46 protein-coding genes are annotated in these 57,671 nt (G+C 69.1%); 15 read left to right on the forward strand and 31 right to left on the reverse strand.

Annotation, left to right across the window (positions count from 1 at the left end):
* The first annotated feature begins 486 nt into the window (after positions 1–486).
* Both ABZU99_RS23855 and ABZU99_RS23860 read left to right on the forward strand, forming a co-directional pair.
* Positions 487–1,002 (forward strand): hypothetical protein, encoded by a 516-nt coding sequence (locus ABZU99_RS23855; RefSeq protein ID WP_356227982.1) that lies wholly within the window; start codon positions 487–489, stop codon positions 1,000–1,002.
* A 43-nt stretch (positions 1,003–1,045) separates the two neighbouring features.
* Positions 1,046–3,685 carry a Helicase associated domain protein gene (locus ABZU99_RS23860; RefSeq protein ID WP_356046609.1) on the forward strand — a complete coding sequence of 880 codons (2,640 nt, stop codon included), beginning with the start codon at positions 1,046–1,048 and terminating at the stop codon, positions 3,683–3,685.
* A gap of 111 nt (positions 3,686–3,796) precedes the next feature.
* Here the strand turns inward: ABZU99_RS23860 and ABZU99_RS23865 are convergent, their stop codons facing one another.
* Entirely contained in the window at positions 3,797–4,840 is a 1,044-nt protein-coding gene (locus tag ABZU99_RS23865) for a DUF4238 domain-containing protein (RefSeq protein ID WP_356227985.1), read from the reverse strand.
* A 48-nt stretch (positions 4,841–4,888) separates the two neighbouring features.
* Positions 4,889–6,544, reverse strand: coding sequence for a hypothetical protein (locus ABZU99_RS23870; protein ID WP_356046605.1), 1,656 nt, complete (start codon positions 6,542–6,544; stop codon positions 4,889–4,891).
* A 127-nt stretch (positions 6,545–6,671) separates the two neighbouring features.
* Between ABZU99_RS23870 and ABZU99_RS23875 the strand changes: the two genes are divergently transcribed.
* Positions 6,672–6,875 (forward strand): ATP-dependent DNA ligase, encoded by a 204-nt coding sequence (locus tag ABZU99_RS23875; protein ID WP_356046603.1) that lies wholly within the window; start codon positions 6,672–6,674, stop codon positions 6,873–6,875.
* Positions 6,876–7,005: 130 nt separating this feature from the next.
* On the opposite strand, the gene ABZU99_RS23880 is transcribed toward ABZU99_RS23875, so the two are convergent.
* From ABZU99_RS23880 to ABZU99_RS23915, 8 genes are all read right to left on the reverse strand, one after another.
* A complete protein-coding gene (locus ABZU99_RS23880; protein WP_356046601.1) occupies positions 7,006–7,440 on the reverse strand; it encodes a hypothetical protein in 435 nt (144 codons plus the stop codon).
* A 263-nt stretch (positions 7,441–7,703) separates the two neighbouring features.
* Entirely contained in the window at positions 7,704–8,234 is a 531-nt protein-coding gene (locus ABZU99_RS23885) for an AAA family ATPase (RefSeq protein ID WP_356046599.1), read from the reverse strand.
* Positions 8,235–8,337: 103 nt separating this feature from the next.
* Entirely contained in the window at positions 8,338–9,789 is a 1,452-nt protein-coding gene (locus ABZU99_RS23890) for a hypothetical protein (RefSeq protein ID WP_356046597.1), read from the reverse strand.
* Between the two features lie 11 nt (positions 9,790–9,800).
* On the reverse strand, positions 9,801–10,814 hold the full coding sequence (locus tag ABZU99_RS23895) for a hypothetical protein (RefSeq protein ID WP_356227987.1): 1,014 nt from the start codon (positions 10,812–10,814) through the stop codon (positions 9,801–9,803).
* A complete protein-coding gene (locus tag ABZU99_RS23900) occupies positions 10,795–11,544 on the reverse strand; it encodes an aldo/keto reductase (RefSeq protein ID WP_356046593.1) in 750 nt (249 codons plus the stop codon). Before ABZU99_RS23900 ends, ABZU99_RS23895 begins: the two co-directional genes overlap by 20 nt.
* On the reverse strand, positions 11,538–11,702 hold the full coding sequence (locus tag ABZU99_RS23905; RefSeq protein ID WP_356046590.1) for a hypothetical protein: 165 nt from the start codon (positions 11,700–11,702) through the stop codon (positions 11,538–11,540). The genes ABZU99_RS23900 and ABZU99_RS23905 overlap by 7 nt, the downstream gene beginning before the upstream one ends.
* Positions 11,699–12,889 (reverse strand): cupin domain-containing protein, encoded by a 1,191-nt coding sequence (locus tag ABZU99_RS23910; RefSeq protein ID WP_356046588.1) that lies wholly within the window; start codon positions 12,887–12,889, stop codon positions 11,699–11,701. The genes ABZU99_RS23905 and ABZU99_RS23910 overlap by 4 nt, the downstream gene beginning before the upstream one ends.
* Positions 12,890–12,909: 20 nt before the next feature.
* Positions 12,910–13,053, reverse strand: coding sequence for a hypothetical protein (locus ABZU99_RS23915; RefSeq protein ID WP_217144773.1), 144 nt, complete (start codon positions 13,051–13,053; stop codon positions 12,910–12,912).
* A gap of 165 nt (positions 13,054–13,218) precedes the next feature.
* Here ABZU99_RS23915 and ABZU99_RS23920 point away from each other — a divergent pair, with 165 nt between their 5' ends.
* A complete protein-coding gene (locus ABZU99_RS23920) occupies positions 13,219–14,547 on the forward strand; it encodes a hypothetical protein (protein ID WP_356046585.1) in 1,329 nt (442 codons plus the stop codon).
* A 14-nt stretch (positions 14,548–14,561) separates the two neighbouring features.
* On the opposite strand, the gene ABZU99_RS23925 is transcribed toward ABZU99_RS23920, so the two are convergent.
* From ABZU99_RS23925 to ABZU99_RS23935, 3 genes are all read right to left on the reverse strand, one after another.
* Positions 14,562–15,524 (reverse strand): hypothetical protein, encoded by a 963-nt coding sequence (locus tag ABZU99_RS23925; protein WP_356046583.1) that lies wholly within the window; start codon positions 15,522–15,524, stop codon positions 14,562–14,564.
* A 318-nt stretch (positions 15,525–15,842) separates the two neighbouring features.
* Positions 15,843–18,857 carry an SMC family ATPase gene (locus tag ABZU99_RS23930; protein ID WP_356046581.1) on the reverse strand — a complete coding sequence of 1,005 codons (3,015 nt, stop codon included), beginning with the start codon at positions 18,855–18,857 and terminating at the stop codon, positions 15,843–15,845.
* A gap of 2 nt (positions 18,858–18,859) precedes the next feature.
* The gene (locus tag ABZU99_RS23935) at positions 18,860–20,032 is read right to left on the reverse strand and encodes an exonuclease SbcCD subunit D (protein WP_356046579.1); all 1,173 of its coding nucleotides are present in this window, start codon (positions 20,030–20,032) and stop codon (positions 18,860–18,862) included.
* Positions 20,033–20,356: 324 nt separating this feature from the next.
* Here ABZU99_RS23935 and ABZU99_RS23940 point away from each other — a divergent pair, with 324 nt between their 5' ends.
* Together ABZU99_RS23940 and ABZU99_RS23945 are read left to right on the forward strand one after the other, a co-directional pair.
* Positions 20,357–22,234 carry an AAA family ATPase gene (locus ABZU99_RS23940; protein ID WP_356046577.1) on the forward strand — a complete coding sequence of 626 codons (1,878 nt, stop codon included), beginning with the start codon at positions 20,357–20,359 and terminating at the stop codon, positions 22,232–22,234.
* Entirely contained in the window at positions 22,231–23,988 is a 1,758-nt protein-coding gene (locus ABZU99_RS23945; protein ID WP_356046575.1) for a UvrD-helicase domain-containing protein, read from the forward strand. Before ABZU99_RS23940 ends, ABZU99_RS23945 begins: the two co-directional genes overlap by 4 nt.
* 38 nt (positions 23,989–24,026) lie before the next feature.
* Here ABZU99_RS23945 and ABZU99_RS23950 read toward each other — a convergent pair whose 3' ends face one another.
* The 6 genes from ABZU99_RS23950 to ABZU99_RS23975 form a co-directional block, all read right to left on the reverse strand.
* Positions 24,027–25,289 (reverse strand): DUF2399 domain-containing protein, encoded by a 1,263-nt coding sequence (locus ABZU99_RS23950; RefSeq protein ID WP_356046574.1) that lies wholly within the window; start codon positions 25,287–25,289, stop codon positions 24,027–24,029.
* Positions 25,286–30,286, reverse strand: coding sequence for an SbcC/MukB-like Walker B domain-containing protein (locus ABZU99_RS23955; RefSeq protein ID WP_356046572.1), 5,001 nt, complete (start codon positions 30,284–30,286; stop codon positions 25,286–25,288). Before ABZU99_RS23955 ends, ABZU99_RS23950 begins: the two co-directional genes overlap by 4 nt.
* Complete coding sequence (locus ABZU99_RS23960; RefSeq protein ID WP_356046570.1) at positions 30,283–31,635, reverse strand: DUF2398 family protein; 1,353 nt, start codon at positions 31,633–31,635, stop codon at positions 30,283–30,285. The genes ABZU99_RS23955 and ABZU99_RS23960 overlap by 4 nt, the downstream gene beginning before the upstream one ends.
* Positions 31,632–33,200: a DUF2397 family protein gene (locus tag ABZU99_RS23965; protein WP_356046568.1), complete on the reverse strand. Its 1,569-nt coding sequence runs from the start codon at positions 33,198–33,200 to the stop codon at positions 31,632–31,634. Before ABZU99_RS23965 ends, ABZU99_RS23960 begins: the two co-directional genes overlap by 4 nt.
* A gap of 535 nt (positions 33,201–33,735) precedes the next feature.
* On the reverse strand, positions 33,736–34,293 hold the full coding sequence (locus ABZU99_RS23970) for an XRE family transcriptional regulator (RefSeq protein ID WP_356046566.1): 558 nt from the start codon (positions 34,291–34,293) through the stop codon (positions 33,736–33,738).
* A gap of 12 nt (positions 34,294–34,305) precedes the next feature.
* Positions 34,306–36,561, reverse strand: a complete 2,256-nt coding sequence (locus tag ABZU99_RS23975; protein ID WP_356046564.1) for a helix-turn-helix domain-containing protein — start codon at positions 36,559–36,561, stop codon at positions 34,306–34,308.
* Positions 36,562–36,791: 230 nt separating this feature from the next.
* Here ABZU99_RS23975 and ABZU99_RS23980 point away from each other — a divergent pair, with 230 nt between their 5' ends.
* Together ABZU99_RS23980 and ABZU99_RS23985 are read left to right on the forward strand one after the other, a co-directional pair.
* On the forward strand, positions 36,792–36,950 hold the full coding sequence (locus ABZU99_RS23980; protein ID WP_356046562.1) for a hypothetical protein: 159 nt from the start codon (positions 36,792–36,794) through the stop codon (positions 36,948–36,950).
* Positions 36,947–37,210, forward strand: coding sequence for a hypothetical protein (locus tag ABZU99_RS23985; protein ID WP_356046561.1), 264 nt, complete (start codon positions 36,947–36,949; stop codon positions 37,208–37,210). Before ABZU99_RS23980 ends, ABZU99_RS23985 begins: the two co-directional genes overlap by 4 nt.
* A gap of 17 nt (positions 37,211–37,227) precedes the next feature.
* Here the strand turns inward: ABZU99_RS23985 and ABZU99_RS23990 are convergent, their stop codons facing one another.
* The 4 genes from ABZU99_RS23990 to ABZU99_RS24005 form a co-directional block, all read right to left on the reverse strand.
* Positions 37,228–37,464 carry an integrase core domain-containing protein gene (locus ABZU99_RS23990; RefSeq protein WP_356046559.1) on the reverse strand — a complete coding sequence of 79 codons (237 nt, stop codon included), beginning with the start codon at positions 37,462–37,464 and terminating at the stop codon, positions 37,228–37,230.
* Positions 37,461–38,528 (reverse strand): IS110 family transposase, encoded by a 1,068-nt coding sequence (locus ABZU99_RS23995; RefSeq protein ID WP_356046557.1) that lies wholly within the window; start codon positions 38,526–38,528, stop codon positions 37,461–37,463. The genes ABZU99_RS23990 and ABZU99_RS23995 overlap by 4 nt, the downstream gene beginning before the upstream one ends.
* A gap of 200 nt (positions 38,529–38,728) precedes the next feature.
* A complete protein-coding gene (locus ABZU99_RS24000; RefSeq protein WP_356046555.1) occupies positions 38,729–39,433 on the reverse strand; it encodes an IS3 family transposase in 705 nt (234 codons plus the stop codon).
* The gene (locus ABZU99_RS24005; RefSeq protein ID WP_356046553.1) at positions 39,430–39,741 is read right to left on the reverse strand and encodes a transposase; all 312 of its coding nucleotides are present in this window, start codon (positions 39,739–39,741) and stop codon (positions 39,430–39,432) included. Before ABZU99_RS24005 ends, ABZU99_RS24000 begins: the two co-directional genes overlap by 4 nt.
* Before the next feature lie 97 nt (positions 39,742–39,838).
* Here ABZU99_RS24005 and ABZU99_RS24010 point away from each other — a divergent pair, with 97 nt between their 5' ends.
* From ABZU99_RS24010 to ABZU99_RS24020, 3 genes are all read left to right on the forward strand, one after another.
* Positions 39,839–40,105, forward strand: coding sequence for a GNAT family N-acetyltransferase (locus tag ABZU99_RS24010; protein ID WP_356046551.1), 267 nt, complete (start codon positions 39,839–39,841; stop codon positions 40,103–40,105).
* A 512-nt stretch (positions 40,106–40,617) separates the two neighbouring features.
* Positions 40,618–41,175 (forward strand): sigma-70 family RNA polymerase sigma factor, encoded by a 558-nt coding sequence (locus tag ABZU99_RS24015; protein ID WP_356046550.1) that lies wholly within the window; start codon positions 40,618–40,620, stop codon positions 41,173–41,175.
* The gene (locus ABZU99_RS24020; protein ID WP_356046548.1) at positions 41,175–41,924 is read left to right on the forward strand and encodes a hypothetical protein; all 750 of its coding nucleotides are present in this window, start codon (positions 41,175–41,177) and stop codon (positions 41,922–41,924) included. Before ABZU99_RS24015 ends, ABZU99_RS24020 begins: the two co-directional genes overlap by 1 nt.
* Before the next feature lie 1,245 nt (positions 41,925–43,169).
* Here the strand turns inward: ABZU99_RS24020 and ABZU99_RS24025 are convergent.
* Positions 43,170–43,376 carry a hypothetical protein gene (locus tag ABZU99_RS24025; protein WP_356046546.1) on the reverse strand — a complete coding sequence of 69 codons (207 nt, stop codon included), beginning with the start codon at positions 43,374–43,376 and terminating at the stop codon, positions 43,170–43,172.
* Positions 43,377–43,712: 336 nt separating this feature from the next.
* Here ABZU99_RS24025 and ABZU99_RS24030 point away from each other — a divergent pair, with 336 nt between their 5' ends.
* From ABZU99_RS24030 to ABZU99_RS24040, 3 genes are all read left to right on the forward strand, one after another.
* Entirely contained in the window at positions 43,713–44,540 is an 828-nt protein-coding gene (locus ABZU99_RS24030) for a hypothetical protein (RefSeq protein WP_356046544.1), read from the forward strand.
* A gap of 727 nt (positions 44,541–45,267) precedes the next feature.
* Positions 45,268–46,152: a DNA/RNA non-specific endonuclease gene (locus ABZU99_RS24035; protein ID WP_356046542.1), complete on the forward strand. Its 885-nt coding sequence runs from the start codon at positions 45,268–45,270 to the stop codon at positions 46,150–46,152.
* A 130-nt stretch (positions 46,153–46,282) separates the two neighbouring features.
* A complete protein-coding gene (locus tag ABZU99_RS24040; RefSeq protein WP_356046540.1) occupies positions 46,283–46,813 on the forward strand; it encodes a hypothetical protein in 531 nt (176 codons plus the stop codon).
* Positions 46,814–46,875: 62 nt separating this feature from the next.
* On the opposite strand, the gene ABZU99_RS24045 is transcribed toward ABZU99_RS24040, so the two are convergent.
* Positions 46,876–47,775, reverse strand: coding sequence for an SMI1/KNR4 family protein (locus ABZU99_RS24045; protein ID WP_356046538.1), 900 nt, complete (start codon positions 47,773–47,775; stop codon positions 46,876–46,878).
* Between the two features lie 508 nt (positions 47,776–48,283).
* On the opposite strand from ABZU99_RS24045, the gene ABZU99_RS24050 reads away from it, so the two are divergent.
* Positions 48,284–48,772: a hypothetical protein gene (locus tag ABZU99_RS24050; protein WP_356046536.1), complete on the forward strand. Its 489-nt coding sequence runs from the start codon at positions 48,284–48,286 to the stop codon at positions 48,770–48,772.
* A 20-nt stretch (positions 48,773–48,792) separates the two neighbouring features.
* Here ABZU99_RS24050 and ABZU99_RS24055 read toward each other — a convergent pair whose 3' ends face one another.
* The 6 genes from ABZU99_RS24055 to ABZU99_RS24080 form a co-directional block, all read right to left on the reverse strand.
* Positions 48,793–49,860 carry a hypothetical protein gene (locus ABZU99_RS24055; RefSeq protein ID WP_356046534.1) on the reverse strand — a complete coding sequence of 356 codons (1,068 nt, stop codon included), beginning with the start codon at positions 49,858–49,860 and terminating at the stop codon, positions 48,793–48,795.
* Positions 49,861–50,591: 731 nt separating this feature from the next.
* Positions 50,592–52,913 (reverse strand): ATP-dependent RecD-like DNA helicase, encoded by a 2,322-nt coding sequence (locus ABZU99_RS24060; protein ID WP_356046532.1) that lies wholly within the window; start codon positions 52,911–52,913, stop codon positions 50,592–50,594.
* Between the two features lie 221 nt (positions 52,914–53,134).
* The gene (locus ABZU99_RS24065) at positions 53,135–53,713 is read right to left on the reverse strand and encodes an SLOG family protein (RefSeq protein ID WP_356046531.1); all 579 of its coding nucleotides are present in this window, start codon (positions 53,711–53,713) and stop codon (positions 53,135–53,137) included.
* Entirely contained in the window at positions 53,710–54,588 is an 879-nt protein-coding gene (locus ABZU99_RS24070) for a DUF6083 domain-containing protein (protein ID WP_356046529.1), read from the reverse strand. The genes ABZU99_RS24065 and ABZU99_RS24070 overlap by 4 nt, the downstream gene beginning before the upstream one ends.
* Positions 54,589–54,767: 179 nt before the next feature.
* On the reverse strand, positions 54,768–55,031 hold the full coding sequence (locus tag ABZU99_RS24075) for a helix-turn-helix transcriptional regulator (RefSeq protein WP_356046527.1): 264 nt from the start codon (positions 55,029–55,031) through the stop codon (positions 54,768–54,770).
* Positions 55,032–55,936: 905 nt separating this feature from the next.
* Positions 55,937–56,689, reverse strand: a complete 753-nt coding sequence (locus ABZU99_RS24080) for a hypothetical protein (protein ID WP_356046525.1) — start codon at positions 56,687–56,689, stop codon at positions 55,937–55,939.
* Between the last annotated feature and the right edge of the window lie 982 nt (positions 56,690–57,671).

Raw genomic sequence — 57,671 nt, forward strand, 5'->3', positions numbered from 1 at the left:
GTACCCGCTCCGCGGGTACCACATCGCTGCGCGATGTGCAAGCGGGGCGGTCGCTGCGCTCCCGCTGCCCGCGCGATGCGCGGGCGGATCCCTCCGCTGCGCTCCGGGATCCTGGTGGGGCCGGCCGCTGCGCGACCGGCGCGGCGCGCGATGCGCGGCCGCCAGATTGACGGGGTGTCAGATACGGCTAGTGGGGCCTCCAGTACGGGAGTTGGGGAGTGCTCCGCACTCCCGGGCGGGTCCGCTGCGCTCCCCCGCCTGACGGTCCTTTCGGCTGCGCCTCCAGAACCGCCTAGGCCCGCTGGCGCGGGCCGGGCTGGCTACGAGGGTGGGGGGTCGCTCGTTCGTGTGGGTTCCAGTGTACCGCGTGAATCAGACTGATGCAGCATGTACCGTTGGCGAAAAAACGGGACACCCCCCAACCACCCAGGCGGGGCTGAGACTCGGCAACAAGAAAAGGGAAACCACATGTGGAGTGCTCAGGATGTGGCGCGGGATCAGATTAGGCGCCAGGCAAACGGCCTCAATATGGCCGCCGTTGCGGCGAAGGTCACGGAGGCTGCTGCCCGCGAGCGTGAGACAGCGGAGCAGTTGAGGCGAGGCGGTTCCTTCTCCGAGTTCGAGACGGACCCGGAACGGCTGGCTGCCATCTGGGCGGCAAAGCATGTGGAGTGGCAGCGCGTCAGAGACTTAATGTTTCAGGCCGGTTGGGGCGCGTACGAGCCGGAGCGGGACACCCAAGGCTCCAAGTGGGCTCAGGAGCGCGAAGAGCGGCGTGACGGTGCTCTTGCTGCCCGGGCCGCCTTCGAGGCGCGGCGTCGGGAGGAGGCGGATGGGCTGCGGGCGGAGCTGTGGCTGTCTGCTGCGCCCAGTCGACTGATCCGAGCGGCGGCCGATCGGGCGGGGCTCATGCCCGCCCAGGTCCTGGTACAGCTCGCCGAGCGGGTCGTGGTGGGCGATGACGGTACGGTGTCAGTCCCGCCCTTCACGCCGTCCCGGTGATTTCCCGAAGCGGTCAGGAAACAAGTTAGGGGAGGATTTCTAAATGCCGGGTATTCAGCTCAAGGAACACCAGGTTGACCAGAAAGCGGCTTTCCGCAAGTGGGTGGGATTTCCTGCAAGGTCATCTGTGCCCCCGGAGGGTGCTCGGGGCACGATCGTGTCAGCGACCGGTTCGGGCAAGACGATCACGGCAGCCGCGTGCGCGCTGGAGTGCTTCCCGGGCGGCCGGATCCTCGTCACGGTGCCGACCCTGGACCTGCTCGTGCAGACCGCCCAGGCGTGGCGCCTGGTGGGCCACCGGGCGCCGATGGTGGCGGTGTGCTCGCTGGAGAACGACCCGGTCCTGAACGAGCTGGGCGTGCGCACCACCACCAACCCGATCCAGCTCGCCCTGTGGGCAGCTTCGGGGCCTGTGGTCGTGTTCGCCACGTACGCCTCTCTCGTGGACCGCGAGGACATCGACGCACCGATGGGTCAGCGGAAGGTTCGCGGGCCGCTGGAGGCCGCTCTGGCGGGCGGAGAGCGCCTGTACGGCCAGCAGATGGCAGGCTTTGACCTCGCCATCATCGACGAAGCCCACGGCACCGCAGGTGATCTTGGTCGTCCGTGGGCCGCGATCCACGACAACCAACGAATCCCCGCCGACTTCCGGCTGTACCTCACCGCGACCCCGCGCATCCTGGCCTCGCCCCGCCCGCAGAAGGGCGCGGAGGGCCAGGAGCTGGAGATCGCATCGATGGGCCAGGACTCAGCCACCTACGGCCCGTGGCTGGCCGAGCTCGGGCTGAGCGAGGCGATCGAGCGGGGAATCCTCGCCGGTTTCGAGATCGACGTGCTGGAGATCCGCGACCCCTCGCCCGTCCTGGGGGAGTCGGAGGAAGCGCAGCGGGGCCGGCGCCTGGCCTTGCTGCAGACCGCGCTCCTGGAGCACGCCGCTGCGTACAACCTGCGTACGACGATGACCTTCCATCAGAAGGTGGAGGAAGCGGCGGCTTTCGCGGAGGCGCTGCCGAAGACCGCTGCCGAGCTGTACGTCAACGACGCATCGGACGAAGACCTGGCGCAGGCGGAGAAGCTGCCGAAGTCGTCTATCGACGCGGAGTTCTACGACCTGGAGGCCGGACGTCACGTCCCGCCGGACCGGGTGTGGTCGGCGTGGCTGTGCGGTGACCACCTCGTGTCCGAGCGGCGAGAGGTGCTGCGCCAGTTCGCCAACGGCATCGACGCCGCCGGCCGCCGGGTGCACCGGGCGCTCCTCGCCAGCGTTCGAGTTCTCGGGGAAGGCGTCGACATCACCGGCGAGCGGGGCGTGGAGGCGATCTGTTTCGCCGACACCCGCGGCTCGCAGGTGGAAATCGTGCAGAACATCGGCCGCGCGCTCAGGCTGAACCGCGACGGCAGCACCAAAGTTGCGCGGATCATTGTGCCGGTGTTCCTGGAGCCCGGCGAGGATCCGCAGGACATGGTCGCCTCCGCCTCGTTCCGCCCTCTCGTAGCCGTGCTTCAGGGTCTGCGCTCACACGATGAGCGCCTGGTCGAGCAGCTCGCCTCCCGTGCCCTCACCAGCGGCAAGCGCAAGGTGCACGTCCGGCGCGATGAAGAGGGGCGGATCGTCGGCGCCGGCGGCGAGGACGGCGCCGACGCCGTCGCCGAGTCGGCCCTGCTCCACTTCTCCTCTCCCAGGGACGCCGCCACGATCTCCGCGTTCCTGCGCACCCGGGTCTACAGGCCCGAAAGCCTCGTCTGGTTGGAGGGTTACCAGGCCCTGCTGCGGTGGCGGGCGGAGAACGAGATCACCGGCCTCTACGCCGTGCCCTACGACACCGAGGTCGAAGTGGGCGTGACGAAGTCTTTTCCGCTTGGCAGGTGGGTGCACCAGCAGCGGAAGGCGCTGCGGGCGGGTGAGCTGGAGCCGCGCCGCAAGGAACTGCTCGACTTGCCGGAGGCCGGGATGGTCTGGGAGCCCGGCGAGGAGGCGTGGGAGGCCAAGCTCGCCGCGCTGCGCTCCTACCGGCGGGCCACCGGGCACCTCGCACCGCGACAGGACCAGGTGTGGGGCGAGGGCGAAGCGATGGTGCCCATCGGGCAGCACATGGCCAACCTGCGCCGCAAAGGCGGCCTCGGGAAAGACCCCGAACGGGCGGCGGAGCGCGCGAAACAGCTGGCCGCGATCGACCCGGACTGGAACTGCCCCTGGCCGCTGGACTGGCAGCGGCACTACCGCGTGCTCGCCGACCTGGTCGACGCCGACGGCAGCCTCCCCGAAATCCAGCCCGGCGTACTGATGGACGGCGATGACATCGGCCGGTGGCTCCAACGGCAGACCCAGCCGGGCACTTGGGCACAGCTGTCGAGCGAGCAGCAGGAGCGACTGTCCAGGCTGGACATCAAGCCGCTTGAGGCGCCGTCTCCCGCCCCGGCGGCAATGCGTGCGACGAAGGGCCCGAGCAAGGCACAGCAGGCGTTCCAGCGCGGCCTGGCGGCACTCGCGCAGTGGGTGGAACGGGAAGGCGCCCACCGACCTGTGCCCCGCGGCCACAGCGAACAGATCGCGGTCGACGGCGAAGCCGAGCCCGTGACCGTCAAGCTGGGCGTATGGGTATCGAACACCCGCGCGAGGCGGGACCGGCTTGCCCAGGAGCAGCTGGACGCGCTGCGGGAGCTGGGCATGGAGTGGGCGTGACATCGCGGTCGTCCGGCCGTTGAGCCGAATCTTGCGAGGCCTGGGACATGCTCTCGGGCCTCGCCTTCTCATTGACCGTGTGCGTCCTTGCTGGGCGCCTCCCAGGCCGCCTCATGCGGCTGGTGAGCGGGGCGGTGGGTGTTCGACGGTCCAGCGTCGTTCGATGTTCTGGTGGGGCGGGAAGACGTCGTATTCGAGGATGTACCGAGGAGCAGAGTGGGTTTGTCCGTCCCACGGCTTCGGCTGTCCGGGCCCGGTCGGCTTCCAGTGCCTCCAAGGGTCGTGCTGCGGGTGGTGGACGATGAACTGGTCGGCAACGTCGTAGGCCACCTGCACGAGCGCCATGCCAAGAGCGCCTTCCGCGTGCATCAAGTGATCTACACGCTTGCGCGGATCGGTCTCTTGGGCGGCAGGACCGGGCAGGAACAGGAAGCGATGCGGATCCAGCGGGAGCATGATGTTGCTCAGTGCAGCGGCACGTACCTGGTTCTCGTCGTCTGGGCGGTTCCAGATGACGACCGGGGTATCGCTGGTCAGTAGGCACATGTCGCTGAAGCCAAGCGCCCACGGCCGGGCCTCCAACGCGATCGCCAGCGTGACGATGTTCTCCACGATGTAGCGCAGGTGCGGGTTGTTCTCAGCAAGTTTCTGCACTTCCAGCGGCAGCGCTGCAATGTCCGGCGCCTCTGTTTGCCGGTGGGCGAGGCGCTTCCGTTGCCGGGTGGTGCGCAGTATCTGAGCAGCCATCCACCACGCGAGCGCATGGCGCTGAGCTGGGTCCAACGGCCAGTTCGGCGTGAGAGCCCAATCAGGGTCGTCCAGCAGGACCTTCAGCACCGTCTCGGCGCGGCCCTCGAGGTGAGTGAACAACTCCTCGGCAGCATGGTGAGGTACTCCAGTACTGCTTATGCCCCAGTAGTAGCCGGTTTCGGCACCGATGCCCGTAGGCGTCACCGGAAACGGCTCGTCGACCTTGTCCAGCCGCCGCACCTTCAGCTCGTACTTGCGGCGTGCCACGTGCTGAGCGAAGTGCCTCAGGTACATCTGCGGCACTGTGTGATCCCGGGTACCGCCTGCCTTGGCCGCGCGCTTCCCCGCCGACGCCTTACCCACAGGCTGCCCTCCCCTGTCTGGCTGTCCGCGCCAGTCATACACGAAACCAAACCGAGAGTGTCACCGGATTTTGCGGGGGCCGCGGGCTGTCTACTCGCTGGCCTGGTGCTGTGACTCGGCATGCTCGGCGAGCGCGCTGAGGGCGTCACCAGTCAGAGTAAGTACCTGCACGAACTGCTCATCGGGTCTCAGTCCGTCCAGCCCGGCGCGCGTCAGGGTGGCGTGCCAGTCCTTGCCGCGCAGATGGGCAGGACCGGTGGAGCGGAGGCCTTGCAGACCACGCAACGGGCGGATCAGCGCGTCGCTGTCACCTCCGCTGGAGGAGACCCATGCTTCGAGGCAATTGATGCTTTGCGCCTTGGAGTCGGTCACCCCAGGAAGGCGCCGGAGGACCTTGACGTCCAGGTAGTCGATGACGCCCTTGGCGAGCAGGAGTATGAGGGTGTCGGCTTCGTGCTGCTCACTGCTGGTGGGCAGGTGCAGGCCCTCGAAGGCGATCTGGTCGGCGGGATGCCACGGCTTGTAGACCGCTTGTCCCAGAAGCGCGCCCAGGGCGGTGCTGAAGCGCTCTCGCGCGGCGAACAGTCGGCGTAGTGGGTCGGGCGGCCCATCGGCCCACCGGCCGAGGATGTCGCGGTCGAAGCGTGCCTCGTCGCGGCCTCCGCTGGGAGGGACGTTAAAGCTGAGCCAGTGGTCGCGTTCTTCGGCCGGCAGGTCGCGTCCGAGGTCTCCGAGGTAGACCTCGATGAGACCGTCGGGGTTGGTGCCGAGGGAGATGCCCCAGAGTCCCAGGCAGCTCAGTCGGCCGTTCTCGATGCGGTAGCGGGACGGCTGGGAGGTGTACCGGTTGAGGACGTCGCGCCGGAAGTAGACCCGTGCCAGGTAGTGCGGGGTGCCGCGATCGGTGAAGTAGTTGCTCAGCTTGTCGGGCTCGCACGTGGAGGTGATGCGCTCCCCGGTGTTGGGGTCGATGGCGACCGTGAATTCCGGGAACCGGCGTTCGGAGGTGTGGGGGCGGGCCAGGTCGACGGGGGCCGCGTCGATGGGCAGAACGATCTGCTTTCCGACCAGCCGTACGAAACCCGGGCGATCCACCGAGTGGATGTCTCCGCTGTGGAAGGCGAAATGCCGCAGGTCGGATCGGTCGACTGCGTCGATCTCCGGGGCGGGTACGTGCTCGAGCCGGGTGATCCGGTCATGCTGGATCACCAGCAGACGGCTGCGCACGGCGAGGTAGCGGCGCAGGGGCAGGGCCGCGATATCGATACGCAGCTCGGCATCAGTGCGGCGAGTGCGCACCAGTTCGTGGTCACGGCCGGCGTCGTCGAGGTAGTACCAGGAGCCGTCGTTCCTGGGGATGGCGTCGAAATACCACAGGAACGAGGGGGTGAACTCCAGCGTCGGTTCGGCGAGCCCATGGTGGGTGCGGCGCTGTACGAAGAACTCCGCGTGCGCTTCTTCGTCTCGCAGCCCCTCCTCGAAGACCGTGCGCTCCTCCGGGTAGAAGGTGCTGATCCCAGCACCGCCGATCGCTGCCTGACTCCAGGTGTACTCCTGCAGAGCATGTTCCCGCGCCGCAGGACGGGTCAGATAGCTGCTGATCCCCCAGTCAAAGCGGTCCTGGACAGGCTTCCCGAGGACCGTCACCCACTCGGTGGGCGTGGCGATGAGCGGAGCCAGGTAGCCATCCGGCCTCGCTTCTTCGGGAAGGTCATCGCAGCTTCCGCTGCTGTAGATCAACGCCACGACCACGAGTGTAGAAAAGAGGAGGTCGGCCCGGCGCACGGTTTTCATCCGGCCGCACCACCACCCTCGCCCGGGCGGCGAGCGCCACGGTCGCCGGGCTGCTCGCTCCGGCCCGGCGCGGTCATCCGTGGACGGGCGGTCGTTCTCCGCCGGGTGGGGCAGCCGGGAGACGCTGGACGTCACGCTGATGGAACCGGAGCTGGTGGTGGAAGTCGGCGTCGACGTCGCCCGTGACGCCTACGGCCGGTGGCGCCACCCCGCACGCCTGCACCGTGCCCGCCCCGACCTCTCCCCCGCCGACGTCCCCCATCTGATGCCGCCGCCGCGATGATGCCCAATGTCGCAGCAGCGGGCGAAGGCTGGCCAGCGCATGGTGCTCGCCGACCGCAGCATGCCGTAGGTGATCAACTGAAGCCACGAGGGGCGGTCTGCCGATTGCCAGCAGACCGCCCCTTCGCCTGCTACTGGCGGGCGTGGCTGTTGTGCGCCTCCACCATGTGTTCGATGACCGGACGGATCGCGGCCATGACGGCGGGGTCGGCACACCGCACCCTCGCCATCGAGTCCTCGACATGCTGGCGTGTCATCCGAGCACCGATGAGGCCGCAGTTGTAGGGCTCGTCTGCCCGGATGAGGAACCTGATGGCCAGACGGAAGTAGGTCATCTGCACGTCAGTCAGGCTGCAGGCCTCGGCGAGCTGGACGGCGGCTTCCATGATGCCGCGGTCATACCGTTCCTTCGCCGTGATGATCTCGGCCTCACACTCGGCCAGCTTGGCGCGGTCAGCATCTGTCCCCACCTCTTGCGCCTGCTGGCGCCTGGCTTCCGAGTAGGGGATGTTCTTCTGCGCTGCGCGGTGCCGGGCGGCCTGCTTGCGCGCTCGGTTGGTCGTCACAACGACTCCCTTGTCCCGGTCATGTCGCCCACGCCTGCGACCGGCTGAGAGTGCCGTTTCTTGATTGCGTGATTCGGAGAACCTTGGCCGCATCGCCGACTGGCGTGGGCAGTTCGGCAGGGCACCGGCAGACGCTGACCTGCCGCTCTGAGAGCGTAGCCGACGCCACGAGGCAGTCTCATCTACCCGCGCGGGTGATTCGACCTAGCGGGTACTCCGTCCTGAGGCATCGCAGTGCCGGCAGCACCTCTGGAGCGCTCCGGTCAGCGGTCTACGGCGGGCAGGTGGGCCAGGCCGGTGTCGAGCATGATGCGGTCGACGGTCTCGTGCAGCGCGCTGTCGGCGCCGATGACGATCTCGACGCCGCCGGGCAGCAGATCGCGCGGCCGGTACCAGTCGCGCAGTTGCGTCTCGTTGACGTCGTCGGCGAGTTTGGTGGCGTGCCGGGCGAGGGTTTCGTCGAACGGCACGTCCAGGTAGTAGCCGTGGGTCAGGCCGCGGTGGTCGGCGCGCAGCTCGGTGAGCATGTCCCCGTAGCGGTCGGCGTAGAGGATGCCTTCGATGACGACATGGAATCCGGCGTCCAGGGCGTAGCGGGCCGTCAGGCCGATCAGGCCGATGTTCGCTGCTCCGGGCCGGTCCCGTTCCCGGAGCACGATGCGGCGGAGGTTGTCCTGGCCGACCACGGCCAGGCCGCGGCCGAACCGCTCACGCAGGCCGGCCGCGACGGACGACTTCCCCGAGGCGCTGTTGCCGCGCAGCACGACCAGCCGGGTTTCTTCGGTGCCCACCATCACGGCGGTCACGCTATCGACGGCCGGTGACAGCGCCGGGGCGTTCCGAGAGGGGGCCCACTTCGACGCCTGGACGGGTGACCTTTTCCCTCGCGTACGAGGGCTACTCGGAATCCGGTTCGGGGACGTCGGCATCTGGCAACAACGTCACGCTGAGCGAATGGACAGGAATGTGGAGGATCTCCTGCTGCCGTCCCTTCAGGTTGGTGCAGGTGGCAGCGCAATGGACAGCAACAGAATCCTCCGCAGAAGTGCCGTCTCCATACAGCAGGACCGGGTCCAGTGCTACCCGAGCATGAGCGCGCAGATCGACGGGAGGGAACTTGATAACCAGACGGTCTTCCGACTGCCGTATGAGCGGGCGCTTGGGGGCCGAGCGGTGTCTGACCGCAGCCGCCGCGATAGCGGGCCCCAACGACAGCTTGGGCTGCGCATAGAAGGACGCCGCGAGGCTCTTGCTTCCATACGGCGCCGGCGGCTCAGGCCAGGGCAACTTTGCCGGGTCGGAGGCCGCGCCAGAAGGTGGGAACCACAGGACGGCGGTGTATTCCGGGCTGACGGTAGCGATGACTTCCACCTGGTGGAGCATGACGTCGGAGGGGTTAGCGAGCTGGAGGACCAGCGGAGCGCCCTGCTGCGCCCATGTCCTGCGCAGCATCGACGGAAGCTGGCGTCCACATTTCTCGAGGTAGGCGTCGACTTCCGCGCGGTACTGCTGTGGGGTGCGGCTGTCCCTGGACATCATGTTCGGCACGAGGTCGTGGAGGTCGCGTAGCCGCTGTACGTCGTGGAGAAACTGTTTCTCGCTGCCTGACAAGACCAGGCCTTCACGCTGTCGGCGTGGAGATTCCTCAGCTTTCCGGCGCGGCAGTGAAGCCAAAAGTTCCCGACGCCGGTCTTCCAGAAGGCGATCGACCACTGAAGCGGTCACTTTCACGTCCGACACGGACCCGGTGGCCACCGCGAGATCCACGGCCATCTCGGGCTCGCCACGCAGACCAGCGTTCACAGCCTGGTACACCTCGTCCGCGGTGAGATAGGGGGTCTTGTCGCTGTGCCGTCTGGGCACGGCCACCCCGCCTTTGACGAGCTTTCCGTCCTCGGACAAGGTCTTGACGACCAGGGCCCAGCGTTTGGATTCCGGCAGCGCTTGCACCTCGATGACGAAGTAGCCGAGATCAGGGTCCGAGGCGTCTTCGAACCAGAGGAAACTGACGTCGATCAGCGGGCGCACGTACTCGGTGATGACCTCCTTGTAGGTGTCGGTGTTAACCAGCCTTTTCGCGAAGGGGATCTCCTTCTGCGCGGCTTCGTGGAGATCAGTCGGCCGCCGCTTCGCCCTGAAGCCGCACACGATGAGGCCGCCGCGGGTGTTGGCGAAGGCGGCGACGTCCTTGGCGAGCTCGAACTTTCCCTTGTCCGTGCCGAGGTCGTAGGGCCCGTTGGGTCCTGCGGTCTTGAAGTCCACCCATTCGGACTCCGGGGTGCCGAGGATGGCTTTGGGCTGCTGCCTGGCGAGCAGGGCGATGATCCTGTCGCGGCTTTCGGCGGTCATGGCGGAAAAGTTTACGAGCAGACTCGTTCCTCACCTGCCGGTACCGGGTGATGGGTGCGACGGGCGCTGCATTCGTGCAGTTCAGCGTACGCAACCGGCCTGATGAGCACTTCGACAGCCCCTTTTCCTGACGGCTTTGTGTCAGTGAGGGGTAGTCGGTCGTGCCGTGCCCCGGCTGCCCGCGCAGCCGCTCGACGACGGCGCAGTTCCTCGGACCAAGCCCGGAGCGGGTCGGCGAGGGCGAGGTTGTCCCCGCGGTTCACGGTCTGAAGCAGCTGGGCGCACACGGTCGCTTCGGCGGCGAGGCCGGCCGGACTGCCCAGCACGGGGAAGGCGACGCGGACGCGGGCGGCAGTGTCCGGCTGGAGCAGCGAGTAGGCGTAGAGAGTGGCGGCGTCGAACCCCTCCGGGGCCATGCCCCATCCTTCCCAGTCCAGCAGGCGCAGCGGTTCGGTGATGTTCGCCCAGTGCACATCCGCATGGGCTGTGGTCCAGCAGGAGACGGCCGGGGCCGGGATGCCCACGAACTCGGGGATGGCCCGCTCCATGTACTGCTGCCGTACGGCGACGCGGCCGGTGTCGACGGCCGCCACTTTCTCCAGCGTCCCGGCGAGGTCGTTCCACCAGGAGTCCGGCAGCTGGGCCTCGTGCTGGAGGACCGGGTCGTAGGACAGGACCGGGTCATCGACGCGCACCGACAGCTCCGCCCGGTAGGCGATGCCGTCGTCGACGGCATCGTGGACGGCCAGGAGGGCGGGCCGGTGGCCGTCGAGGTCGCCGAAGGCGTGCTGGGCATCGAGGGCGCCGTCCCACAACTTCCCCGCGGCCTTGTCCTCCGGCGCCGACACCAGGCGCAGCCAGGCGGGCACGCCCGTAGCGGTGCGGGCCGGGGCACCTAGGGTGCGCCCGGCCCACCCCCAGAACTCCACGCCCGGCTCGGTCTGGACGTCCAGGGCCTTCGCGGTGTGCGCGTGGTGGGCGCGCATGCGCTGTTCGGTGTCCGGGTCAGGGGGAGGCGAGTACACCGGTGATCTCCCGCAACTGGGCGGCGGTCAGGGAGGGTTGAGCGACGGCGTCGGCCGCCTCCTTCCAGTGTGGCGCACCGGAGGCGGCGAGAAGGACGTTTGTCACTCCTGGGCATGACGCGACGGCGAGGACGCACGCCTGTGCGGGGGTCAGGCCCGGCCGGATGAGGTCGGCGAGCTCCTCGTCGACCATGCCGGGGAGCTCCCCGCCGTGCAGCGGGGCCGACGCCATCACCCGCAGGCCCGCGCCGGCGGCGGCCGGGAGCGGGCCCCGGCCGTGCAGGGCCTGCACGATCGGCGTCATCATCACCAGGCTGACCGGCAGCTGGACGGCGGCCAGGTGGTGCTGTCCGCCGGCGGCTTCGGCGGCCAGGGCGAGCAGCTCCCCCACCGTGAACGCCTCCTCCTCCAGGCCCGCCCACGTGGCGACGCCGTACCCCGCCACGTGCCCGGACGCCACGGCCTCCTCCAGGACGGCGAAAGCGTCCCGGATCGCGCGGTGCAGGACGGGGCGGTCGCCGGGGTGGGCGCGCTCGGGATTGTGCAGCAGGACCAGGTCCAGGCGGTCGCGCCCGAGCTGGGCGCGGTTGCGGCCGGTCTGCCAGCGCACGTAGCCGGGGGCGAGGCTGTGCCCGGCGACGGCCTGGTCCTGGTTGAGGACACCGTCGTTCACGGCGTCGGTGCCGGTGGCCGCGGTGAAGTACCCCGTCTTGGTGGAGACGTTCAGCAACGGGTGGGCGGCCAGGGCCGGGCCAGGAGGGTCTGCGCCTGGCCGGTGGCGTAGTTGGGGGCGGTGTCGACCCACTGCGCGCCGGAGGCGGCCGCACGGACGGCCGCCTCCGGGATCGCCCGGCACCGGTACGTGCCCAGAGCGAGCTCCGCTGTCACAGCAGGCTCCCCACCGTCGCGGCCTGCCCGGCAACGAGCTCCTGGACCAGGGCGGCGACGTCCTCCAGGGCGAGGCCGGCCGTCTCCGCGAGCGTGGCCAGGTCCACGGTCCGGCCGTCGGCCAGCGGGCGCAGCACCGCTTCCGCCTCGGGCGCGAACTCGTACACGCTGCCGGCGGCGGACAGCGTCACCGTGTCCTCGCCGACGTCCAGCACCGCGCGGGCGGTCGTCAGCCGGACTCGCAGACCGCCGTCGACGGGGACGGTGTCGATGTACGGCAGGCTCGGCACCATCCGGCCCACGGCCTGCCCGTCCATCGCCGTCCGATAGCGGGCGATCAGCCCGGGGTCGTCCAGCAGTTCGGCGAGCCGCTTGCGCATCCCGTCCACGGCGTCGGCCTGGACGTCCGGCGCGGCGAGCAGCGGCAGGTCGCGCCGCCAGTCCTCGTGCGTGAGCAGCTGCTCGGACACCCACGCCATCAGGTCGGTTGCCGTGTGGGTCTGCAGGCCGCAGGTGACGTGCAGGGAGCGGGTGCCCTGGTCGGCGGAGACCGCGTGCCACACGCCGCGCGGCACGTACAGGACGTCGCCCGGCCACAGGACGTCGCCCGGCCACAGGACCAGGTCGGCGACCGGCTCGGTGGGCGCCTCGCCCGGGTCCTCGATGTCGCGGTACAGCGGGTAGGGGCGGGTGGTGCCGTAGATCCGCCAGCGCTTCGCTCCGTCCAGCTGGACGATGACCGTGTCGTGGTCGTCCCAGTGGATGCCGAACCCCTCGGTGGCGCTCCATGAGGCGTAGGGGTTCGCCTGCACGCGGGTGCGCAGCTCACGCTCGATCGCTTCGCAGAGCCGGGCGATCGGCGGGTGGAGTTCGTCGACACTGTCCAGGGCGAGCGAGGCACCCTCAGCGAGGCGGGCGTGCAGTTCGGCGGGGTGCAGGCGGTGCCACACCGTGTGCCGGCGCGTGGTCACCGGCGTGGTGTAGCCGCCGACCAGCAGCGTCTCGCCGTCGCGGGACAGCCGCATGCGCGGCGGCTCCAGGCGGTGGGCGGCGAGGAGGTTGTTGAGGTCGTCCCAGGTCATCAGTTTGGCGACATCGAGGGCGCCGGGTACGTGGCGGTGTTCGCGGTGCAGTGCCTGGGCGAGGAAGTCCTCGCCCAGGCACGCCGCGATGGACAGGCGCGTCATCGCGTCAGGGCTCCCGATCGTCAGTCGTTGCCGTCGCTGCGGCCGGTGCCGCCGCCGTCCGAGGGGATGGCGTTGCGGCCCCGGGCGGCGACGATCAGCCGACGGGAGCGGACCAGGCCGCCCGTCGACGGCACGGCGGGCGGGGGCGTGGCGGGACTCTGCATGAGGACCCTCCTCCTGATCGGTCGGCCGGGCCCTGGACGGCACGGCCGCGAACACCGCCAGTACAGCCGCGAACCACGCGGGCGATAACCCCGTGACGGGGCCCCCACGGTGGGTATGGTCGTTGGGCTGGCGCACTGTCATTCCACGAGAGTTCTGGGGGACTTGTGGACGACTTACCGCCGTCACCCGCCCAAGTGCCGCGCCGCCTGCTGACCGACCCGGCGTTCGTCCGTGCCCTGCGCGAACGGGACTTCACCACCGTGTTCGCCATGACCCACGACGCGGGGATCTCCTTCAACCGGATCGCCGAAGCGTGCGCGCTCAAAGCCGAACGGGTCAGCCAGATAGCCCGGGGCACCACAGCTGTCACCGCCCTCACGACTGTCGAGCGAATCGCCGGCGGACTGCGCATTCCCGGTGCCCTACTGGGGCTTGCTGCGCAACCCTGGGAAGACACCGCCGTTCACAGCACGGAGCCCGACCATGGAGACGATCCGATGAAGCGCCGCAACCTGCTGCGCGGCGCACTCGCCGCCGGCCTCACCGCCCCGGCCCTCGCCGCACTCACCGCCGCCCGAACCGACGTCGACCAGACCCTCTCCCCCGACACGCCCCAGGACCTGGCCGACCTCGAGGCCGCAGCCGAGAGCTACGGATACGGCTACCACGGCCAAGCACCCACCCGCGTACTGGCCGACCTGGTCACCGACTTCACGACCCTGCGCCCGCTGCTCACCGTCCCGCAGCCCGCACCGGTCCGGGCCCGGCTGTGCCGGACGGCCGGGCAGATGGCCGGGATGACCGCGATCGTCTTACACGACCTGGGCAGCCGCCGGGAGTCCCGCGCCTGGTTCGCCACCGCCGCCCGGGCCGCCGCCGAATCCGGCGACCAGCACCTGCACGCGTGGGTCTTCGCCCGCGAGGCGATGGTCCCGCTCAACTACGGCGCCCCCAGGGCAGCGGCCAGCCTCGCCGAACAGGCCCGCCGCATCGCCGGTACCCGGCCGACCGCCGCGGCGACGCTGGCGGCCGCGGTCGCCGCTCGCGCCTACGCCCTCAACCACCAGAGCGAGCAGGCCCGCCAGGCGCTCGCCGACGCCGACGCCCTCATGGAACAGCTCCCCGAGGGCGAGCGGTCAGACACCTGGCTGACGTACGGCGAGCAGAAGCACCACGTCCACCTCAGCCACGCCTTCACCACCCTCGGGGATACCCGCCTCGCCCACGTCAGCCAGGAGCGCGCCCTGGAACTGTCCGCGCCGACCAGCACCATGACCCGCACCCTGCTGACCATCGACGCCGCCGCCTGCTCCCATCACGACGGCGACACCGAGCAGGCGTGCCGCCGCACCGTCGCCGCCCTTACAGCACTGCCCGCGGACTACCGCACTGGCCTGGTCCGCCGCCGCGCCCTGGACCTGTTCGAGGCAATCCCCGCCCAGCACTACCGTGAGCGTGCCGTACGGGAGCTCCGAGACCTCCTCGCCGCTTGAGGCGGCAGAGGTCCTCAGTAGGCCGGGCTGTCCGGCCACACATGGCGCAGGACCACAGTCCGGCGCACTCCGGCATCCAGCATCGCCTGAACGCGGTGCTGGCCGTTGATGAAGCCATTGCTGATGTAGCCGTCGCCGGAAGGCTGGATGGCGTCGCCGAGGCAGTACAACGTCCGGAACACCTGCTGCTCCCACTCACTCGCGCCAGCCGCAGCGGCGTACTCAAGGGCGTAGTCGCCCATGCATTCCGCCTTCACACCCTCGTGCTGCGCGCGCGACAGGGCGGCGAGAGCCATGTGGTTGACCCGATGCCAGTCGCCAGAGTGGTACCAGCAGCAGGACCGCCCCCCATGCTGCGGGAAAACCCGGTTCGTCCAGCGTCGCCACCAGGGTGTGCCACCGGACATACATTCCTCGCGGAACGGGCGGGGCCTCGCCAGGCGCCACAGCGCCATCGCCTCGAACCGCAGGTCCGGCTCCGGTTCCGGCTCGGGCGGCACGTAGCCTTTGCCGCGGTCTTCGGCGACCGGACCGCCGACCAGGTGCACGATCTGCTCCGCGCTGATCGTGCACCAGCTCGGATGGCGCACCTGGTACGGCTCGTTCTCACCGAAGGTGACCAACCGAAAGTCCGGCTCCCTACCGAACGCGCCCGGAAACTGCCGCTCGATCCACACCGGCGGCAGTCCCTGGTCGGGGCAGTGCTGCTGCCACACCGCTGCTGCACACGACTCGGCCACGTTGGTCAGGCTCGGGGTCTCTCCCTCGGCTTGAATAGCCACCGCCACTGCCCGCTGCCCCGGTGCCGTGAACAGCTGCAATCGAAACGACGTGCGCCCCGCACGGAACATGTGGTCGTCCACGGTGCGCCGACGCGGAGCAGCGAGGCTCAGGACTTCTGACGGCGTCTCGCCGGACGCGCCGAGAGCTGCAGTATCGGGTCGGGCAGGGGGCGTTTCCTGCGGTGCGTCGTCCATGCCGACATCATGGCCGTCGATCGCCTTGAGTACTTCCCCCAAGCCACGGCGGGCACCAGAGGCAATGGGATCGAGGCGGTGACGAAATACACGGGGTGGGCGACCTCGCCCACTGGCAGGAACGGGACGATGAAGCCCCGGGTACGCCGCTGGGACAGCTCATACCGGGAAACTGCCCTTCCTGCTGGGAGCGGTCCTCAGGTCTTCTCGGGGCGAGTTGTAGCGGGGCAGACCAGTCCGGGGCGGTGCGCTGTGGGCCGGTCGGTGCAGACAGCCTGTTCGGGGCGCTGGCAGTGGTGTGCACAGGTGGATTCGATGTCATTCGGCTGCCTCGGTGATGTGGACGAGGGTGGAGCCGACGGGGCTTTTACGGACGTGGAGGCGTTGGGTGATGCGGCGACGCATCTCGGCGACGTGGCTGATGACGCCCACGGTGCGGTCGTGGTCACGCAGAGAGTCGAGGACGTCGAGGACCTGATGGAGGGTGTCGTCGTCGAGGGTGCCAAAGCCTTCGTCGATGAAGAGCGTATCGAGTGCTTGTCCGCCAGCTTCGGCGGTGACGACGTCCGCGAGGCCCAGGGCCAGGGACAGGGAGACGTAGAAGGATTCTCCGCCGGAGAGGGTGTCGGTGTGACGCTGGTGTCCGTTCCAGGCATCCAGGACTTTCAAGCCCAGGCCGGATTTGGCGCCGCGGGCGGCCCGTTCGTCGGAGTGGACGAGGGTGAAGCGGTGGTGCGACATGCGGGTCAGGCGGGTGTTGGCTGCGTCGACGACCTCCTCGAGGCGGGCGGCCAGGACGTAGGACTCCAGTTGCATGCGGAGTTGGTTGCTGAGCGAGCCGCCGCTGATCAGGCCGTGGAGGTGGTCGACGGTGCGGTAGGCGGCCTCCAGCGGTTCGAGGCTCGCTGTGAAGGCGTCGAGTTGGGTGCCGAGTACGGCGAGGGCGTCGACGCGGTCGGTGGCTTTGGTTTCGGCAGCCGTGGCGCTGGAGTGGGCGGTGGTGGCCTTCTCCAGTTCCGTCACTGCGTGCTCCAGGCATGCGGGAGGCTGGGCGGCGGCGTTCTTCAGGTCGGGTTGGTCAAGGCGGGCGGCCAGGACGAGGCGCTGTTCGCGCCAGCGGGTGATCTCTTCGCTGATCCGGGCGAGGTCGTCATCGGGCAGCAGGGCGTCCGTGGCCTCGGCTGGTGAAGCGAATCCGGCTGCCTGGGCTGCCTGCTCGGCGCGTTGTGTGGCGGTGCGCAGATCGTCGGTGGTGCGGACCAAGGCGGTGGTGCACTCGGCTGCGGTCTCGAGCTGCTCGGCGAGTTGGGTGAGGTGGCTGATGCGGTCGGCGAGCGTGGCGTGTTGGCCCAGGACGACAGCCAGGCGCCGGTTGAGAGTCTCGCGCTGGGTATGCAGGCTGTCGTAGGTGGCGTCGATGGCGCCCAGGCGCTGCTGTGCGGTGTTGCGGGTGTTTTCGCGGTCGGTCTGCTGCTGTTGCAGACGGGTGAGTTCTTCTTCGGCTGCGCCTGCGTCCGCGGCTTCGGCCAGGGTCTGGCGGAGGCGGTCGGTCAGCTCAGTACGTCGGGCCGTGAGGTCGGCCAGAGGGGTGTCGCCGCCAGCCTGTCCGCGTGCTTCAGCGGCCTCCTGCTCGAGGCCGCCCAGCCTCTGGCTGGCCTTCTTCTCCTCTTGCTGCGCGGCGGTGTGGGCGGCTTCGGCGGCCTGTTCGTCGGCGGCTGTGGGTTGGCCCGGCTGGGGAGTAGCGGGTGCCGGGTGGGTGGCGGAGCCGCAGACGGGGCAGCTTTCGCCGTCCTTGAGGCGGCCGGCGAGTTCGGCGACGATGCCGTCGGTGCGGCGCCGGCGGATGTCGATGTAGGCCGCGGCGGCCTGGTTGAGAATGCCAGTGGCTTTGGTGAGGGCTTCCTCGGCGACGGCGACCTGCGTGAGCAGGCTGTCGCGGCGGGCGGCGGCCTCGCACTGGGTATTCACCGCGCTGAGGGTGACGGTGAGTTCTCGGCTGGCTTCCTGGGCGGTGCGGGCTGCTTGAAGCCGTGCGGTCAGTGTCTCGCGCAGCTGAGGCAGGCCGTTGAGCCAGTCCTGAGCCTCGGTGACGGTGTCGGCCAGCTCGTTGCGTTCTTTTGAGAGCACAGCGAGTTCGTCGGTGAGCTGCTGCAGCGCGGCTTCATCCGGGAGCAGGGCCTGTGCGGCGCCGATGCGGCCGCGTACCTGTTGCGCGGCCTGGGAGAGATCGTTGCCGTCCTGGGAGGCGTGTTCGGCCGACAGGAGAGCGCGGGCGTTTGCGTCGGCGGCCAGGGCGAGGCTGTGTTCGCGGGCCGCGGTGTGGGCGTCGTCGAGGACGGTCTGCAGTTGCCTCGCCGTGCGGGCGCGCTCGTGTCGGTCGGCGAGCTGTGTGTAGTGGTCGGTGCGTTCGTCAAGCTGGGTCAGTTCCTGCTGTGCGGTGTGGTGTGCTTGCTGAAGGCGGTGCAGGTCGCGGGTGTGCTGCTCGGTGGTGCGGCAGTCGGCCAGCAGCTGGCGGGCGTTTTCGGTGCCGGCGGTGGCATCCTGCTGGAGCGTGGCGGCCTGCCGGTGCAGGGCGGCGGCCCACAGACGCGCTTGATCGGTGAGGGTGGCTGGGTCGTCGGGGCGTGGCGCGCCGGTGGAGGGGTCGAGTTCGTCGCCGGCGGCCTGCTGGATGCGTTCGGTCAGGCGCATGACGTCGGCGCGGGCCTCGTCGCGGCTTTTGGCGGTCGTGGTCTTGCGTTCGGCCAGGAACTGCTCGATGAGGCCGAAGCGGCGGGTTCCGAACAGGGTGCCCAGCAGGACGCGGCGTTCGGAGGCGTCCGCCTGCAGGAACTTGGTGAAGTCGTTCTGCGGGAGCAGGACGACTTGGCAGAACTGCTGACGGTTGAGGCCCAGGAGGGATTCGATCTCTTTGCCCGCCTCTTTGTGCGAGCTGGTGATGCCCTCCCAGCGGCCCTGCCCGTGCTCGTCTTCGGTCCACTGCTTGAGGTCGGTTTCGGGTTTGTGGTCCACGAACTCGCCCGGGCGGCGCGAGTGGGGCTTCCGCTGCGCGGGCACGCGGCGGATCTGCAGGCGTTTGCCGGCGATGGTTGTTTCCAGGGTCACTTCGGTGAGCAGGTCGGCGGGTGCGTGGTCGCTGCGCAGCCGTGCGTTGCGCTCGCGGGGCGGATAGCCGTAGAGGGCGAAGCAGATGGCGGCGAACAGGGTGCTTTTGCCTGCTCCGGTGTCACCGTGCAGGAGAAACAGGCCGTCGGTGGTCAGAGCGTCGAAGTCGATGCTGTGCCGGCTGGCGAAGGGGCCGAAGGCCTGCAGGTGCAGGGAGTGCAGGCGCATGTTCAGACGGTTTCCTTCTGCTGGGCGTGCACGTGCATGTGGTCGACGGCTTCCCACAGCAGGGCTTGCTCGTCGTCGGTGGGAGCGCTTCCGCGGACGGCGGTGATGAAGTCGTGGGTGATTTCGAGGTCGCCGCGGCCGCGCACCCGGTCTCGGTAGGTGGGGGTGTCGGTCGCCTGGGCGGGGATGGCGGCGGGTTCGTGCTTCATGTCGAGGGTGTGGGCGAAGCGCTGGCGCAGGCGGCTCATCGCCTCGTACGGCCGGGCGGGGTCGGTGAGGGTGGCGTGCAGCCACGCGTCGGTCAGCGGTGCGTGGGCGGGGTCGGACAGCAGGTCCTCCAGGCGCCCGGTGAGCCGGGCCAGCGGCAGGTGCAGGTTGGTGGGGATGTCCTGGTGCGTGACGGTGGGCGTGCCGTCGGCTGCCAGGTCGACCAGGGCCAGGGATTTGGTGTGGCCGGCTTCTGAGAAGGAGTAGGCCAGCGGGGATCCGCTGTAGTGGATGCGGTCGCTGACGGCCTGGGGGCGGTGGAGGTGGCCGAGCGCGGTGTAGTGGATGCCGTCGAACACGGCGGCGCCGGCGTGGGCGACGCCGCCGACGCTGATATCGCGTTCGCTGTCGCAACTGTCCGCGCCGGTGATGAACGCATGGGCCAGGACGACGGCCCTGGTGCCGTCTGGGCGGGTGGCGAGGTCGGCGCGGATGCTGTCCAGGGCCGCGGTGAGAACGGCCTGGTGGGAGGGGGTCTCCACCTGCATCTGCTCGCTGACCAGGGTGGGATGCAGGTAGGGCACGCCGTAGACGGCGACCGGGCCATGGGCATCGGCCATCAGGACGGGGCGGGACGCGTCGGCGAGATCAGTACGCAGATGCACGCCGGCTTTGGCGTACAGGCCGGAGCCGATGCCGAGGCGGTGGGCGGAGTCGTGGTTCCCACTGATCATGATCGTGGGGATGCCGAGGTCGGCGAGTTCGTGCAGGGCCCAGTTGAACAGACGTGCCGCGTCCAGGCTCGGGATGGCGCGGTCGTAGACGTCGCCCGCGATGAGCAGAGCGTCGACCTGTTCGGTGCGGGCGGTTGCGCAGATATGGGCCAGAACCTTGCGCTGACGGCCGATCAGGTCTTCCCCGTGGAACCGACGGCCCAGATGCCAGTCCGAAGTGTGCAGGAACCTCATGACGCCAGAACGTAACGGGTGAGGCCACAGCAGCGGATGGCTTTTCAGATAAAAACCGTACTTCAGGCGCATGAAGCGGCATGGCAGGACCACTGCGTCGGCACGGCATGAAAGGGAGTGCTGCACTCCGGACGGCAGTTCGACCACAGGTACCTGCAATCCCACTGCGCTACGAGCCGGAGTTCGAACTGCCCACCGGCCCCGGCGACGAGGAGTTCTTCAACGTGATGCCCGGGACGGGCAGGCACGGCCTACCATCACTGGTTGATCACCGCTGCTGTTGGCAGGGCGTGTCGTGCCGGGGACGGGGGGCGGACTGTGTACGTGTCCGAGGTGCTGGTGGAACGATTCCGCTCGTGCGAGCGAGTGCGGATCCCTCTGCGGCCGGAAGTGACGGTGCTCGTCGGGGAGAACAACGCGGGCAAGTCCAGCGTGATCGATGTAATTCGCCTGCTCACGGACCCCTTGGACGGGCGCCGGGTGCGCTACTTCGAGGAATCCGACGTTCTCAAGCCCTCCGCGGCCGAACGGGGCGGCCCGAGCCTGCAGCTGGATGTCGCCGACATCTCCGCACAGCAAAGCGGCGCGTATCTCGAGGCGTTGCTGCGTGAGGGGGATCCCGACAGCCGCACCGCACGGTGGCAGGTGTCCTGGACGCCACCGCAAATGGGTGGACAGCGCGGCAGTACCGCCTGGTCGCAGGGCGCGGGCCTTCCGGTCACGGGGGAACCTCCGGCACGCAGCGGCGTCCGGCATGTCTACCTGCCGGCGCTGCGCGATGCGGAGCGGGAGCTGGCCTCGGCCGGCGGTGACCGGGTCCGGATGATTCTTCGCGGGCTGCTGGGCGACGACACGCATGTTGATGCCTTCGTGGATCGGATCGGCACCGAGCTGAAGAAGGTGGCCGCGGACCCGGACGTGGTCAAGGTCAGCGAAAAGATCAACGAGCCGCTGCGGGACCTGACCGTCGGCGCGCATCCCCAGATGAGTGAACTGGCCCTGGCCGAGCCCACGTTCGCATCGATCGGCCGGTCGCTGCGCATCCTGTTGGGCGACGCCTCCGCCCAGCCGTTTCCTCTTTCGGCCTCAGGGCTGGGCTACGCCAACACCCTGTTCATCGCCACGGTGATGGCCGAGCTGGACGCGGCGGCAGAGGCAGACCTGACCGTGCTGCTGGTCGAGGAGCCCGAGGCGCATCTGCATCCGCAGCTGCAGACCCTGCTGCTGCGCTATCTGCAGCAGCGGGCGCGGGCCTCTCGCCGTCGGCCCGCCTGTGACCCGGCCCAGCCGGCTGGGCACCTGCAGGTGGTGGTCACCACCCACTCCCCCATCCTGTCGGCCGCAGCCAGCGTGGAGGACCTGGTGGTCATGGCCCGCTGCCCGGCCGAGCTATCCGACGGCTGGCAGGCCAGGCCCCTGCCCATCCCCCGGCTGTATCTGAGCCCAGACCGGGTGCGCCATCTGGACCGCTACCTGGATGCCACGAAGAGCGCCCTGCTGTTCGCATCGCGGGCGATCCTGGTGGAGGGCATTTCCGAGCTCCTGCTGCTGCCCGCTCTGGCCCAGCGTGTCCTGGCCGCCGGTGAGGACGCCGACGCTCAACAAAACCAGGAAGCATTCGATGCGTTGGAACGGTTCTTCGGCACCACCCGGGTGATCGTGGACGGTGTCGGATTCGAGGTCTATCTGCGGGTGCTGCTGGCGCCGGTGGACGGCATGTGTCTGGGACGGCGGGTGGCGCTGATCACCGACACGGATGTGGCGCCCGGGCAGCCAGAACCGGCCAGGCTGCAGTCGCTGCGGGAACTGCCCCGCCGCTGGCACTCCCCCGGCGTGCTGCATCTGGCTGCAGCGCCGCGGACGCTGGAGCCGGCCCTGTGGTCGGCCGACAACATCACCGCCTTGCGGGCGGCGTTCATGCGCTGCGCGCCGCGCTCGGAGGCGCGCTGGGATCAGGTCGTCACGGCTTCGGATCCCGCCGTGGCATTCGGGGAGCTGTTCGTCACGAAGACCAGCCGGACCCGCACCGGTGCCGATGGAGACGTCACGAAGGGCACCAAGATCTCCAAAGGGCTGTTCGCCCAGGAACTGGCCGACGTGCTGGCCGACCCGACGGTGGCATTCACCGTGCCTGCCTACCTGGCGGACGCCATCCGCTTCATCACCGCCACGGACCGCACTTCTGCGGTGAGCGCGCCATGACCGGGCCGACCGGGCCGGGAGAGACAACGTCGGTACTGGACGATGCTAAGGCGCAGCAGCAGGCCGCCATGGCTGTGTCCGCGCCTGCCTTCGTACCTGCCTGCCCGGGTGCCGGCAAGACGCATGTGATCACCAGTCGGCATCTGCAGTCGCCCCGGCGGCTGCTGCGGCAGGGCCGGGCCCTGATCTCGTTCACGCGGGTGGCGCGTGATCAGATGATCCGCCGCTGCCGCCAGGCAGGCCGCGCAGACCTGGTCCAGGCACCGCACTTCATCGCCACACTTGACTCGTTCCTGTGGGAGTTCCTGGTCAAGCCGCGGCGGGCGGCCGAGCCCGTGCCCCGCCTGCTGGAGTCGTGGGCGGGCATCAAGGCCACGGTGGAGGGCATGGACCGGGAGGTCTCCCTGCACCGCTTCCCCATGACCTTGGATCCCTCACAGAGCCCCGCGCGCGAGGCGGTCGCCTGGGACAAACTCGACTACGACACCCGGCACCTCATCGAGGCCAGCACGTACAGCCAGCAAGCGTGGGAAGACAAGATCCTCGCCACCCGCAAGTCGTGGTGCCAGCAGGGGTATTTCACCGGGCACGAGGCGCGGGTGCTGGCCCTGTGGAACCTGCACAACGCCGAGGCCGCCACCGGGCTGCTGGGACCGCTGCGCTCCCGGTTCGCAGAAGTCATCGTCGATGAGGCGCAGGACTGCTCCGCCGCCGACCTCGCCATCCTTCGGCTGCTGCACGACGCCGGCCTGCCGCTGGTCCTCGTCGGCGACCCGGACCAAGCCATCTACGCCTGGCGCGGAGCCGAACCCCAGGCTCTTGGGGCCTTCGCGGCACAACTGTCCCCCACCCCTCACCGCCTGACCGGCAACTGGCGCAGTTCCCCCGTCATCTGCCACCTGGCGTCCACCCTGCGCACGGGGCAGCGCCCGCCCGACACGTCCGTCGTACGCGACGACGACATCCCCGCCCTGCTGCTGCCCACCCAGTTCGCCACCTCCGGCAGCCGCCACCTGCACGCTCCGACCGGCACCGGCATCGTCGACGCCTTCCGCGCGCTCGCCGAGGAGTACGCCGTCCCGCCAGAAAACTGTCTGGTGACCGCCTACAAGTACGCCACCTTGCCGGGCATCACCCGAGAGCGGCCCAACACCAACACCATCACTAGCCTGGCCTGGGCCCGCACCGTCGCCCACACCCCGAGCGCCTCCGGCGACGACCTCGCCCGGGCCTGCGCGATCGCCGTGCGCGTCCTGTTCGGCTACTGGTACCCGAGCGAAACCGGCGGCCCCGACCGCATCATCGCCACTCACCGTCTCTCCACCGGCCAGGTCAACCGCACGGCCTTCGCCTTCCTGCACGGCCTACCTGCGCCCCACAGGGAATGGGGTCCACAGGTATGGCAGGCCATGAAGGCCTGGCCCGCTCTGCCCGGGGCCGCCCCGCAAGGAGGCAAGGGCCGCCCCGCCGGAAAACCCACCCTGTCACGCCCCCAGCCAGCCACCGGCATGCGCACCAACATCGTCCACCAGATCAAGGGCGACGAAGCAGACGGCGTCCTGCTGTTACTGCCCGATGCCGGAAGCGTGCAGCGCTGGGCCACCGCGGACCCGGCCACCGACGAGGTACTGCGCGTCTGGTACGTCGCCGTCACCCGCGCCCGCCGCCTGGCCGCCATCGCCCTGCCCGAGGACGAGACCGACGCACTGGCCCGACTGCTAACAGAGCGTCAGGTATCTGTCCGTGTTGTGTGAACCGACTGCCGGCCGCGGACACCCGCGTGGAACACGCGCTATTCCACGCTCTCCCGCGCCCTGCAACAGCCCCCCTGTTTCGAAGAGGCCGGGTCGAGAAGGCGAGTGAGTACGGCGTCATGTTCCTGGTAAAGGACACGTCCAGTCGTGCGCAGTTGGGCGGCCAGTGCGGGATCACAAATGCTCGGCAGGGGGCCGAGCGGGACCGCAGAAGGCAGATCGCCTGCCGCTCGAACGAGAGCGGTGTCCATGGCGATGAGTTCTGCCCCGTAGGTCTGCTGCACCGTGGCGGCGATGTGCAGACCGGCGGCGTCCAGGTCGCCTGCGTAGCGAAGGCGCACGCCCTGGTCGACGGCCAGTTGGAGGAGGACGTGATCGACGGCGCGGAGCTGGCCGCTGGTGCAGGCCATGGGCTGAGGGCTGGCGCACTCCATCGCGGCCTCGAGGACGGAGGGATTTTCGACGACGGTGAGGGTCTGCGGCGCCAGTCGGGGTGGGGTGCGGGTGAGGTCGAGGAGGTTGAGGGCGACGGGGGTAGTGGCCTCGTTGAGGCGGCGGTCGATGGGGCCGTCGCCGAGGGCACGGACCTGGTGGAGCAGGACGGTGGCAGAGAGCCGGTCGGCGATGATGCCATAGTCGGCGAGGAGGGCGCGGGTGTGGTCGGGGCGTGCGGGTTCGGGGCGGTCGGCGAGTTCGGCAACGGCGGCGACAAGGCGTTGTCCGGGCCCTGTTGCGGGATCGAAGTAGTGCGGATCCCCCGCGTGGTCGTGGGCGAGTTTGGCCAGGGCCCGGGGTGGTGTGTGGGGCAGGTGGCGGGTGAGGGAGGCGAGGGCGTCGATGAGCCGGCGTATCTCGGGCGCGGTGTCCTGGTCGGCTCCCAGGGTGAGCCGGGCTCGCAGCCGGGGCAGGTGCGGCAGTTGGGCGTCGGCGTAGCGGTCCAGTTCCTGTCGCAGCTTGTCGGCGGCGAGGCGGCCGTGCTTGCGGTTGACGACCATGCGGCCCACGGCGTCCTCGACCAGGGACTGCAGGTCGTCGGTGGTCAGGCCGAGCGCGTCCAGGAGGGGGCGCAGAGGGACTTTGACGCCGCGGCCGGTATGGGGGACGCGGGTGCGGCCGCGGCGGCGTTGGTCGGGTGTGTCGAGCCAGGATCGCACGGCGGCCACCGCGCCTGGGGCGAGGGTTGGCACGGTGATGGTGGCGATGTCGGCCGGGGCGGTGCCGGTACTGAGGCGGTCGTGGATGGCCTGCCACAGCGGAGCGAGGTCCGGGTCGGCGGCGAGGATGGTGCGGTCGGCGGTCATGGCGTGTCCTGGGGCTGAGGGACGGTCAGGTCCAGGGTGAGGGGCTGGGGTTCGCCGTGGCCGTGCCAGAGCCAGGGGACGGTGATGCGGCGGCGGCCGGTGGTGATGACCTGGTGGACCATGGCGCGCTGGGTCTCGCGTTTGATCAGTGGGGTCATGGACGGGGAGGTGGCCAGGACGTCGAAGTCCCAGGAGCGCAGCAGGGCCAGGATCTGGCGCAGGTTGAGTTCGTCGAAGGCTGCGTCGATCTCGTCGATGGACAGCAGGCGGGGGCCTGTGTAGCCGGAGGTTGAGTACATCGACCAGGCTGCCGCCAGGAGGGGCAGCATGGTGGCCAGGCGCCTTTCACCGGTGGAGAGGGCTTCCAGGGGGTTGGAGCGTGCGGTGATCTCTCGGAATTTCTCCTTGCCGGCGGCCTCGAAGGAGGCGTGGGTGACGGAGATCTTCCAGTCGTACCAGCTGCGGTAGTCGAAGGTGTGGGCGACGCGTTCGGCCCAGGGCTCGCCAGCTTTTTCGTTCATGCGCTGGCGCAGCGCGTCATACATCTGCTCGAAGGTGTCGTCGGAGGGCGGTCGGCCGATGAGGTCCACCATGCGCTGGGCCTCGGGGTCGGTGCGGACGTCCCATTCGACCTGGACACCGACGTGGGCGACGCCGGTGCGGACGTCTTTGAGGGTGTCGTGGATCTGGGCGACCAGTTCGAGGGCTGCTTCCCGGCGCAGTTGGATGTCGCGCTGCAGGCGGGTGAACAGGCTTGTCTTGAGGACCTGCTTGATGTCGGCACGCAGGTCGTCCTCGAGTTGGGCGGCGGTGGCCTTGAGGTCCTGGACGGTGGTGGTGACGTCTTCGCCGCGCACGGCGGCGGGGTCGGCGACGACGGCGCGCCGCCAGGGGGTGTCTTCGATGCCCAGCAGGGTGACCTGCCGGTCGAAGCCGGCCAGGCCGGTGCTGGCCTTGCGGGCTGCGGTTTCCAGCAGGGTCAGGTCGCGGTCGCGCTGCCGTTCCAGGACGGTGCGGCGGTCGGTGCCGCCGGGGGCGTCGGCGAGCAGGCGCCTGGCCCAGGCAAGGCCGGCGGTGATGTTGGCGGGGCGGCCGGGGCCCTCGGTTGGAATGTCCTCGGGAACTTGGGCCAGGTGCTCGTCGACCAGGCGGCCGAGCTGGGCAAGGCAGGCGTCCCGGTTCTTCTCGGCGGCTTCCCGCTGCGGGGCGACCATCACCAGCATGGCCTGGGCGGCGCTGGCTTGCCTGTCCGCTTCCTGCTGGTGGCTGCGGCATTGTTCGGCACGGTCCTCGGCCTGCCGGAGCTTCTCGGCTGTGGCGTCCCGGCGGGCCAGGAGCTCTTGGTACTGAGCGCCGTGCAAGGCTCGCATTTCGGCGACCGTTGCGGCTTCCTCCTCGGCTCGCCGTCGGATGCGGTCGGCTTCCTGCTGGGCCTGGGTGTGGCGTGTGCGGCGCTCGGCGGCCTGCTGACGGTCGCCGTCGACCCGCGCGAGCAGGTCGGCCACCCGCTGGGCGGCCGGTGCCCAGGCCTGGATGTGCCCGACGAACTGAGCGACAGACTCCCGGCGTGCATCGAGGTAGTCCGGTTTGGTGCGCAGCATGTCGCCTGCAGGCAGGGCTGCTGCGCGGTTGAGCGCGCGCAGGGCCTCGCTGACGGCTTTGCCGGCGTCCTCGTGGCGGCCGGTGGCCTTGACGACATCGGCGCGGGCCCGGTTCAGATCCTGTTCGGCTGCGTCCTCGACCCGGTGGGCTGCCTCGACGGATTCGATCTCCTGGCGCGGGAAGGCGGCCTGCTCGGTGTCGGCGGCCTGCTGGGCGGCCGCGGCACAGGCGCGCGCGTCTGCGCTGGCCTGGGCAATGGCTGCCTGCTCAGCTGCGGCATCCTCAGCGATGCGGGCGGCCTCGGCAGCGCGGGCCTCGCTGTGCCGGGCGTGTTCGTGGGTGAGGGCAGCGGCATCGACGGCGGCGGTGCGGGCTGCCGCGGCGGCCTCGAGTTCGGCCAGGATCCGCTCCAGGGCCCAATCGGCGTCGGCCAGGGCTACGGCGGTGCGGTGCTGGAGGGCATCGGCGGCCGCGCGTCGGTCGGCGGCGTGGTCGCGTGCGTCGTCCACCTGGGTGGCGGGCGGGAGGCTGTCGCGTTCCGCGGCGGCGGCGGTGATGTCCCGGCGGCGGCGCGCCAGGTGATCTTCGGCCTCCTTGAGGGTGCTGCGGGCGGCGGCCAGGTCGTCTTCGAGGCGCCTGACGTGCTGTTGGCGGGCCCTCTCCCGTGTGGTGCGGCCGATGAATGCGGCCCGGTATCCGGCGGGAGCGCTGGCGGTGAGGACGCCGTGAGCCAGTCGGCCGGCCGCCGTGTCGCTGCCGGGGGCGTCGAGGGGGATGGCGGCGAGGATCTCGCCTACCCGGGTGGTGTCGATGGCCAGGGTGTCTTCGACGACCAGCAGGTCGGCCAGGGTGCGTCCCGGAGCGGGGGTGGTGGGGGTGAGGGTGAGATCGCCGTCACACACCCGGCCGTCGGGGGTGACCAGGGCGTCCAGGAGGCCTGCCACCAGGAGGGCTCCCTCAAGGCGGTCGGCGTCGGCGGAATTCAGGCCGGGGGCGAAGTCGACCAGTGCCCACAGCGGGACGCCGTCCCCTGGGGTGCGGGTGCGCCAGGGCGGGGGTGCGGGGATCGGTGCGGCCTGCTGGGCCTGGTGGAGCTTTTCGGTGAGCGCGGTGACGGTTTCGGTGGCGGCTTGGACCTGCCGGGCGGCTTCTTCGGCGTGGCGTTGGAGGCGCGGTGCGGCCTGGGCGTGCGCGCGCACGGCCGCCAGGGTGAGGTCGGCGGGTTGCAGGGCGTTCAGGTCGGCTGCCGGTGCGGTGGCATCGGGCAGAGGAAGGTCGGTGGCGGACAGGTGGATCAGGTCGTCGCGCCAGGCGTGCACCTGGCCCAGCCAGTTGCGCACTGCTTGAAGGGCGGCCGCGTCGGCCTGGGCGAGGGCCTGTTCGGCTGCCTCGAGCGCGGCTTGGGCGTCGCTGCGGGCCTGTTGGTGGGTTCGGCGGGCCTGGGTGCGGCGGTGGCCGTCGGCTTCCGTCTCGGCGAGTGCCTGCTCGAGGGCGGCTTCGTGTGCGGCGGCGGCCTGCTCGGTGGCGGCCTGGGCTGCGGTGTGGTGGGTACGGGCCTGGTCTGCGGTGCGGGCTGCGGCGTGGGCGAGGGCGGTGTCGGCGGCCGCTTTCTGCTGGTGGCCGGGAAGGTCGATGCGGGCGCGGGCCGCGGCAGCGGCGGCCGAGAGCCAGGCGGTGAGCCGGCTGGTGTCGGTGCGCTCTTCGGCATCGCCTGGTTCGGTCAACTGCACTGGCAGCGGGCCGAGCAGCGGCGCGGACTCCTGCCAGGTGTGAAGTCGGGCGGTGAGTTCCTCCTCGGCGCGTCGGCGGTGGCTGGTGGCCTGGTCGGCTGCTTCGCGGCGGGCGTGTTCCGCATCCTCGGCGGCGTGCTGTTCGTCTGCGGCGGTGCGCTGGTTGTCCTGCAGGTGCTGGTAGGTGCCCAGCGCCCGGTCGACGGCCTGGATCTGGCGCTGGTGGTCTTCCGCCCAGGCCAGCGGGTGGCTGCACAGCCACGCTGTGTCCAGCGTGGCGTCGGCGCTGCTGCGGGCTGCGGCGAGGGCTTCGGACGCGGTCAGGAGGTGTTCGCAGGCGGCTTGGGCTCCCAGAGCGGTGGCGCTGGTGCGCAGGTCACCGGAGATCCGGGTGAGCTGGACCTGCGCGGCATCGGCGTCGTCCCGGCTGGCGGCGGCCTTCTGGTGAGCCTCGTCGGCGTCGGTGCCGGCCGTCTGTGCGCGCTCGGCCGCCGCTGTGGCCTGGGCGGCGAGGTCGCGGGCTCGGTCCTCCCGGTGCGGCAGTTCGGCTCCGGCGTGTTCGCTCAGCAGTGCCTCGTCTGCGGATAGTTGTCCTCGGGCGCGGGAGATGTCGCTCTGGGCGTCGGCATATTCCTGGGCCGCGTCCTGGGATGCCTTCTGGGCGGTGTCCAGCTGGTCGGTGGCCTTCTTGAGACTGCGGGCCTGGTCGTCGAACTCGGTGTTGGCTGCGGTCAGGGCGGCGGCTTCGGCCTGGGCCACAGTGCGCAGGTAGCGGCGGTAGCTGCGGTCGGTGCCTTCCAGGAGCTTGGCTTCCTGGCGGGTGCGCTCCAGTTTGGTCTCGAGTTCGGAGATGCGTTCCATCGCCTCGGCGACCTGGGTGAGGTTGTCGGTGTCGAGGGCGGGCAGGGCGTCGGTGAGGACCTGCCGCATCCGGGTGGGGGAAATGGCCTCGGCGGTGCGCACGCTGCGCAGGGAGCGCAGGACGGCGAGCAGCGCCTCGAACTGGACCTCGTTGAGCGGGGCGAACAGGCGGGTGCGCACCTTTTGACGGTAGGAGCGTTCGTCTTGGGGGGTGAGCTGGGTCAGGGAGCCGCGCAGGACTTTGGAGTCGGTGAACATCTCGCCGTGGCAGGCGGCCAGTTGTCCGGCGAGGGTGTCCAGGCGGACGGGGTCGCGGTCCTGTTCCAGGATCAGGTCGCTGCCCACCCGGCCGGGGGTGAGGAAGAAGGCGCGGTGCAGGTGGCCTGCGGTGGCCCGCAGCCACAGGCCGGTGGTCACGTATCGGGTGGTGCCGTCGGCCGGATCGTGCAGGCCGTATTCGAGCCACCAGATGCCGGTGCGGTCTTCCCGGTCGTTGAAGTCGGTGTGGCGGCTGGTGAGGGTGCCTGCGGCCTTGCCGGACACCGACAGGGCGGTCTGGGAGGTGTCGGCGTCCAGCAGGACAGTGATCAGCATGGAGGCGGTGAGGGACTTGCCGGACCCGTTGGGGCCGACCAGGGCGAGCCAGCCGCCGGAGAAGTACAGCTGTTCGCTTGCCCAGGCCCAGGAGTTGACGATGCCGGCGCGCGTGGGCTGCCAGCGGCCCTCGGCGCTGGGGATGTCCAGGGCCGGCTGGTCAACGGCGGTCAGGCTCAGGTGCGGGGCGGGGTGCTCGGCGGGCTTCATCCGTCGTCTCCTTGGCGGGCCTGGTGCGCGGCATGGGCTGTGGGGGCGGTTGCGGCCGTGTCGGGCGCCGTGAACAGGGGGATCGCCGGGTCGGCGGGCGGGGTGTCGGCCGGTGCGGGTGGCGGGGTGGGCTGGCGGACGCGGATGCGCCACAGGTGCACGCCGGGTGTGGGCAGCCAGGTATCGGGGCGGCCGGGCTCGGGGGTGAGCAGGCCGGCGCTGGTCAGTTCGGCGGCCGCGGCGCGGGCCAGCGCGGGAAGGCGTTCGTAGGAGGCGGCCCAGCGGGGCTGGCGGGCGCGTACCTGGGTGAACAGTTCCGCGATGCTGGTGAGGGTCAGCGGGGCTGTGGGGTCATCGCGGCTGGGGAGGGTGGCCAGCAGGGCGAGGGCTGCCTGGCGCTCGGTGCGGCGGCCGTTGGGGAAGTCGATGCTGCTGGCCTGGCCGCTGGGGTCGGTGATCTGCCACCAGTCGCGGCGCACGGTCGCGGTGAGCCCGAGGGCGGCGACAGTGTTGAGGGCGCGTTCGCGTCCGGTCAGGGTGTGCAGGTAGGGGGTCGTGTCGGTGGCGTCGTCAAGAGGGTCGGCGGCGGGGTCGTCGACCAGGCGGCGGATGGCGTTCAAGCGCCGCTGTTCCAGTGTGGGGGCCTCGCCTTGGGTGTGGGCAGTGTGGTCCAGGAGGGACTCGGCGGACAGGGCGGCGGCGTGCTGGGCGGGCGGCATGCCGTCGAGTTGAAGGAGGGTGGGTGACAGGGAGGAGAATTTGGTGGCGAGGCGGTCGCGGGAGGCGGTGACGACGAGGTCGCCGTCCTCGTCGGCCAGGGCGCGGTCCAGGTCGGCGTCGACCGTGATGGTGCCTTCCGCGACGAGGATCTTCAGGGCGTCGGCCAGGCTTTGGCGGTTGTGGCGCGCTTCCTTCTTGCTGACGTCATCGGAGGCGACGACCGGGAAGCGGGGCAGGCGCCCGTGTGTGGTGTCGGCGGCGCAGACCTGGGCGATGGCCTGCATCAGTTCCCGCACGCTCATACGCGGGCGGCGCCACAGCTGTTCGCAGGCCAGGCAGGTGAGGATCATCACCAGGGCGCCCGCCAGCGGCTGCCGGTCCCGCACCAGCCTCGGCCCCCGGTCGGCCGGGACATCGCTGCGCCGTTTGTGCAGACGGATCAGGCCGGCGACTTCGTGGACCTCCAGGGTCCAGTTCAGTTCGGTGCGGAAGAACTCCGCCAGCGCATGGCGGCCCTGCAGGGCCGCCCGGTAGTGCTCGGGGTCGCCTTCGATGGTGAGACGGCCGGCCGCCACGAGCATGCGGGCGCTCTCGCGCAGGTCGGCATCGAGCAGCAGAGTGTCGTTCATGCCACGCTCCAGTTCTGCCCGGCCGCGCCAGGCTCGGCCGGCCGGTACACGGCGGGCGTCCGGCCCTGAGGGGTGACGGACAGTCGCAGATCGGGCCCTACCAGGCGTCCTTCGGCCAGGTCGACGGTGACGGTGGTGTGGGGGCGGCCGGGCCTGACCGTGACCTCCAGGCCGGCCTCGTCGACGGCGGCCCGCCCCATCCCGTCCTGGGGGCGGTAGCGGCTGAGCGCGACCTCGACGGCATTGAGCAGGATCACGGCCGCTTCGAAGGGAAGTTGGGCAACGTATTCGAGGCCGACTTCACCGTCGGTGGCCAGCTGCGCGGCGAGACGGCGGCGGCGCTGTGCGGCCGCCTGTGCCTGGGCATGGGCGGCGGCCCGGTCGGCGGTGGTGTCGGGCACCTTGCGGGGCCGTCCGGTGGCCGGTCCGTGCCGTTCGTGTTCCCGCAAGGTCACCTCGACCTGGTGACGGCCGATGCCGGCCCGGGCGGGAGTGCCGTGGGCGACGTCCTCCTCGCCGGCGCCGATGACCGCGTGCCAGGCGGGCCAGTCCCCGAACGCGGCCGCGTACACGCGGCGGGCCTCGGCGTCGTCCGGCTGCCGGTACAGGCTGTAGGCCAGGGCACGGAAATCGACGCCCAGGTCGCTGCCGCGTCGGCGGGCCATGTAGCGGCGGTCGATGGCGACCAGCAGTGTGTGCACGGCCCCGCTGGCCGAGTCGATCAGCCGATGCACTGTGCCGTCCGGCTTGAACCATGCCTCCAGGTCGTTCAGGCGGCGGATGCGTTCGTCGATCCAGTGCTGCTGGTCGGCGACGTCGAGGAGTCCGGCGTGCTCGACGGCGGACTCCACGGTGCGGGCGAATCCGGCCGCGCGCAGCCCGGCAAGGGCCGTCTCGACTCGTGGCAGGCCGCGCCCGTATTCGCGGGGGAACTGGCGCAGTGCCTCCACGACGCGGTCGCGGTTCTCGCCGAACACGTCGTTGTCGGTCACGTCGGACTGCACCATCTTCGCCAGTGCCGCGTAGAAGTCGGCCGTCACCCGCTGCAGTTCGTCGATGCGGGTGCGTACGTCCTCCAGGTCGCCCGGCAGCCGGCCGTGATCATCCTTCAGGTGATCGAGGATCTCCCGCAGCGTGTCCTGAACCCCGTCCAGAAGACGGCTGGGCAGTTGCAGGGCGCGCACCACGTCGACGACCGCAGTGCGCACGGCGGCCACGATGCCGCGTCCCCGCTGGGTCAGCGCCCACGCCTCCTCACGCGCCGACAGGCCCTGCAGGCTGCGCAGCGGGGCTGCGTAGTCGTGAAACGGCTCAGCGAACTGCCATTTCAGCAACTGGTCCAGCAAGGCGCGCAGTTCAGTTTCCGACAACGGGTCGTGGTAGCCGACCGCCTTCAACTGGGCGGTGATGTCGGACAACGTCGCCATCGGCCCCCGCGTGGACAGCTCCTCCAGGGCGGCCAGCGTGGCAAGGTAGCGCTCCTTCACGAGCCCCTCGGGTATCCCGAACACGTACCAGTCCCCCGGTACGACCTCCTGCCACCACATCCGCGAACGCAACACCATCTCCCCCTGCAGACGACGGCACCATGGCGTCTCGGCGAAGTGGACGGGCAAAAACCGGCGCCGCTTCCCTTTTCCGAGCCGTGTGTGAAAGCTAGCCGCCGCCACTGACATTGCCCGCTGTAGTCCCGGGAATTCGAGGGGATTCGACCACTCGTCAATGACTTGAATCAGCGCCCACGCACCACTGCAGGGGCACTGATTCAAGCGGGAGGAACGGACGTGTTCGTCTCGCTTATCACGAGGATGAAGAAGCCCAGAAGAAACCATCTGAGCTGCGGAAACGAAAGCTTTCGACATGATCGCGGCCCACAGGGCCAACCATCCGGAGCGCCACGGATCAGCGACAGTTCACTTGCCGGCATCAGCCGAAATCAAGTCAGCTCCTCATGGGAGACGCGCCGCATCCGCACAAGATACCGAACACGTATTCGCGGCAACGCATTTCGCATATGTGTTCGGGCTCTCTATTCGGCTGAACAAGACAGCTCGCAAGACTCAGCCACAGGTCCGAGGCACGCGGGGTGTTCGGGGACGCCTACAGCTCGAACTCCAGGTGCATGATGTCGGTGAAGCGCACCTCCTCCAGCTGGCCAGCGCGGCGGCCGCCGTCTTGGAAGTACACCTCCTTGAGCGCTTCGGCGGCGATCTCCTGCAGATGCTGGTCGGTGGCGCCCTGCTCCTGGGCCTCGAAGAAGCGGGCGGCGTACTGCGGTGGCAGCGCCACGGTCAGGTGACGGAGCCGGTCCTCGTCAGTGGTGCCGACCGGCGCTTTGTAGCCGATCCGGGCGCGGGTGTCGATGACGATGCCGCCGGTGGTCGCCGCCTTCTGCCGCGCCTGGGCGCGGATCTGCGGCTGCCACCGTGCCTTGACCTCGCGCTCCAGGCGGGCGGCGAGCTGCGGGCGGGGCTTCTTGGCCTCGTCCTTGACGTACCGCTCCACCTGGCGCTGGGACATTGCGAGCAGTTCAGCGACCGCCTTGGTGCCCTTGAGCTGCTTGACCAGGTACCGCATCTGAGCACCCGCGCTCTTGGGGGCCGGGCGGGTGAACGCCTTCTGCACCGCCTTGTCCAGGCCGTCCCCGAACAGGGTCATCGTCGCTCTCTCCTACTCTCCGTTGTCGACGTCGGTGACGGTGCCGTCCTTGATGTACCGGGCGAGGTTGAGCTCCGGCGCGTTGAACCGCTCGCGGACCTCTTCCCCCCACAGCACGCTCTGGGTGCCCTCATGCTTGACCAGGCCCGGGTTGATGCCGAGCTTGAAGCCACCGGGCAGCGGCTTGCCGTCCCGGTAGGGAAGGAAGTCCAGCGGGCTGGTGCCGTTGGCCGCGTACACGACGCAGTCGGAGAGGATCGCCACCGGGTACCGTCCGGTGAACGCCGCGTGCTTGACGATCTTCCGGTGCAGGTTGATCCGCGTGCGGGAGATGACCGCTGCACGGATGTCCGGCCGCCACGTCGGGCGGGACAGCGCCCGCCACGGCTGCCCGGGCTTCCAGCCCTCGCCCCGGGGGCGTTCGCGCAGCTTGCCCAGGCCGCCCTTGACCGTCGCCTTGATCGCCGAGACGGCGATCGCCAGCTGCGGGTCGCGCTCCTTGTAGCCGTCCATGGCTGCCAGAAAGTCCGCTGGTGACAGGTCGGCGTCGACGCCGAGGTCGGCCATCGTAGCGAGGTAGGCGTCGCGCAGGCGGTTGTACCAGGCGTCCAGGTAGCGGCCGTTGTCATACCGCACGTATGCCTCGATCGGCGTGACGTCGTAGCCGAGCTCCACCGCGTACGCCACCGTCGGCGTCGCGTACCAGGCCGGCCCCTCCGGGCGCTCGCCCTTCGGCGTGAACGGGCTGGGCAGCAGGCCGGCGTCCAGGTCCGCCCACTGGTCCTTGGCGACCTTCACCCTCGACAGGTCGACGTGGGAGAGGTCCACCAGCCACGAGCCGGGCAGCTTCGCATCGAACACCGGCGCCTTCACGTGCGTCGGTTCGCCTAGGCCGACGACCAGGCCGTTGGCTCCGGCCGCGAAGGCCATGTTCACGTCCAGGCCGACCAGGTTGCGGCGCATGCATTCGGCGTCGGTGAGCGGGCGCGCCCAGTCGAAGGCCTCTTCGAACAGCTTCTCGCCCGGGCCGCGGACGTGGAAGCGGGGCAGGTCCTTGAGGATCGGGTGCCCGTCGGGGGCCTCGCACGGCGCGCAGTCGACCGGATGCTCGCCCAGCGAGCCCGGCGTCTTGGTGTCCGACTTCCGGAAGGTGCCAGTGGCCTCGTCACGCACGGCGTGGGTCGGCGGGTGCAGCGCGGTCATCAGCTCCAGGCCGGTCACGGCGGTGGAGCCGCGCGGCGTCATCACCCGCGACGCGTACACGCCCAGGATCCGGGCCAGTTCCGCCGATGTCAGCTGCCCGGTCTCGCCCCAGTGGCGGGAGTCCAGCGCGTGCCACGACGGGATGCACAGCTGCACGCAGGCCCGCTCTGAGCCCTTGGCCGGGCGGTAGATCCGCGCCCACGGCCCGAAGCCCCTCTTGGTCAGCTTCCACTCCGCGCGGGCCAGCTGCTTGACGACCTTGTGGCCCTCCGGGATCCGCCCGGCGAGCCGCTCTTCTTCGGTGAGGGCGACCGGCAAGCCATAGCGCTCCAGCGCGGCTTGGGTGAGGACGAGCAGCGGGTCGGCGTCCTTGCCCGGGCCGGACAGCTTCGGCTGCCCGAGCCGGGCCTCTTTCAAGGTCCAGTCGACCAGAGACGGAAGGGACTTGGCGGGCACGTCCAGGACCAAGCCGCCGACGCAGTGCGCGAGCACCTGGCCGTCGTCATCCACGTCGACGACCGCGAGCGGACCGTTGACGAAGCGCGGGTCCGCGCTGCCGGCCGGAGTGTTCGCCGGGGCGGCCTTCCGCCCGGCCGGGCGGCGCGACGTCGACGATGGCCTGGGCGTGGCCACCAGACGCGACGCGCCCTCCGGCGCAGCAGCGTTGGTGGTGAAGCGGGTCTGGGTGTTGTGTTCGGCGGTCATGTCCGCAGCCTCGGAGGCCGGAGCTGTGGATACGAGCCGCGCTTCCGGAACCGGGGCGGGAGCATGCGCGGAGGTCTTCGGAACAGCCGTGTCCTCAGCGGGCGCCGCCGAGTTGGAGTCGGCGGGGTAGAGCTCCGCGAGCTTGGCGAGCAGCCGCGCGTACGCGTCACGCTCCGGCGGCCTGGGCTCGGTCTTACCGGCCTCCCAGCCGCTGACCGTCGCGCGCCGCACCTGCAGTGCTTCGGCCACCTCATCCAGGGTCAGGCCGTGCGCGGCGCGCAGCCGCTTGCGCTCCGCCGGTGGCGGCAGTGCAGAGCGGGACGCGACCAGCGCATCGACCGCGTCGAACAGCTCAGACATGGAGCACCTCCTGCTCCGCAACCCTAACCGTAAGCGCACGTTTCGCGTACCAAATGCGTACGGATAGCGTAAACATCGGTTGGAGCGCACAGTGACCGCCGGAAGTAGGTCCTGGGGCTTCGGTTGCTGCAGATCCTTTATCCGAGGATCCGCAGTGGTGTCCTGGCGATGCCCGAACTGGCCGGAGGGAGCGGCGCCCACTCACAACCCGCAACCGCGCCTACTACACGGTGCTGCTCGCCGAGCTCCAGCTTGCCCAGGGCCATGCCGAGCAGGCGGGTGCAACGGCCCAGCGCGTTCCGATCTCTACGATCACCAGCAGCCGCATCGCCCGACGCCTGGAGCAGGTGACCGCGGCCGCATCCCAGCATGCCGGAGGCCACCTGTGACATCCACGCTCGACCTGCGCCACTACACCAGCGGCGACCGTGAACTCGTTCTCGGTATCCATGACGAGGTGTACGCGGAACTGGACGACCCGCTCGCCACCCGGGAGGAATTCGCCCGGTTCCTTGACCACTGGGCCGCTCGGCCCGGTTTCGCCTGCCTCATCGGATACGACAAGGCCGAACCGGTCGGCTTTGCCTACGGCGCGCCGCTGAGCCCAGCCACCACCTGGTGGCGAGGTGAGCTGCCCCGAGTTTCGTAGAGTCCGGTGATCTTGTTTCAGGCGGACTGCGGGACTTGCTCCTGGCTCCGCCAGAAGTCCCGTTCGTACTCGGCCGGCGGTACGTAGTCGAGCGCGGAGTGGAGACGCTCTTCGTTGTACCACGTCACCCACTGGAAGATCGCCCGCTCGACCTGGTCGACGTCTCGCCAGGGCCCCTGCATCTCGATCAGCTCGGCCTTGAAGGTGCCGTTCAGCGCCTCGGCCATGGCGTTGACGCTCCTATAGTTCGTCAAGCCGCTGGGGTGGGTCCCGGTCGGGCTTTGATCATCTGGTAGATCTCGCGGGCGAGGTAGCGCTTGAGGCAGCGAATGATCTCCTGTTTCGTCTTCCCCTCGGCGATGCGGCGAGTGACGTAGTCGATGGTCGGCTGGTGGAAGCGCATGCGGACGATGACGACCCGGTAGAGCGCGGAGTTGAGCTGCCGGTGGCCGCCGCGGTTGAGACGGTGCCGGGTGGTCTTCCCGGAGGATGCCGGGATCGGGCAGACACCGGCGAGCTTGGCGAACGCGGCCTGGGAGCGGATGCGCTCGGGGTTGTCGCCGATGACGACCAGGACCTCGGCGGCGGTGTCCGGGCCGATGCCGAACGAGTCGACCAGCTCGGGTGCGTGCGACTTCGTGAGGGTGGTCAGCAGGGTGTCGTGGCTCTTGACCTCATCGTTCAGGTCGAGCCAGCGCCGGGCGAGCGCTCGTAGGGCGTGCTTCGCCGAAGCGGACGTCGTGACCAAATTGCCGGGCCGAAGTCCCGCGCACCGCTCGATGAGGGCCATCTTGGACAGGCCCTGGAGCTGTTCACGCAGCTCGTCGGGGACGGTGACGATCAGGGCCTTGAGCGTGACCATGGCCTGAGTGCGCGACTTCACCGCGGTGTCCCGGGCGATCTTGGTGTGACGGATCATCTCCACCGTGCCTTCGGCGCTCTTCGGGGTGGCGGTGGCCGTGCCGGCCAGGACCGCGCGGGCGGCGTTCTCGGCGTCGATCGGGTCGGACTTGCCGCGCTGCCGGCGCACTCGCCGGTCCGGACGGTTGACCTCAACTATCCTGTGCCCGTGGCGTCGCAGATAGGAGGCGAGCCCGGCACCGTAGGAGCCGGTGCCTTCCACTCCGAAGCCGAGCACCTGGCCGAAGGAGGCTGACCAGCGGGCGAGTTGCTCGTAGCCGCCACGGTCGGCCGAGACGCTGATCGTGCCCTGAGCACCCCCGACGACGTCGACGGCCACGGCCGTGTGTACGTGCTTGTGGGTATCGACTCCGACGACGACTTTCCCGATCGGTTCGGTCTGCAGGATGCTGGTCATGGCTGTCGGTTCCCTTCCCGGGACGGCGGTCAGCGCGGGACCGTCGGCCGGGCGGGAGGACAGGACTGTGACGAGTGCCTGGTGGCAGCAGGCTCCTATTCGGTCACTGCCCGCGCGGCCGACGGCTCGCATAGAACCCGCCGACGGAGTGACCGACAGATCAACAGCAAGGACACCCGAAGGGTCAGTCGTAACACCAGTCAGGCCACCCCGGCGGCGGTGACCCCATCCTCACAGTCGTACGAGTCCGCGACGGAACCGACCGACGCGGAGGCACCGACATCGGCGAGCCGGTCGGTGTACCGAATCGATACGTATTGCGACCCGCGGTCGCTGTGATGAATGAGACCGGAGTCCTTCTTGATCCTCCGTCTCCACAGCGCCATCTCCAGTGCATCTAGCGGGAGTTCGGTCCGCATGTGGTTTGCGACCTGCCAGCCGACGATCATCCATGAGTACACGTCCAGGACGAACGCCACATAGGCCCAGCCCGACCACGTTCGCACGTACGTCATGTCTGCCACCCAGAGTTGATCGGGGCGGGTGGCGGTGAAGTCGCGGTCGACCAGGTCCGGCGGGCGGGGCGCCGACGGCTCCGGCACGGTGGTCCGCCGCCGCTGCCCGCGGATCACGCCCTCCAGGCCCAGCTCGCGCATCAGCCGCTCGACGGTGCAGCGGGCCGCGTCGACGCCCTTGCGCCGCAGGGCGCGGGTGATCCGGCGGGTCCCGTAGGTGCCGCCCGACTCGGCGTGGATCTCTTCGATCAGCGGCATCAGCTGCTCGTCGCGGAGTCGGCGGGCCGACTTCGGCCGTTTCCTGCGGGCGTAGTAGGCGGACTCGGACCAGCCGAGCACCCGGCATACGGGCCCGACCCCGAAGCCGTCTTCTTTCAGGCTGTCGATCACCTGGTCGGCCTCGTCCGGGGACAGTCGAGCTCCTGGGCAAAAAGCGCACTCGCCGCTTTGAGGATCTCGTTCGCCCGCCTCAACTCCGCATTCTCCTGGCGGAGCTGCCTCAGCTCCTCACGCTCGGCTGTGGTCAGCCGGTCATCCCGCTCGCCGGCGTCCGCCTCGGCTTGGCGTACCCAGCCGCGCAGGGCCTCCTTGTGAATGCCCAGGTCCTTGGCGACGTGCGCGATCGGGCGGCCGGTGGCGCGGACCTCGCGGACGGCCCGCTCTCGGAGTTCGTCAGGGTATTTACGTGGTGCTGGCACTGCTCGTGGTTCTCCTTCGGGCCAGGATCATAAGCCTGGCTTCAGGGACTCCACGAAACCGGGGTCACCTCAAGGTGTCGACCCGCAACCGGACGACGTGTTCACCCGCGAGACCGGAAGCCGCACCTTCGCCCTCTCCGAGCTCAACGTCCGCAGGCCCTGGCGCGGCGCTGGCATCGCGCGTCGCCTCCACGATGCGCTCATAGCTGACCGAGCCAAGGAGCGCGCCACGCTGCTCGTTCACGCGGCACACAGCAAGGTCGTCGCCCTGTACGAACAATGGGGCTACCGCACCATCGGGAAGACTGTCCCCTTCGACGGCGCACCACTGCTCTACGCCATGGCGCGGCGGCTACGCCCCTGAGTGCGTGCTTATGGGCTGTGTACGGTCCCGTCTGACCTGGGCGAGCTTCTCTCGTCGGGGCCCGTGCCCAGTGGGCGGCGGCCAGACAGCCGGGGCTGCTGTCCCTCGACGGGAGGTGCGGCCGGATCCGCGGCCGCCCGCTCCGCAGCTGTACGGCCGCGCTCGCGGCTGTCGCCAATCGGCGGTAGTTCGCCCTCGGCGTCGGGACGGGGACCGGTGCCCAACGGGCGGCGGATGATGCTCACGGCCCAAGCCTCCCAGTCGGCCAAGCTCGCGAAGCTCTTCGTCGGCCTGAGCAGGGCGCCAGCACCACCTCTCGATTCGAACCTAAAGTAATGATCCAGTAGCACTTTGTAAGATTTCCTGGTCGTCTCCTGCACGCCCGTCCCTTTACGGACGCTATGAGGGGTGGAGGGTTTCAACGGTCCTCTGGTGCTGAACGAGCATCGTCATTGACAACTGGAAGGGGCCGAAAGGCCGTGAACGTTTCGTCAGCGGGAGGTGAGCCGGTGATGCCGCAGGGACACCTGAGCCGTCGGCCCGGTGTCCGTGCGGCCGCTCTACCGGCGGACTTCCGGGCGTTCCATCAGCTCTACCGCGCCGCCTATGTGCGCTGGGCCGAGATACACCTCGGGTCGAGCGCGGACGCTGAGGAAGCCGTCGACCATGCCTTCGAGCAGCTCGCCTTGTCTTGGCCGACCGTGCTGGCCCAGCCGACGCCGGAGGCGTACGCGTGGAAGGTGGTCAAGAACCGCACCATCGACCTGGCCCGCCGCCGCAAGCGCCGGCCCGTGGTTGCCGACGTTGCCTCGTTCGAGACGCACGACTTGCGCACCGCGGTGGACCCGATCGGCGAGCTGGAGACCTCGATGCTCGTCTACGAGGCGATCAGCGATCTCCCCGACCGGCAGCGGGATGTCATCGTGCTGCGCTGCAGCCTTGGCTTCGACGCCGCCACCACCGCACGCATCCTCGGCATCAGCCCTGCCGGGGTCCGGTCCACCGCGCGCCACGCCAGACGGCGTCTGCGGGAGGTTCTCGGGCTGGACGAGCAGGAAGGAAGTCCGTGATGGGCGACTCACCGATTGACCGGATGCTGGCCAAGGCCCGGCTTGTGCACCGCCCCTACCCCCACGAGAAGCTGGTCGCAGCCGAGGAGCGGATCGCGGCCCGCGTCGCGGACCGCCTGGTCCTGGGTGCTCTGAGCTTCGATGACACCATGCAGTCCCGCCGGGCCCAGACCGCGTTGTTCAAGCCGCCCCAGCAGCGCCCAGAAGGATGGAAGCCGGACGAGAAGCTGCTCGGGGACGCGGCCGGTGCACTGCGCGCGGTGTGCCGCATGCTGGTCGGCGACGAAGACGCGCTCCAGGAGATGTCCTCGTTCATCGGCTACCGGACCCCCGAGCCGGAGGGCGCGGTGATCCTCGGCTGCGTGCTGCAGCTGGCCGCCCGGGAGGACTCTGCCCGCTTCTGGTGGCAGTTCGCCGCCGGGGCCGGCAACACCACCGCCGCCTACTGCCTCTACCTCCACCACCTCGCGCTCGGCGAGGGACCAGAGGCCGACTGGTGGCACCAGCAGATGGTCCCCAATCGGCACACCCTCGCCCCAGCCGAGCACGAAGTCCTCATGCACTGCATGGACCTGGGCGTGGAGGGCCAGGAACCGACCGCGACCGTACGGCTGACCGTGCTGCCAGAGGCAGCCGAAGCCGTCGTCCGCTACGTCCCCACCGCCATCGAGTACGTCGATGACGTCGACCTGCCCCTGCCGACCGCCGGCTTCGCAGCACACATCGAAGAACTCGCCGCCGCCCACTGATGGGCTCGCGGGCGCCGGGCGGCGCCCACTCCAGCCGCCCGGCACCCCCGAGCACCCCCATGAGCCCGTCCTGCCCGCCGCCCCGGGAATGTGGCCAGGACTGGCAAGATGGGCAATTGCGACAACGAGTTCGCCAAGCGGGATGAGCCGATCACGGTCGTCTAGCCCCTGAGCAGTGGCGCACCGGCGAACATCCGGTACGCGGACTACTGCGATGTAGATGTCATCAACTGCGTTGCCCGCTTCACTGCTGATGGTCGACCTGACCGAGCATCTCAAGCAGTTCGTGAAGGCCACACAGCACATACGAGGGCGGGTGGCTCCTTCGCGCACCGCGCTCCCGGACGGATCACTGGAGCGAAGTGTCCGCATTGCGGCGTTTCGAAAAGTCCATCTAGGCTGAACAAACGGGGCACACCCCGGGATACCGAGCTGTTCCGTGTGACTTATTCCACAAGCCAGAGGGCGAAACTCAGTGCCAAATGACCGAATGTGAGTGGACTTCGTCCGCAACTTCAGCGGGGTGCGGATTGATCCGCAGCGCGGCTGACCAGCAAAAACCCACCTTCGGATCAGCAGCTGGCCGAGAGCGGTCAGGACTTTATCGAAGAACCGTCTGACCCTTGCCTCCGGTGCCGCTTTGGCGCTGAGACCGGGACCACGCGCCGCCCGGGGGTGTCGACCCCTGTCGGTACCGTTAGTCAGGCAGCCCGAAGTCTGGTTACGACAAAGGGAAGTTGCAGGCCCATGCTTGGCGGCTGACCTGAAACTTCCCTGTCGTGCCAGGGGCTGCGGCCCTACTCACCTCACAGAAGGAAGGAGCACGACAACACCGTGGCCTCTCTCGAAGGTACCCCAGATCCGGGGTACACCCGCCAGGCGCTGTCTCCCTGGCTTCCGGCCGTCATCGCCTTTGTGACCATCACCGTGGTCGTCATCCTTGGCCTGTCCGGGCACGAACGGCTCGCCTTGGCCGTAGCCGGTGTCGGAACCGCAGCTGGCGGTATTCAGGTGACCGTGCACATCCGGCGATGACTGCGGCTCCGGAAGGGCGGGGCGTTTCCGGAGCTGTACCGGATCAAGGTGCACCCAGGTGTGAAGATCGGTTCCGCGCGGAAGACATCCGCCAATCTCGACGCCCGTCAGCTCAGGACACCGCACGCACCGATCCTCAGCCAGACGTCTGGCCCGTCCGGCCCCGCGCAGCCGGCTCGGACGGGCCGGCTGCGCGGGGCCGTGTCACGGTCATCGGCGAGTGATGGCGAATCCGAGCGCGGTCATCAGGGCGGCAGCGGCCGTCCAGCCGACACTCAACGGGCCGGTCAGTGCCGGGTGCTGATAGGTGACGTAGACCAGGCCCGCCACGGCGAGCACGATCACCGCCAGAGCGATCAACAACAGGTAGAGCCGCACGTCCTGGTCGCGGCGCGGAGCGTTCGGGTCCGTGGTCATCGGCAAGTCCTTCGGGTTCGGGCATGCGCGCACCGCATGCCGGGGCGGAACTGGAAGTTGCTTCACCCCATGGGGTCGCAGGGGTGCAGCCAGACAGCAGCGCAATCTGCGGGCGCGGAGACCCCACACGTCGGCCGTCGCCGGCGAGGTGCACACCACGGTCACGAGGGCGACGGCCGCCGCGGTCGCCGTGTGAATTACCGTCACACTTTGGTGAGCTGGCCGACGCGGCCGTATCGTCGCCTACCTCGAGGCCTGACCGCCCCAACAGCTGCCCCGCCTCCCGATCCCCCGTCCGGGAGGCGGGACCCTTGCGTCCCCTGGGAGGAAACCCGAATGCCCCTGATGCAGCCGCCGGTGGCGCTGGCCAGCTGTGAACGATCCTTGCGGCAGCTCCTCACGCATGTGCTAAACGCCAAATTCGGCGCCAGTTGGATCCACCAGGTCTTCGACGCCGAGACGGTGACGAAGCTCAGCGAGAAGCGCACAGAGGAAGAGAAGCGCCGCACCAAGCGCGGCGCGGCCACCGTTCCGTCGAACCTCATCGAGTACACCGAGTTCACGCAGCTCACCCGGCTCATCGACAGGTACTGGGAGCTCTTCAAGGAGGCCATGGGCGAGAAGAAGGAGATCAGCGTCCTCCTTGCCCGCTTCGGAGCCCTGCGCAACGCTGTCGCCCACAGCCGCGAACTGCTCCCCTTCGAGGAGGAGCTGCTGAGCGCCATTGCCGGAGAGATCAGGAACCGAGTGACCATACACATGAGCGGCAAGGACCCCGCCGACAACTACTTCCCCCGCATCGAGTTGGTGAGGGACAGCCTCGGCAACAGCAGCGAGACGGCCATGACCGTCCAGCCGCACATGCTGGCGGTGCAAACCGCCACAACGCTGCGACCTGGCGACGTCGTCACCTTCACCTGCCGGGCGGTCGACCCTCAGAACCGCACCTTGACCTGGTTCCTGCAGACACCGGAGGGCCGCCGCTACTCCAACCATGAGGGTGGCGACGTGGAGATCACCTGGGAAGTTCGCAAGCAAGACGTCCACACGCGGGCGGATGCGCTGGTGATGCTGGCCAGCGACGGCGGATATCACCGCTTCGGCGCAACCGGGTTCGATGCGAGCGTGTCTTTCCGCTACGAGGTCCTGCCGCCCCTGCCATAACTACGGCCCCGCACCGGGCTGGTCAGTCCCGCGGCTTGGTGGGCTTCGCGATCCAGCCGGGTATGGCGAACGTGACCGTGTACCCGACGATCGCAAAGACGGTCATCCCGACGCGTGCCCCCACACTGTCGCCGACTGAGTTTGTGCCCCATACGATCCACAGTCCTGCGAGCAGGCAGAAGGCGAACCAACCCATCGCCGCCTGCCAGCCTCTTTAGAGGGCTTCTCGAAACTGAGTGTAGGGCTGGGTTCGTGCTGGTCAGGCATAGTGCCGGGGTGGGTGAGGTAGGTCCGGTGCGTCCGTGAAGATGGCGTGCTGGAAGTGTGTGATGGCGTCGGTGCTGGGGCTGCTGGAGGAGCGGGAGCGTGTGGCCCGGAAGCGGGTGGAGGAGTTGCAGGCCGAGCTGGAGGCGGCGCAGTGGGAGTGGGACGAGTGGCTGATCGCCCGCAGGCGGGTCGGCGAGGTGTGGGACGGGGGCGAGAGCGCAGGCCAGGACGGTGAGGCGGGGAAGACGCCAGAGGGGAACGAGGCCGCGGCGCCGTCGGCGGCGAGGCCCCAGCTCCATGCGCGACTCCGGCGACCCGTCGGCAGTCGTCCTGGGCTGGTAGCTGAACCCTCCTTGGCTCTCGGTGCCTGGCGCCCCGGGCAGGATGCCCTCTCACCCGTTCGGGTGGGAGGGAAGCGAGCGGCAGCGTGTGAGTCCAGGCGGCGCGGTACTACAACGCCATGGCCACTCATCCCGATCCCCCATCGCATGCGGAGACCGTGAGCCGCGAATCTCTGACGAACCGCAAGGGCTACAACCCACGGTTCCTGGGACCGGCCGTGCCGCTGCCCCTCCCTGCCGGCCCGGGCACCGAAACGGTGATCCTCCCCTACACCAACTTCAGCGTCGTCTTCCGTCCGGACCGACGACTGGCCGCCGCAACCGCCGTCACGATCGACGGTGCGCACCTCCTCGATGTGCCACGCAACGACGACTGGCGCTTCGACCCCCGCATCCCTGAAGCCCAGCAGGCCGGCCACCCCGTCTACAAAAACAACCCCCTGGACAAAGGACACCTGGTCCGCAGGCGCGATCCCGTATGGGGCCCGGATGCATCCACGGCGAACAGTGACACCTTCCACTACACCAACGCCGCTCCGCAGATGGACATCTTCAACCAGGGCAAAGAGCTCTGGCAGGGCTTGGAGAACTTTCTCCTCGACCACGCCGAACAGTTCGATCGCAAACTGACGGTATTCACCGGGCCGGTACTCGAGGACTCCGATCCGCCCTACCGGGGCATCCAAGTGCCCCTCCGCTTCTGGAAAGTCGCCGTATTTATGCAGGACGGGGACCTGGCCGCCACCGCCTACGTGCTCGACCAGAGCCCCGACCTCAGCAAAGACGCCGCTGCCCGCGCCATGGCTGAAGCCGCGCGAGCAGGAGATCCTCCCCCGCTCGGCGCTTTCCGCACCTTCCAGGTACCTGTCGCCGACATCGCTCGCCTCACCGGCCTCGACCTGGGACCACTGCCCGCCGCCGACCGGCTCCCCACCGCGGTACGCACCACACACCGCTGGACACTCCTGGAAACCTACGACGACATCACCGTGCACCCTTCATGAGCTGCCCATGAGCACCGCCAACCCATAACCGCGCGCTCCGGGAGAGCCCGCAGCAGCGTCGCCGGGCCGGAGACCGGTCTGTGGGCGGACTGACAGTGGCGCGCCCTGTCGAACACGGTGGCCGCGAAGGATGCAGGAGAAGATGCCCGACCACGCCGGTTCGGTGAAGTGGGACTCTCTCACGCACTACCTCGGCCCGGACACCACGGTGAAGAACAGCAGCGGCCAGCCGTGGTCGTCGAACGACAGCCGAGGACTGGTGTGCCCGAACGGCTGGGTCAAGCACCCGGCCGACGCGTCGCTGGGAACCCTGTCCTGCGACGAGTACGCCATGGCCACCACCCATGAGAGCGGCGGCTTCCCCGGCGGCGTCAACAAGGTGACCTCCGGCGACCAGTGCGCCCAGCTCTTCGCCGACAAGATGGGTGACGGAACCAGCAACGTCGGTCTGCTCGCCGACACGAGGACCGCCACGAACGGCCCCACCGGCAAGGAACGCTGCGGGAGGGCGTCGATCCCCGACGTCCAGAACGCGGGCGCTTTCCACGAGTTTCCGGCACCGTCGTGGCGGATGCTCGACAATGACGGGTTCTTCGTCAGCAACCCCGGCTTCGAACACTGCGCGAACGCCAACACCACCTGCGCCTGGCGCAAGGTGTAACAGCACCGCCTGAACACGCGTGTGGGGACCAGCCCCGGGCTGGTCCCCACACCTGCGTCAGCTCAGCCGGTGTACTCCACCCATGGATGGTCCGGATCGGGATGGGTCGGCGGCCCCCACACCAGGGCGCCGCCCGCAAGGCCCGGCCTGGAGCCAGTGACAAGGCCCGGCGCCTGCAGGGCGTCGGCTGTCTCTTCCAGGTAGGCGGTCAGCGACGCGTACTCGGTCCAGCGCTCAGCGTACCGGCTGAAATAGCCCAACTCACCCGTGGCGCTGTCCAGGTACAGGCCGGAGCTGCGGTCGTCGACCCAGTACGAGCAGAACGGAATCCACGACGGACACCACGTCGGGTCCTCATCACCACGGCTGCGCTGCTGGAACATCATCTGCATCCGGTAGAAGCCGGCCACCGCGTCCAGGTCCATCAGCGTGCGGTTGTCCAGCAGAAACCCCGCGCCGTACACGCCGCGGACACCGGCACGCAGATCCGCAGGGAGCCGCATGCCGAGCGTTCCTTCCAGCGCGGCGATCTCCTCCTCGGACGCACCGGCCTTGAGGGACTCGTACGACGCCGGGGCGTGCTCGCGCAGCCACGCTTCGATCCGCCGCCACGCGGCGGTCACCTGCCGCACCGCCGCCTCTTCCAGGCCGGGATCCGGCGCCTGGTCTTGGTCACCGTTGCCGGTGGCGGCCGGGTGTACCGCTGTAATGTCCCTGATCTGCACCTGGCCCTCCTCCAACAGCGGGGGGCCGTAGGCGTAGTGCACGTGCAGTGCCGGGCAGCCCTCGAAGGTGTCGCCGTCGATCTCCACGGTGTATAAGGACGGCTCGCCCTGCGAAGTACCCAGCAGGGGATCGTCTCCGAGCTGCGTACGCAGAACCTTCAGTGCATAACTGACGCCGCTGCCCAGCTCGTTGCAGCGGTCCTGTACGTACGGGGGTATGTCAACGGTCGTGGACATGGCGCGATGTCTCCCTGCGGTTGTCGCGTGGTCGCTGACGTGAGACTCGGATCGTAATCGAGGCCCCGGCGCCGCTCCGCAGGAAGCCGTGCTCACGAATCCGCTGACCCTACGGGTGCTCGAACACCGGTCGGCACCGGCGCCCCTTGGCCGTGGGGCATCGCCGGTGGCCGGTCGGCTCCAGACCTCGTATCTCCAGGTGCCGGCCGGGGCGGGCCGGCGACCGGATCGAGGCCGCGCAGCTGGCAGCGGGGAAGACGCCCGCGGCCCCGCGCAGCCGGCCCGTCCAGGTCGGCTGCGCCGGGCCGGACGAGCCCAGACGTCTGGCTGAGGAGGTGGTGCTGGCGCTCTCTTCGAGTACCTGGAAATCTTCCACAACCGCCAGCGCAGACACTCCGCGCATGACGAACTCAGCCGCCGGAGCGAGTGGCATCTGAGGAGATTTCAAAGTTATTTTTGTTCGATATGATTGGGAGGTCGAGTGCGAGTGAGTGAGTGAGGAGAGACGGTGGCATTACTGGTCCGGCAGCAAAGCCTGGAGATCCCTGTGGATTTCTTCGGATTTTCCTTGCAGGACGGAGATGACACGCAGGTTCCCGTCCCGTTTCCGGACGACAGCCTGGATGGGGGCGGGGGGTTCCTGACGGCTTTTGAGGGGCGGGTGGACGTCAAGAGTGCTGGCCATACACACCGGGCGCTTTTGAAGGCGGAAGTCTGGGAGGGGGAGCCGCCGGCCGACGATAGTCAGGCGTGGGAAGCGCAGGGAGAGGTGGAGATTCGCTCGACCTCGGGGACGCTGGCCGTTTGGGTCGTTGGCGGTGCTACGGAGGAGGACCTCGATCTCGGCCGTCCTGGCGTTTTGTGGAAGCTCCGGCTTTACTGTGCGGGCCGTGAAGAGGTGGCCCGGCTCGCCGAGCTGGGGGTTCCGCACGGCGTCGAGCGTTACGTGGCCAAGTTCTGGTCTGTTTCGCCTGAGGGTGGGGGCTCAGGCGTGTAGCGCCTGAGCCCCCACGGGGCTCAGGTGATCTTGACGAGGAATCCGTCGAGTTCTTCCGTGCCGATCCTGCCGTCGATGATGCGGTTTTTGGTCAGGAAACCTGCAAGGATAGATCCGGCGTTGCCGTTGTCTTCCTTGGGCAACGGCATAGCCGAGTAATTATCTTTGGGGGTTGATGGTTCATACTGCGGGAGCGCTTGAGCGCAGCCCTCGTATGTGATGGCGAAGGGATATTCGTCGCACTGCTTCTTTCCACCCTCTGTGTAGCCGTCCCCCCAGTACTCCCGGCATACCCTGATGGCTTCGGCCCGGTTTTTGTCTCTGCGTGCTCCGTCATGGTAGAGCCGGTGCAGCTTGTGGTCGGGATCGAAGCCAGGGACCTTCTTTCTGGAGTTTACTGGTTTGGTGTCCCGGGGCGTGGTGTGCGCCTTCTGGAGGTGCTGTGCCACAGCTCTCTCGGGAGCTCCTGCCTGGGAGCTGTAAGGAAGGTGGACGGCCACGGGGAAAGCAGCGCCGCCCTTCTTCTTGGGGTTCCCCCCACCGCCTGAGTTGTACAGGTACTTGGCGGCGTCCCATTGCGCGGCAAGGAACCCTACGCGGACTTTCCCGTCGCCTTCCCGTATGACCCATTGAGGCGGGATGATGATGTTGATATACGGCTGGTAGGCCATGGCGATATGGTCGTCCTTGCCCCGTCCCTGGCCTGCGTCGAAGATGACGCTGTGCTGGTATTTCGGGCTGGCCTTAAGTGCGTTGAAGGTCTTGGTGGGAGGTATGGAGCCTCCCTCGCGCTTACGTGCACTGGACGGCCAGGACTGCATATTCACATCAGTGTTGACTTTCAGTCCGCCAGCGCCTGTCCTCCCCAGATTTTTGAAGTCAGTGAAGAGGTACTGGTAGTGGACCGTGCGGTCCTTCCGGTCCGGCACCGTGGAGATGACCCACAGAGTAAAGGAACTCTGCCCTGTCGGCTCCCCGTTTCTCGCCCATGTCTGGATCATCTGGATGCCGGCGCACATCGCGAAACGCGACTTCAGATAGAAGACCTTCCCGCCCTGGAGCCCCCTTTTGCACTCGGCCTGGGTCATGGACCGGGGCGGTTCCGGGTAGGTCGGGCGTGCCGTGGGTGACAGGGTGATGGGGCGGGTGTCCGCCATAGCGGATGGCATGTCAGATACGGGGAGGTGAGCGGCCGCAGGGCCGACTGTCTCCATCGGGAGCTCGCCCCCCACGGGCTTCCGCGGCTGTGCCAGGCTTGCCTTTCCTGATTGCAGGTCCTTCAGTGACGGGATGTTCTCACTCACCGGCATGGTGTACATCCCCACGGTTTGCGGCTGGTCACTGCTCTCGGCCGCTGCTGCGGGCGCTGCCCCTGCAATGAGCATTACGGCCGCCAAGGCCCCCCGTATTCGGCCGGGTTTGCCCGCGACCACACTCACGGAGCGCATCACGCCTTCATCCCCTCCTTGCGCGACATCTGACTGGGCCTACTGCCCAGTAGCGGGAGTCAAGAGATACACCGCCCAGGGGATGTACCCAGTACTCCGACACGGAGGTGGCTGATTAGGACGGCGATGATGACCGAATCCGCCGTCACAGGTGTTTGATATCAGATTCAACCATACCGGCGTAGTGCGACGCTTCCTCAAACTGTGCTGCAGCTGAACTACCGTGTCGTGTCACCAGCTGCCAAGACCGTCATTCTCTCCGGTGCAGTCCTGGTATCACCGTGTTGGGCCTCGGGCTGTACCAGCTCCATGTGCGACTCCGGCGACCAGTGGGCAGTCGTCTTGGGGTGGAGACATGGTTGCGACCTCCCCTAGCTCAAGGCAAGTTGTCCCGCTGCGTGGATGACGCGCGGCTGGAGGGTGGCGGCGGTTTGCCGGCGGATGCGGTGTTCGAGTGCGGTGAACCGGTGTCGGGTGTGGGTGTTGGTCAGGGCTCGGTGAACGGCGGTGGCTTGTCCGGTGAGCACAACGCCGCGGCTGGCGCGGGTCACGGCGGTGTAGAGCAGGTTGCGTTGGAGGAGTTGACCGGCGGAGGTGGTCATGGGGATGACGACGTAGGGGTATTCGCTGCCTTGGGAGCGGTGGACGGTCAGGGCGTAGGCGTGGAGGAGTTCGTCGAGGTCGGTGAAGAGGTAGGGGATGGGCTCGCCGTCGGTCAGGGTGACGGTGAGTTGGTGGGCTTCGGGGTCGATGGCGGTGATGGTGCCGGTGGATCCGTTGAAGACGCCGTTATTGCCGCGGTGGGGCTGGTTGCGGATCTGCAGGACGCGGTCGCCGAGGCGGAAGATATGTCCCTCGTGGTGGTGCTGGGGCTTGTCCGGTGCGGGTGGGTTGAGGCAGGCCTGCAGGCGGGCATTGAGCGCGAGGGTGCCGGTGGCGTGGCGCCGGGCGGGGCAGAGGACTTGGATGTCGTCGGGCGCGGCGTTGAAGTGGTGCGGGATGTGGGTGGTGACGAGTTCTACGACGTGTTCGGCGATGGTGTCGGGGTTTTCCAGGGGGTGACAGCCGAAGACTCCTGGTGCGGGGAGGGGCGGGAGGCCGCGCAGGATGCGGTGGGCGTTGTCGATGATGGCGGCGCTTGCGTCGTCCTGGCGGAAGATGTGGGTGAGGTGGGTGCGGGGGATGTCGGGGACAGCGAGGAGGTCGCGCAGGACGCGGCCGGGGCCGACGCTGGGGAGTTGGTCGGTGTCGCCGACCAGGAGCAGGTGGCATCCGGTCTGGATGGCCGCGGTGAGGCGGGCGGCGAGTTGGACGTCGAGCATGGAGGCTTCGTCGATGACGATGAGGTCGGCGGCTTCCAGCCTCGTGGGCTCATGAGACCGGTCGGTCGGAGCGGGCGGGGAGCTGATCAGGCGGTGGACGGTCGTGGCCGGGTGTCCGGTGGTCTCCTCCATGCGCTTGGCGGCTTTGCCGGTGGGGGCGGCCAGCGCGATGGTGAGGCCCGCTTGGTCGGCGAGGGTGACCAGGGTGCGCAGGGTGTGGGTCTTGCCGCAGCCGGGGCCTCCGGTCAGGACCGACACCGGTGTGGTGAGCGCGGTCAGGACGGCCTGCTGCTGCTCGTCGGTCAGGTCCTTGGGGGCAGCCTGGGTCAAGAGGCTAGTCCAGTCGGTGTGCTCGGCCAGGGTGGGCGGCGCCTGGTGGAGGCGCTGGATGTCCTGGGCCAGTCCGGTCTCGGCGCGGTACATGAAGGTGAGGCTGACAGCGGTGACGGCGCGGTGGACGTCGGCGTCTTCGAGGACGGGTGTGGGAAGGGATTCGATGACGGTGTCGCCGCGGGCGCGGAGGGTGTCCAGGGCCTGGCGCAGGATCGGGTCTTCGAGGATGTCCGCCATGGTGGGGTCATCGTCGGTCAGGAGGTGGCGGGTGCGGGCGAGGAGGACGCGTTCGGGCAGGTGGCAGTCGCCTCGGGCGCGGGCCTGGGTGAGGGTGTGGAGGAGGGCGGCTTGGAGGCGTTGGTCGCTGTGTTTGGGGATGCCGACGGCCAGGGCGATGCGGTCGGCGGTCTCGAAGCCGATGCCGTGGATGTCGCGGCACAGCTGATAGGGCGTGTGGCGGACGACGTCCATGGGGTTGCGGTCGTCGTCGGTGTAGGTCTGGTAGATCTTGATGGCCAGGTGAGCGGGGATGCCCAGGCCTTGGAGGAAGACCATGATCTCGGCGATGGCCTTCTGGGTGTGCCAGGCCTGGGTGATGCGTTCCAGGCGGGTGGGGCCGATGCCGTGGACGTCCAGAAGGCGTTGGGGCTCGGTGTCGATGATGTGGAGGGTCTGGTCGCCGAATCGGTCGACGATCGCGGTGGCCAGTGCTTCGCCGATGCCGTGGATCAGTCCGGAGGCCAGGTAGAGACGTGTCGCGCGCCTGGTCGCCGGCCAGGTGCGCTCGCAGACCTCGGCCTTGAACTGGCGTCCGTAGCGGAGGTGGCGGGTCCAGGTGCCGGTCAGGCGAAGGCTCTCCCCCGGCTGCGTGCCGAACAGGGCTTTCCCGACCGCGGTGACCGTTCGCGGGTCGGGTGTGTCGTCGGCGACGGTCAGGCGGAGCACGGTGTGGTGGTCGTAGGTGACATGGACAAGGTGGTCGACGACTCCGTCGATCCGGTCACCGGCCGCGGGCGGTGGGGTGGGTAGCGCGGTCACAGAAGACTTCATTCCTTGCGGTGAGATGGGCGGGAGGGTGGCTCGTCCGGCGTGGTGGATGCTGAATGGCTGCGCGGGCGCTGTCAGGGTTGCGGGCTTCGGTCCTTGTGGTTGGGGTGGGTTGTGCGCCCCGTCAGCCAGAAACTGAAGGGGTGAGGGCCGGGGAACAGCCCCTGGCACTTCTCGAGGTGCATCGGCGCAGCGCCGGAGGGTGGTTCGGGTCAGGAGGGCGTCGGTGGCGGGGCGGGACACGATTGAAGGTGGGTTCGGGCCGGGTTGGTGCCGGGGACGGCGGGTGGAGCGGCGGTGGGTTCGGGCTGGTCGGGTCTGGGTGCGGGAGGGGGTGGGCCGGTGTAGTGGCTGAGGTGCAGCCACAGGCCTTTGTCGGGGTCGGCGGTGGGCACGAGCCAGACGGGGACACCGAGGGTGAGGGCGCGGCGGCACATGTCGTTGGTGCTGCCGGGGTGGGCGGGGTGGAGGTTCTCGTGGAAGGCGATGACCAGGCGGGGGCCTTCGTCGTGGAGTATCCGCTGGTTGCGTTCGGCTTCGCTCCAGCAGCGGGTGCGGGTGCGTCGGCCGGGGGCGGGGGCGAGGGGGTGGCAGCGGTGGCGCCAGGCGGGCAGGTCGTGGTGGGTGCACCAGTGGTGGGCGGCGCTCGCGGCGCCGGTGCCGGCGCCTTCGATGATGACGAGGTCGTTGCCGTGGCGGGCGGCCGCGCGGTCCAGGAGGGTGGTGATGGTGTCGGGCCAGGGCCAGCGGCGGCTGCCGCAGATCAGCACGCGGGAGTGGGAGTCCGTCATCCGCGGCCTTGGCAGGCGGGGTGTGGAAGGTCAGGCAGGTGGTGGCGGATGTGCTGGTGGTGGGTGCGGGGGTTGAAGGGTTCCCAGGTGGTGCGGGCGATGTCGGCGGCGTCCGGGGCGGTGGCGTGGGCGGTGCAGCGCTGGGCGCGCCAGCGCAGTTGTTCGCTGTAGGGCAGGTGCGTCAGGTCGTAAAGGGCCAGCCACAGTTCGGCGAGGGGGAGATGGCCGGGGTCGTGGTCGTGGTGGAGGGGGGTGAGGGTCCAGGTGCCGGGGAGGGCATCGGGGTCGAGGACAGGGTGAGGGCAGCGGCGGCGGGCACGGGTCTGGGCCACGCAGGGGATCTGTTCCAGTGGGCCGGGGGCGAGGTAGCGCAGGCACAGGAGTTGCACCACCGGCCGGAGCTCTGGCGCGGCCGGGTCGGGGGTTGGTGGGTCGGTGGACGGAGGTGGGAGTGGTGTGAAGCGGCCGGTGTCCTGCAGGCGGCGTGAGGTGAGGGCCAGGCTGCGCCGCAGGGCGTCCATCGTGCTGCCAGCGGATTCAGCGAGGGCGGCGGGGCAGAGCGCACGGTGGCGTACGCGGCACCAGGGTGAGCCGTCACCGGCGGGGTGGGCGATGCCGGCATCGACGTGCCAGCGCTGGTGTGGAGGCACGGCGACGGCTGGGAGTTCGGTGGGGTGGAGGGGGATGGGGTTGTGGTCGGCTGTGCGGTCGTACCACTCGATGCGGTTGCCGCAATCGGAGCATTGGCCTTGCTGGGCCGTGCGCAGGAGACGGGTGGGGCTGCCCGGGGCTACGCGCAGGAAGCGTGGGGGGCGGCGGTGTTTGTAGCTACCGTCCCAGGCCCGGTCGCCGACAGAGGTGTTGGTGGCGTGCATGCGCGGCAACCTGGCAGGCGACACGCCGTATCAAGCGCAGCGCTGCCGCCGATATCCCCCGCCTGGCCGCAACACACCGCACCCATGTTCCTGTTACGGCCTTCCATTCGGAGGGTCGTCGCTGGCTCGGGTGGTCATGCCAAGCGGGCCTCAGGCGGGACAGTGTTCGAACGGCCGGGTCAGGTTGCCGGCGGGGCGGGTGGTTCGTGGCCCGCGCAGAGGGTGCCCAGGAGGTGGTCGACGGGGGCACCGAGAGCGTGGGCGAGGGCGTGCCAAGTGGCGAGTGTGCCGATGGTGCGGCCCTGCTCGATCTCGATGAGGGTGCGGCGGGACAGGCCGCTGCGGGCGGCGAGTTCGTCGTAGGTCCATCCGCGTGCGGCCCGCAGCCGGGAGAGCTCAAGGCGGAGCTCATGGAGGTTGGGGTCGGGCGGGAAGATCGTCACCCGTCCATCGCACGGGGCAGACCCCTGCCCCGTCAGTGTAGACATCTGCCCTATTTCGGCGGGGTGTCCGCCGAATACTCAGGGCAGACGTCTTCACTAGCGTGTGCGGCCGCCAGCCCGCCCCCTCCCGGAAACGGGGTGCGGAGCAGAGCCGGCGACACGAAGCACGCAGGGAGGATGACGACGAATGGGATCCGGCAGGACCACGCGCCCGGGGCGGCGCACCTGGACAGTGGAGATCCGCACGCACTCCTGGGGGCGGGACCTACTGTGCGGCCATTGCGGCCCGGTTCCCGTCGGCACCGGGCCTCCGGGTATCCACGCTCGCGCAGTGACTCACCTGGCCCAGCACGCACGCGCCGAAGCTCTCGCCCACCACTTGCGGACCTGCCAGTGCGGCGAACGCGCCTGCCGCTGGCATCCCCGGCACCGTGGCTGCGGCGGCCCCATGGTCCTGCTCTTTTGCCGCGACGACAGCGGGCGCCTGTGGCGGCTGGCCGACACCTGCCGCACCTGCGCGACCACCACCGCGCATGCGGTGGTCGTCACCGAACCTCTTCGCCACTCCCCCGCCGCACCCCGCCCTCTACGGCTGCTGTCGCCCACGGACCATGCCGCTGCCGCATCCCGCCAGGACCCCAGCACGCCCATCACCTCCGAGAGTTCCTTGTGTGAGCAAGGCCCTGAGGAAGTCCTGTGCTGGTCCGATCCCTGGGCCTACGGTTGAGAGCGATGACGGACCGGGCGCCGGGTAGGCCCACGAGGCGGCCAGCGCGGCCCATGCTGCCTCTTCCCTTCACCTCCGCCCTGTGGTCGCGCGGACTGCGGGGTGCCGATCAGGAGCTCGGGCTTGTGCAGGTCGGCGGCGCGATGAGGTGACGTACCAGCAGCCCGCTCGCTCCGTGTCAGCGATCGGCGGCTGACCGGGTGGGGACGGCGGCCGTCGCAGCTGCAGTGAGTACATGGAGATCGAGGATTCCCTGCCACAACCCGTCGGCGGTGCTGGGACTGAGGGTCACTGTCTCCGTCCATCCGTCGTAGCGTTGTTCGCCGTCGAGAACCGGGTGCCAGCCCTGCGACCTCCACTCGGCAAGGACCTGCTTCTCCAGCAACTCGGCCTCGCGACCCACCGTAAAGCTGAGCATGGCGTACCGGGCCCAGCCACGGCGTTCGTGTTTCTCGATTCGGCCGGTGCCGAGATTACAGATGCCGACCTTAGCGGCCTGCAGGCGCTCGTTCGTCAGGAGGTAGAGCAAGCCAGGCTGGCCGCGCTGAAAGCCGTGCTCGGCGCACTCGGAACACCCGGTGCCGCGGCCGGTGACGCTGCTCAGAGTGGGATACACGATGCTCTGGCAGTTTTGGCACTGGCACTTCCACGGCTCGCGCACGCCCGGGTAGGGGACCTGCGGGAGCAGGCTCGCCTGGTTGACCATGATGTCATGCGCGGTGAGCGCGTCGATGACCACACCAGCGCACCACTTGCACGCCTGGGCCCCGCGCCGCACCCAGCCCAGCCGCGGATAGATGATCCTGTCTGCAGGCCCAGGACAGTGCTCGGCCAGACAGCGCGATCGCCAGCGCTCGTTCACGCCCGGATAATCCTGCAAGGGCTGAACACCGGCTGCCAGCATCTCCGCGACGGCCTGCCGCTCGGGCACCCTGGCCCTCCCGCCGCAGTGCCGGCACCCGCCCTGACCGTTAAGCACCACGTTCGCGTAGGACGGCGTGATGTCGTCTGCCCCGCAGGCCAGACACTCGCACCGCCAGGGTCTCCAGGCTCCCTCGTAGCCCTCCAGCGGCTTTATCCCACGTTCGGTCATCTGCTGCGCTGCGCGCTCCGGTCGTATCGCGACGCGCGCGCAGTACTTACAGGCGGAGATCTTGCTCACTCGTGCGTCGCTCAGGCGGGGCCGGATGTCGGCCGAATCGCCCATCCATAGTCCCGGGCACAGGGCGCTCAGGCAGCGGCAGCGCCAGGGCACATCCACTCCGGGGAAGGGCTCTAACGGTTCGACGCCCGCGACCCGCATCGCCTTCACGGCCTCATCGTGCGGCGTGCGCCTCGCCTCAGCCGCCTTCCGCCGTCCGCATGGCTTGCAACCGCCGGAGCCTGGCCGCATGACGTTCCTGTAGACCGGGGTGACGAAGGACCCGCACTCCATGCAAACGCATAACCACCCTTTACCCGCACCGGGCCAGCCCGAGACTGGCCACACCCCCTTTCGGATCATCGCCAACTTGGCCTCGCCAGGATCGAGATAACGTGGCATGGAAACTCCCGGACAGATCATCGGCCCTCATCTGCCTGGCAAGTATGGCGCATATCGGGTGACGCCGTAGCCGGACGGACAACCTGCCTGCGGCGAAACCACAGCCACAGCCCTGAGTTGTAGGGGAAATAACGCATGCGTCGTGCCACGCTGCTGGATATTTTGCCGCCAAGCAGAGCACTCGGCGAGTGCTTCCTCGTGAAGACAGGATGACAATCCCCCTTGGGCGAAACGCATCCCGTGCGGCGACCCTCCGTGGCCTTCCGAGGAAAAAAGAAATCGTCGACGATTCCTCGACCATAGTAAAAGCTCTACTCCTGCGACAAATGCACCCCGCAGCACCTTGTCGTTAGCGAGCGTTTGCACCTTG

The organism is Streptomyces sp. NPDC005266, assembly GCF_040607655.1.
Taxonomy (GTDB): Bacteria; Actinomycetota; Actinomycetes; order Streptomycetales; family Streptomycetaceae; genus Streptomyces.

Bases quoted from the DNA above. Each gene is read 5' to 3' on its own strand.
- ABZU99_RS24065 (WP_356046531.1), bottom strand. From the start codon at position 53,713: ATGACGGACTCCCACTCCCGCGTGCTGATCTGCGGCAGCCGCCGCTGG.
- ABZU99_RS23975 (WP_356046564.1), bottom strand. From the start codon at position 36,561: ATGTCTGAGCTGTTCGACGCGGTCGATGCGCTGGTCGCGTCCCGCTCT.
- ABZU99_RS23930 (WP_356046581.1), bottom strand. From the start codon at position 18,857: ATGCGCCTGCACTCCCTGCACCTGCAGGCCTTCGGCCCCTTCGCCAGC.
- ABZU99_RS23885 (WP_356046599.1), bottom strand. From the start codon at position 8,234: ATGGTGGGCACCGAAGAAACCCGGCTGGTCGTGCTGCGCGGCAACAGC.
- ABZU99_RS23965 (WP_356046568.1), bottom strand. From the start codon at position 33,200: ATGGTGTTGCGTTCGCGGATGTGGTGGCAGGAGGTCGTACCGGGGGAC.
- ABZU99_RS23910 (WP_356046588.1), bottom strand. From the start codon at position 12,889: ATGACGCGCCTGTCCATCGCGGCGTGCCTGGGCGAGGACTTCCTCGCC.
- ABZU99_RS23950 (WP_356046574.1), bottom strand. From the start codon at position 25,289: ATGACCGCCGACCGCACCATCCTCGCCGCCGACCCGGACCTCGCTCCG.
- ABZU99_RS24045 (WP_356046538.1), bottom strand. From the start codon at position 47,775: ATGTCCACGACCGTTGACATACCCCCGTACGTACAGGACCGCTGCAAC.
- ABZU99_RS24015 (WP_356046550.1), top strand. From the start codon at position 40,618: ATGCCGCAGGGACACCTGAGCCGTCGGCCCGGTGTCCGTGCGGCCGCT.
- ABZU99_RS24025 (WP_356046546.1), bottom strand. From the start codon at position 43,376: ATGACCACGGACCCGAACGCTCCGCGCCGCGACCAGGACGTGCGGCTC.
- ABZU99_RS23935 (WP_356046579.1), bottom strand. From the start codon at position 20,032: ATGAGGTTCCTGCACACTTCGGACTGGCATCTGGGCCGTCGGTTCCAC.
- ABZU99_RS24070 (WP_356046529.1), bottom strand. From the start codon at position 54,588: ATGCACGCCACCAACACCTCTGTCGGCGACCGGGCCTGGGACGGTAGC.
- ABZU99_RS24055 (WP_356046534.1), bottom strand. From the start codon at position 49,860: ATGACCCAGGCCGAGTGCAAAAGGGGGCTCCAGGGCGGGAAGGTCTTC.
- ABZU99_RS23955 (WP_356046572.1), bottom strand. From the start codon at position 30,286: ATGAAGCCCGCCGAGCACCCCGCCCCGCACCTGAGCCTGACCGCCGTT.
- ABZU99_RS23890 (WP_356046597.1), bottom strand. From the start codon at position 9,789: ATGACCGCCGAAAGCCGCGACAGGATCATCGCCCTGCTCGCCAGGCAG.
- ABZU99_RS23860 (WP_356046609.1), top strand. From the start codon at position 1,046: ATGCCGGGTATTCAGCTCAAGGAACACCAGGTTGACCAGAAAGCGGCT.
- ABZU99_RS24020 (WP_356046548.1), top strand. From the start codon at position 41,175: ATGGGCGACTCACCGATTGACCGGATGCTGGCCAAGGCCCGGCTTGTG.
- ABZU99_RS24030 (WP_356046544.1), top strand. From the start codon at position 43,713: ATGCCCCTGATGCAGCCGCCGGTGGCGCTGGCCAGCTGTGAACGATCC.
- ABZU99_RS24040 (WP_356046540.1), top strand. From the start codon at position 46,283: ATGCAGGAGAAGATGCCCGACCACGCCGGTTCGGTGAAGTGGGACTCT.
- ABZU99_RS23960 (WP_356046570.1), bottom strand. From the start codon at position 31,635: ATGAACGACACTCTGCTGCTCGATGCCGACCTGCGCGAGAGCGCCCGC.
- ABZU99_RS24035 (WP_356046542.1), top strand. From the start codon at position 45,268: ATGGCCACTCATCCCGATCCCCCATCGCATGCGGAGACCGTGAGCCGC.
- ABZU99_RS23995 (WP_356046557.1), bottom strand. From the start codon at position 38,528: ATGACCAGCATCCTGCAGACCGAACCGATCGGGAAAGTCGTCGTCGGA.
- ABZU99_RS23970 (WP_356046566.1), bottom strand. From the start codon at position 34,293: ATGACCCTGTTCGGGGACGGCCTGGACAAGGCGGTGCAGAAGGCGTTC.
- ABZU99_RS23925 (WP_356046583.1), bottom strand. From the start codon at position 15,524: ATGGACGACGCACCGCAGGAAACGCCCCCTGCCCGACCCGATACTGCA.
- ABZU99_RS23915 (WP_217144773.1), bottom strand. From the start codon at position 13,053: ATGCAGAGTCCCGCCACGCCCCCGCCCGCCGTGCCGTCGACGGGCGGC.
- ABZU99_RS23945 (WP_356046575.1), top strand. From the start codon at position 22,231: ATGACCGGGCCGACCGGGCCGGGAGAGACAACGTCGGTACTGGACGAT.